This is a genomic window from uncultured Streptococcus sp. (genome assembly GCF_901875575.1).
Classification (GTDB): Bacteria; Bacillota; Bacilli; order Lactobacillales; family Streptococcaceae; genus Streptococcus.
In genome coordinates, this window is record NZ_CABFMF010000007.1 from 1 (window position 1) to 44,569 (window position 44,569).

General features: G+C 39.7%; 48 protein-coding genes and 3 riboswitches. Of the genes, 5 read left to right on the forward strand and 43 right to left on the reverse strand.

What is annotated here, in order from left to right; translation table 11 throughout:
- Positions 1–101: 101 nt before the first annotated feature.
- From QZ114_RS01530 to QZ114_RS01605, 16 genes are all read right to left on the reverse strand, one after another.
- Positions 102–917, reverse strand: coding sequence for an endonuclease/exonuclease/phosphatase family protein (locus QZ114_RS01530; protein WP_295498926.1), 816 nt, complete (start codon positions 915–917; stop codon positions 102–104).
- A 51-nt stretch (positions 918–968) separates the two neighbouring features.
- The gene (locus QZ114_RS01535) at positions 969–3,149 is read right to left on the reverse strand and encodes a PTS transporter subunit IIBC (protein WP_295498929.1); all 2,181 of its coding nucleotides are present in this window, start codon (positions 3,147–3,149) and stop codon (positions 969–971) included.
- A 187-nt stretch (positions 3,150–3,336) separates the two neighbouring features.
- A complete protein-coding gene (ftsX, locus tag QZ114_RS01540) occupies positions 3,337–4,263 on the reverse strand; it encodes a permease-like cell division protein FtsX (RefSeq protein ID WP_295498932.1) in 927 nt (308 codons plus the stop codon).
- A complete protein-coding gene (gene ftsE, locus QZ114_RS01545; protein ID WP_295498935.1) occupies positions 4,256–4,948 on the reverse strand; it encodes a cell division ATP-binding protein FtsE in 693 nt (230 codons plus the stop codon). Before ftsE ends, ftsX begins: the two co-directional genes overlap by 8 nt.
- Positions 4,949–4,965: 17 nt before the next feature.
- A protein-coding gene (gene prfB / locus QZ114_RS01550) for a peptide chain release factor 2 (protein WP_295498938.1) occupies positions 4,966–6,061 on the reverse strand; the annotation gives its coding sequence in 2 pieces (ribosomal slippage) (positions 4,966–5,988 and positions 5,990–6,061; 1,095 coding nt in all).
- Positions 6,062–6,167: 106 nt separating this feature from the next.
- Positions 6,168–6,824: a CBS domain-containing protein gene (locus QZ114_RS01555; protein WP_295498941.1), complete on the reverse strand. Its 657-nt coding sequence runs from the start codon at positions 6,822–6,824 to the stop codon at positions 6,168–6,170.
- A gap of 414 nt (positions 6,825–7,238) precedes the next feature.
- Positions 7,239–7,949: an ABC transporter ATP-binding protein gene (locus QZ114_RS01560; RefSeq protein ID WP_000062219.1), complete on the reverse strand. Its 711-nt coding sequence runs from the start codon at positions 7,947–7,949 to the stop codon at positions 7,239–7,241.
- Positions 7,949–8,713: an ABC transporter ATP-binding protein gene (locus QZ114_RS01565; protein ID WP_295498944.1), complete on the reverse strand. Its 765-nt coding sequence runs from the start codon at positions 8,711–8,713 to the stop codon at positions 7,949–7,951. The genes QZ114_RS01560 and QZ114_RS01565 overlap by 1 nt, the downstream gene beginning before the upstream one ends.
- Entirely contained in the window at positions 8,713–9,669 is a 957-nt protein-coding gene (locus QZ114_RS01570; RefSeq protein ID WP_295498947.1) for a branched-chain amino acid ABC transporter permease, read from the reverse strand. Before QZ114_RS01570 ends, QZ114_RS01565 begins: the two co-directional genes overlap by 1 nt.
- Before the next feature lie 3 nt (positions 9,670–9,672).
- Complete coding sequence (locus tag QZ114_RS01575) at positions 9,673–10,542, reverse strand: branched-chain amino acid ABC transporter permease (protein ID WP_042901218.1); 870 nt, start codon at positions 10,540–10,542, stop codon at positions 9,673–9,675.
- Positions 10,543–10,656: 114 nt separating this feature from the next.
- On the reverse strand, positions 10,657–11,817 hold the full coding sequence (locus QZ114_RS01580; protein WP_295498953.1) for an ABC transporter substrate-binding protein: 1,161 nt from the start codon (positions 11,815–11,817) through the stop codon (positions 10,657–10,659).
- A 66-nt stretch (positions 11,818–11,883) separates the two neighbouring features.
- Positions 11,884–12,171 carry a YlbG family protein gene (locus tag QZ114_RS01585; RefSeq protein ID WP_295498956.1) on the reverse strand — a complete coding sequence of 96 codons (288 nt, stop codon included), beginning with the start codon at positions 12,169–12,171 and terminating at the stop codon, positions 11,884–11,886.
- Between the two features lie 82 nt (positions 12,172–12,253).
- The gene (gene clpP / locus QZ114_RS01590) at positions 12,254–12,844 is read right to left on the reverse strand and encodes an ATP-dependent Clp protease proteolytic subunit ClpP (RefSeq protein WP_295498959.1); all 591 of its coding nucleotides are present in this window, start codon (positions 12,842–12,844) and stop codon (positions 12,254–12,256) included.
- Positions 12,845–13,011: 167 nt separating this feature from the next.
- On the reverse strand, positions 13,012–13,641 hold the full coding sequence (upp, locus tag QZ114_RS01595; protein ID WP_295498962.1) for a uracil phosphoribosyltransferase: 630 nt from the start codon (positions 13,639–13,641) through the stop codon (positions 13,012–13,014).
- A gap of 87 nt (positions 13,642–13,728) precedes the next feature.
- Positions 13,729–14,196, reverse strand: a complete 468-nt coding sequence (locus QZ114_RS01600) for a cytidine/deoxycytidylate deaminase family protein (RefSeq protein ID WP_295498965.1) — start codon at positions 14,194–14,196, stop codon at positions 13,729–13,731.
- A 15-nt stretch (positions 14,197–14,211) separates the two neighbouring features.
- Complete coding sequence (locus QZ114_RS01605) at positions 14,212–14,769, reverse strand: TetR/AcrR family transcriptional regulator (RefSeq protein WP_295498968.1); 558 nt, start codon at positions 14,767–14,769, stop codon at positions 14,212–14,214.
- Between the two features lie 124 nt (positions 14,770–14,893).
- Here QZ114_RS01605 and QZ114_RS01610 point away from each other — a divergent pair, with 124 nt between their 5' ends.
- The 3 genes from QZ114_RS01610 to QZ114_RS01620 are packed head-to-tail and all read left to right on the forward strand — an operon-like array spanning position 14,894 to position 17,537.
- Entirely contained in the window at positions 14,894–15,739 is an 846-nt protein-coding gene (locus QZ114_RS01610; protein WP_295498971.1) for a DegV family protein, read from the forward strand.
- 55 nt (positions 15,740–15,794) lie between these two features.
- The gene (locus QZ114_RS01615) at positions 15,795–16,967 is read left to right on the forward strand and encodes an NAD(P)/FAD-dependent oxidoreductase (RefSeq protein WP_295498974.1); all 1,173 of its coding nucleotides are present in this window, start codon (positions 15,795–15,797) and stop codon (positions 16,965–16,967) included.
- 48 nt (positions 16,968–17,015) lie between these two features.
- Positions 17,016–17,537: a DUF1697 domain-containing protein gene (locus QZ114_RS01620; protein WP_153209062.1), complete on the forward strand. Its 522-nt coding sequence runs from the start codon at positions 17,016–17,018 to the stop codon at positions 17,535–17,537.
- Between the two features lie 41 nt (positions 17,538–17,578).
- Here the strand turns inward: QZ114_RS01620 and QZ114_RS01625 are convergent, their stop codons facing one another.
- Positions 17,579–18,319: a MerR family transcriptional regulator gene (locus QZ114_RS01625; RefSeq protein ID WP_295498980.1), complete on the reverse strand. Its 741-nt coding sequence runs from the start codon at positions 18,317–18,319 to the stop codon at positions 17,579–17,581.
- A 234-nt stretch (positions 18,320–18,553) separates the two neighbouring features.
- Here QZ114_RS01625 and QZ114_RS01630 point away from each other — a divergent pair, with 234 nt between their 5' ends.
- Complete coding sequence (locus QZ114_RS01630; protein ID WP_295498983.1) at positions 18,554–19,894, forward strand: sodium-dependent transporter; 1,341 nt, start codon at positions 18,554–18,556, stop codon at positions 19,892–19,894.
- A 40-nt stretch (positions 19,895–19,934) separates the two neighbouring features.
- Here the strand turns inward: QZ114_RS01630 and manA are convergent, their stop codons facing one another.
- The 7 genes from manA to QZ114_RS01665 all read right to left on the reverse strand — a co-directional run bounded on the left by manA (position 19,935) and on the right by QZ114_RS01665 (position 26,809).
- Positions 19,935–20,879, reverse strand: a complete 945-nt coding sequence (manA, locus tag QZ114_RS01635) for a mannose-6-phosphate isomerase, class I (RefSeq protein ID WP_295498985.1) — start codon at positions 20,877–20,879, stop codon at positions 19,935–19,937.
- 162 nt (positions 20,880–21,041) lie between these two features.
- Positions 21,042–21,389 (reverse strand): glyoxalase/bleomycin resistance/extradiol dioxygenase family protein, encoded by a 348-nt coding sequence (locus tag QZ114_RS01640; RefSeq protein ID WP_295498988.1) that lies wholly within the window; start codon positions 21,387–21,389, stop codon positions 21,042–21,044.
- A 74-nt stretch (positions 21,390–21,463) separates the two neighbouring features.
- On the reverse strand, positions 21,464–21,619 hold the full coding sequence (locus QZ114_RS01645; protein WP_295498991.1) for a hypothetical protein: 156 nt from the start codon (positions 21,617–21,619) through the stop codon (positions 21,464–21,466).
- Positions 21,620–21,816: 197 nt separating this feature from the next.
- Positions 21,817–23,592 (reverse strand): pyruvate oxidase, encoded by a 1,776-nt coding sequence (gene spxB, locus QZ114_RS01650; protein ID WP_000191822.1) that lies wholly within the window; start codon positions 23,590–23,592, stop codon positions 21,817–21,819.
- A gap of 207 nt (positions 23,593–23,799) precedes the next feature.
- Positions 23,800–26,022 carry a heavy metal translocating P-type ATPase gene (locus QZ114_RS01655; RefSeq protein WP_295498994.1) on the reverse strand — a complete coding sequence of 741 codons (2,223 nt, stop codon included), beginning with the start codon at positions 26,020–26,022 and terminating at the stop codon, positions 23,800–23,802.
- A gap of 9 nt (positions 26,023–26,031) precedes the next feature.
- On the reverse strand, positions 26,032–26,403 hold the full coding sequence (locus QZ114_RS01660; RefSeq protein WP_295498997.1) for a cupredoxin domain-containing protein: 372 nt from the start codon (positions 26,401–26,403) through the stop codon (positions 26,032–26,034).
- A 10-nt stretch (positions 26,404–26,413) separates the two neighbouring features.
- Positions 26,414–26,809, reverse strand: a complete 396-nt coding sequence (locus QZ114_RS01665) for a CopY/TcrY family copper transport repressor (protein ID WP_295499000.1) — start codon at positions 26,807–26,809, stop codon at positions 26,414–26,416.
- A gap of 184 nt (positions 26,810–26,993) precedes the next feature.
- Positions 26,994–27,091, forward strand: a riboswitch (TPP riboswitch).
- Positions 27,092–27,174: 83 nt separating this feature from the next.
- Here QZ114_RS01665 and thiD point away from each other — a divergent pair.
- Entirely contained in the window at positions 27,175–27,966 is a 792-nt protein-coding gene (thiD, locus tag QZ114_RS01670; RefSeq protein ID WP_295499003.1) for a bifunctional hydroxymethylpyrimidine kinase/phosphomethylpyrimidine kinase, read from the forward strand.
- Positions 27,967–28,125: 159 nt separating this feature from the next.
- On the opposite strand, the gene thiE (QZ114_RS01675) is transcribed toward thiD, so the two are convergent.
- The 19 genes from thiE (QZ114_RS01675) to QZ114_RS01765 form a co-directional block, all read right to left on the reverse strand.
- On the reverse strand, positions 28,126–28,758 hold the full coding sequence (thiE, locus tag QZ114_RS01675) for a thiamine phosphate synthase (RefSeq protein WP_295499005.1): 633 nt from the start codon (positions 28,756–28,758) through the stop codon (positions 28,126–28,128).
- Positions 28,751–29,554 carry a hydroxyethylthiazole kinase gene (locus QZ114_RS01680; protein ID WP_295499008.1) on the reverse strand — a complete coding sequence of 268 codons (804 nt, stop codon included), beginning with the start codon at positions 29,552–29,554 and terminating at the stop codon, positions 28,751–28,753. The genes thiE (QZ114_RS01675) and QZ114_RS01680 overlap by 8 nt, the downstream gene beginning before the upstream one ends.
- The gene (gene thiW, locus QZ114_RS01685) at positions 29,554–30,078 is read right to left on the reverse strand and encodes an energy coupling factor transporter S component ThiW (protein WP_295499011.1); all 525 of its coding nucleotides are present in this window, start codon (positions 30,076–30,078) and stop codon (positions 29,554–29,556) included. The genes QZ114_RS01680 and thiW overlap by 1 nt, the downstream gene beginning before the upstream one ends.
- 6 nt (positions 30,079–30,084) lie before the next feature.
- The gene (gene tenA, locus QZ114_RS01690) at positions 30,085–30,774 is read right to left on the reverse strand and encodes a thiaminase II (protein ID WP_295499015.1); all 690 of its coding nucleotides are present in this window, start codon (positions 30,772–30,774) and stop codon (positions 30,085–30,087) included.
- 10 nt (positions 30,775–30,784) lie between these two features.
- Positions 30,785–31,435: an energy-coupling factor transporter transmembrane component T gene (locus tag QZ114_RS01695; RefSeq protein ID WP_295499018.1), complete on the reverse strand. Its 651-nt coding sequence runs from the start codon at positions 31,433–31,435 to the stop codon at positions 30,785–30,787.
- 1 nt (position 31,436) lies between these two features.
- Positions 31,437–32,822, reverse strand: a complete 1,386-nt coding sequence (locus QZ114_RS01700) for an ATP-binding cassette domain-containing protein (RefSeq protein WP_295499021.1) — start codon at positions 32,820–32,822, stop codon at positions 31,437–31,439.
- Complete coding sequence (locus QZ114_RS01705; RefSeq protein ID WP_295499024.1) at positions 32,823–33,383, reverse strand: ECF transporter S component; 561 nt, start codon at positions 33,381–33,383, stop codon at positions 32,823–32,825. It lies immediately after the preceding gene.
- A 144-nt stretch (positions 33,384–33,527) separates the two neighbouring features.
- Positions 33,528–33,616, reverse strand: a riboswitch (TPP riboswitch).
- Between the two features lie 195 nt (positions 33,617–33,811).
- Positions 33,812–34,444 carry a thiamine phosphate synthase gene (thiE, locus tag QZ114_RS01710; RefSeq protein ID WP_295499027.1) on the reverse strand — a complete coding sequence of 211 codons (633 nt, stop codon included), beginning with the start codon at positions 34,442–34,444 and terminating at the stop codon, positions 33,812–33,814.
- Position 34,445: 1 nt separating this feature from the next.
- Positions 34,446–35,228: a hydroxyethylthiazole kinase gene (gene thiM / locus QZ114_RS01715; RefSeq protein ID WP_295499030.1), complete on the reverse strand. Its 783-nt coding sequence runs from the start codon at positions 35,226–35,228 to the stop codon at positions 34,446–34,448.
- 117 nt (positions 35,229–35,345) lie between these two features.
- Positions 35,346–36,026: a TenA family protein gene (locus QZ114_RS01720; RefSeq protein ID WP_295499033.1), complete on the reverse strand. Its 681-nt coding sequence runs from the start codon at positions 36,024–36,026 to the stop codon at positions 35,346–35,348.
- A gap of 139 nt (positions 36,027–36,165) precedes the next feature.
- The gene (locus QZ114_RS01725; protein ID WP_295499036.1) at positions 36,166–36,876 is read right to left on the reverse strand and encodes a hypothetical protein; all 711 of its coding nucleotides are present in this window, start codon (positions 36,874–36,876) and stop codon (positions 36,166–36,168) included.
- A gap of 107 nt (positions 36,877–36,983) precedes the next feature.
- Positions 36,984–37,072: riboswitch (TPP riboswitch) on the reverse strand.
- A 147-nt stretch (positions 37,073–37,219) separates the two neighbouring features.
- Positions 37,220–38,356, reverse strand: a complete 1,137-nt coding sequence (lctO, locus tag QZ114_RS01730; RefSeq protein WP_261036939.1) for an L-lactate oxidase — start codon at positions 38,354–38,356, stop codon at positions 37,220–37,222.
- Positions 38,357–38,721: 365 nt separating this feature from the next.
- On the reverse strand, positions 38,722–39,354 hold the full coding sequence (pyrE, locus tag QZ114_RS01735) for an orotate phosphoribosyltransferase (protein WP_295499040.1): 633 nt from the start codon (positions 39,352–39,354) through the stop codon (positions 38,722–38,724).
- 21 nt (positions 39,355–39,375) lie between these two features.
- Positions 39,376–40,086, reverse strand: a complete 711-nt coding sequence (gene pyrF, locus QZ114_RS01740; RefSeq protein WP_295499042.1) for an orotidine-5'-phosphate decarboxylase — start codon at positions 40,084–40,086, stop codon at positions 39,376–39,378.
- 227 nt (positions 40,087–40,313) lie between these two features.
- The gene (locus QZ114_RS01745) at positions 40,314–41,621 is read right to left on the reverse strand and encodes a cell division protein FtsQ/DivIB (RefSeq protein ID WP_295499045.1); all 1,308 of its coding nucleotides are present in this window, start codon (positions 41,619–41,621) and stop codon (positions 40,314–40,316) included.
- A 9-nt stretch (positions 41,622–41,630) separates the two neighbouring features.
- Complete coding sequence (locus QZ114_RS01750) at positions 41,631–42,689, reverse strand: UDP-N-acetylglucosamine--N-acetylmuramyl-(pentapeptide) pyrophosphoryl-undecaprenol N-acetylglucosamine transferase (RefSeq protein WP_295499048.1); 1,059 nt, start codon at positions 42,687–42,689, stop codon at positions 41,631–41,633.
- A gap of 1 nt (position 42,690) precedes the next feature.
- Positions 42,691–44,043, reverse strand: coding sequence for a UDP-N-acetylmuramoyl-L-alanine--D-glutamate ligase (murD, locus tag QZ114_RS01755; RefSeq protein ID WP_295499051.1), 1,353 nt, complete (start codon positions 44,041–44,043; stop codon positions 42,691–42,693).
- A 110-nt stretch (positions 44,044–44,153) separates the two neighbouring features.
- On the reverse strand, positions 44,154–44,324 hold the full coding sequence (locus QZ114_RS01760; protein ID WP_295499054.1) for a hypothetical protein: 171 nt from the start codon (positions 44,322–44,324) through the stop codon (positions 44,154–44,156).
- Positions 44,325–44,344: 20 nt separating this feature from the next.
- Positions 44,345–44,569: AAA family ATPase (locus tag QZ114_RS01765; protein ID WP_259408499.1), on the reverse strand; the 225-nt coding region annotated here is incomplete at its 5' end.

A 44,569-nucleotide genomic window follows, 5' to 3' on the forward strand; every position in this document is an offset into this window, starting at 1 on the left:
ATCTTCATAAGTTAATTTCATAATAAAAACACCCCAAAAGTTAGATTTTTCTGTCTAACTTTTGGGGTGCAGTTCATACATCTCTTAACCTTTTTCTATTGTTATTTCCAACTTAACAGAGCATTCAAACCATAGTGGTCACTGACTTGAGGACTATTTTTGCCATCAAAAACCACATGCAAGCTTTCCACTTGTAGGTCTTTTGTTGTAAAGACATAATCAATGCGAAGAGGTTCTGTATTCCCCTTCCAACCATCAATTTCAGGTGGAACAGTGTAACTACCACTTTTCTCTTTAGCAAGCTCAAAAGCATCTTGTAATTCTAATGGACTAGCTAAAATAGCTTGGTAACCTTCCTGACCAGCTGGGTTGTTGAAATCTCCAGCCAGCAAAAGTGGCTTGTTCAATTCTTTCAAAACAGCCTCAAATCGTGCCCATTCTTCTTGGAAACCTTTATCCCACCAAGAAAGGTGAACACTGGCAACTGCAAGCTCCTTGCCATCGACTACAGTCTCAGCTAGGGCAACACGACGAGTATGATAGTCTGTTGGGTCATCCACATCTGAAACCAAAATTTCTCGTGCTTCAATAGGTGTTTTAGATAAAATAGCCACACCTTCATGATAGCGATCATAACCGATGTGGTTATAGGCCCAGGTCCAATAGTAATTTTTCCCTTGTTCAGATAATTTTTCAACTAAGAGTCTAACATAGTGGTCTTGGTGAATCGGCTCAGCTGCTGGCAAAGCTTGATAGAGATCAGTAACTTCTACCTCTGGCGAGGTAATCTCCTGATTGATTTCTTGGAAACAAATCAAATCATAGTCTTTATTAAGAATATCCTCAAGCAAGAGCTGGAATTTTTCCTCAGCTTCTTTTTCCATCCAGCTATGAGTATTGAGTGTTAAAAATTTCATGTTTTTCTCCTAAAACAAGAGGTTGGAAAACAGCTTCCAACCTCAAGTATATTACAATTCTACTTTAGCAACTGCTGTTTTAGCTGCAAGAGAACCTGTTTGTTCTAATTTAACTGATTTAATAGCTTCAGCATTTGTGAAGACAACCACTGTTGAAGTTTCACGACCTGCTGCACGGATAGCATCCAAGTCAGCTGTGACAAGAAGATCACCTGCTGCAACTTTTTGTCCTTCAGCAACATGAACTGTAAATGGTTTTCCTTCAAGACTTACTGTGTCCAAACCAATGTGAACAAGTACTTCAAGGCCTGCTTCAGTCACAAGACCAAGAGCATGTTTTGTAGGGAAGATGCTTGATACAGTACCTGAAACTGGAGATACAATGTTTCCATTTGCAGGTTCTACTGCAAATCCATCACCCATCATTTTTTGAGCAAATACTGGATCTTTCACTTGTTCTAAAGCAATAACTTGACCGTCTGCTACTGAGTAAACTTCCTCAGTAAGACCTTTGAATTGAACAGTATTTTGTTGCGCTTCAGTCATTTGACTTGGAAGAGTTTCAGGAATGATTTCTCCTGAATCAAGGATATCTTGGATATCAGATTTCAGTACGTCTGCTTTTGGACCGTAGATAGCTTGAACTCCTTGTCCTTTCATGACAAGACCCATAGCTCCTTCTGCTTTCCATTGTTCTGCATCACCGACTTTGTCAGCATCTTTAACAGTTACACGAAGACGAGTCATACATGCATCAACATCAACGATGTTTGCACGTCCACCAAGAAGGTTGATAATGTTTACAGCTTGAGAACCTGCTGCAACTTTTACTTCGCTGCTAGCTTCTTCTGAACCTTCAGCAGTTTCGTAGTTTCCGTTACGTCCTGGAGTTGCGTAGTTGAATTTTTGAATCATGAAGTTTGCAATAAAGTACATGATTACAGCAAAGAGAACAGTCACCCAAACGAAGTTAACGATATCCATACCGATACCAGCACTGATCGCAATAGGTGTACGAGTCAAGAACTCGATTGAACCGAATGAGTGCATACGGAGGTTTACGACGTCAGCCATAGCAAAGGCCGCACCTTGAACAAGTGAGTAAACAAGATACATAGGTGTTGCGATGAACATGAACATGTATTCGATTGGTTCAGTAACCCCTGTCAAGAATGTTGCAAGAGCTGTTGCAATCATCATACCTTTGTATTTGTGTTTCTTGTCAGCATCAACATTGCGGTAGATCGCAACAATCACACCCATCAAGATACCGAATGAACCAATCATTTGTCCAACTTTGAAACGAGCTGGGTGAACTGTATCTAACAAGTGTTGGTATTGAGTAGCATCAGTACCTTTAAGGTTAACAAGGTCTGTTACCCATGCAAGCCAAAGTGGATCTTGACCAAATACTTGGCTACCTTTTGCTGCACCAGTTAAGACTTCATAAGTACCACCAAGAGCTGTATAGTTCATTGGGATAGTCAACATGTGGTGAAGACCAAATGGCAAGAGCAAACGTTCCAATGTACCATACAAGAATGGTGCAAGGATTGGAGCAGTTTCTTGTGAGTTGGCAATCCAGATACCAAAACTATTGATACCAGTTTGCACAAGTGGCCAAAAAATTGAAAGAATGATTGCAGCAATTACTGAACGAAGAATAACTACAAACGGTACAAAACGCTTTCCGTTAAAGAATGAAAGTGCATCAGGAAGTTTACGGAAGTTATAGTATTTATTGTAAGCAGTTGCTCCAATAAAACCAGAAATAATCCCTACGAAGACACCCATGTTAAGTGCTGGGGCTTCCATAACACTGATAAAGTAATCAGAAACTTTGATTGACCCACCTAGTAGTGTTGAAACCATAGCATCTGGATTTTTCAACATATCACCTGATACACCAAAGATTGTACCAGTGATACGGTTGATTAGGATAAAGGCAAGACCTGCTGCAAACGCACCTCCTGCACGTTCCTTAGCCCAGCTTCCTCCAATAGCGAGGGCGAACAAAATATGAAGGTTAACGATAACCCCCCAACCAATTTGCTCAAGAATTCCACCTGTGATGACAAGTGGTGCAAAAGTTGGGTTAATCATCACTAGTGACTTACCGATTGAAATCATCAAACCAGCAGCCGGCATAACAGCGATAACCACCATCAAAGCCTTACCGAATTTTTGCCAAAACTCGAAAGACAAGACATTTTTGAATGTATCTTTCATCATTCAAATCTCCTTTAATTTTATTTAGGCAAACGTTTTACGAAAACGTTTGCACTTAACTATGTATTCATTATACCACTTTAATTTTTTTTGTAAAGGCTTTTATTAAAAAAATAGAGAAAAAGAGAAAGTTTTTATACTTCCTCTTTTATATTTACACTATTATTCTAGTATTTTAAGAAATGTAAGATTAAATCTTTAGGAAACGTCTCATTGATATACCTGATCCAATCGAACCAATAAAAATTCCAATAACGAATAAAAGAGCAATCATCAAAGGACTAAATATTTCTGGTGAAATCATAGATAGATTTTGTCCTACCAATGACTGGTTAACAGAATTATAAACCATTTGATAAATAACAAACACCAAAGCTGATGGGATTGTTGCTCCTAGTAAACCAATGAAGGCACCTTCAAGTAGGAATGGTCCTCGGATGTAACTATTCTTAGCACCAACCAGACGCATAATTTGAATTTCTCGACTGCGGGAAATGATTGTAATACGAATGGTATTTGAAATCAAGAATACTGCAATGAAAATCAACAATCCTGCAATAACCAATCCCCAGACACGGATGAACGAAGCCAACTGGAACAGACGTTCAGTATTGGCACCACCGTCTTGAACCTCAGAAACTCCATCAATCTTTTTAACTTCTGTTGCTACTTTCTTAACATCACTTGGTGAATTCGTATCAACAATATAGGCGTCATAAAGAGGATTTGCATCACCATCAAATATTTTCCAATTATCCCCCATTGTCTCTGTTAGTTTTTTATATTGTTCTTCTTTACTTGAAAAAGTCACAGTTTTTACAGTAGACATATTCTTCAAGGCATTGTACACCTGATGGTAGTTATTATTTGTAACTGTTTGACCTTCTTTTTCAATTGTTTCACTGTTATCTGCTACATCCTTACGAAGGTAGACAACAACACGAACATTGTTTTCAATATCAGTGGCAAGTTTTGCTGTGTTAAAAATGACAGATGCAAATAGAGCAACAAGTGTCAATGTAATCATAACTGAACTCACAGCTGCCACTGTCATCCAGCCATTCCTTTTCAAACTTTTTAGTGATTCAAATAAATGACGAAAAAATCTACTAATCATCGTATCCATACTCTCCTTTTGCTTCGTCACGGACAACACGACCATTTTCAATGGCAATGACACGGTGGCGCAAAGTATTTACAATCTGACTATTGTGAGTAGCCATCAATACAGTTGTACCTTGAAGATTAATACGTTCCAAGAGATTCATAATTTCCCATGAATTATCTGGATCCAAGTTTCCTGTTGGCTCATCAGCAATCAAAACTTTTGGATTGTTGACAATGGCACGGGCAATCGCTATCCGTTGTTGTTCACCACCTGAAAGCTCATTAGGGAAAGAACGCACCTTGTGTTTCAAGCCAACCAAGTCTAAAACTTCCATGACACGCTTTTTAATGTTGCGGCGACTCTCACCGATTACTTCCATAGCATAGGCAATGTTTTCATAGACAGTTTTCTTAGGTAAAAGTTTATAATCCTGAAATACCACCCCGACACTACGACGTAGCAATGGAACATCCTTTTTCTTAATTTTAACAAGATTAAAACCTGCAACTTTAAGGTCGCCTTTATCAATTTTTACTTCTCTATACAAAGAACGAATAAAGGTCGATTTACCAGCACCTGATGGACCTACTATATAGGCAAATTCACCTGGTTGAACTGTAACTGAAACACCACGCAAGGCAGTCGTTCCATTGTCGTATTTTTTGACAACATCTCTCATTTCAATAATTGACATGTGAGTTCCTTTCTATCTTAGCTAATTCTCCACTTGAGATAGGCATCAATAAAACCATCTAGATCTCCATCCATAACCTTATCTACCTGAGCAACTTCAAAGCTAGTTCGGTGATCTTTTACCATAGTATACGGTGTGAATACATAAGAACGGATTTGACTTCCCCATGTGATTTCTTTTTTCTCACCTTTTAGGGAATCTACTTCAGCAGCTTTCTTTTCTTGCTCCATTTGATAGAGCTTTGCCTGCAACATCTTCATGGCACGATCCTTATTTCCATACTGGGTACGATCTACTGTTGACTGAACGACAGTACCTGTTGGAATGTGGGTCAAACGGACACCTGTCGATACTTTATTGACGTTTTGCCCACCAGCTCCACCTGATCGGAAAGTGTCCATCTTAATATCATCTTCACGTATTTCTACTTCAATGGTATCATCCAACTCAGGCATGACTTCTACTGATGTAAATGATGTGTGGCGACGTTTAGCAGAATCAAATGGTGATATCCGAACTAAACGATGGACACCCATTTCCGACTTAAGAAGCCCATAAGCATTTGGCCCTTCAAAAGACAAGGTCACCGACTTAATTCCAGCTTCATCACCAGCTTGGTAATCCAAGACTTCAACTTTAAAACCTTTAGCATTCCCATAACGAGTGTACATTCGAAGTAACATATCACCCCAATCCTGTGCCTCTGTACCACCTGAACCTGGATGAATTTCCAGTATGGCATTATTGTGGTCGTAGGGTTCAGACAAAAGTAGAGTCATCTCATAGCTAGTCATCATCTTATCTAGCTCACTCAATTGTTCTACTAATTCTTCTTGCACAGAATCATCTTCTGCTAAAAAGTCTAATAAAATTTCAACTTCATCCTGCAATTCTTCCATTTTATGAAAGGTATTGTAAGTGTTTTTTAATTCATTTAATTCTTGCGACGTTTTTTGAGCCGCAATATTATCGTTCCAAAAATCAGGTTCTGTCATCTTGTTTTCTAAGATGGCAATCTCTTCCTCTAATCTTTCGAGGTCAAAGAGACCCCCTAAAAGAAGCTAATTTTTCACGATTTGCGTCAATTCTCTGACGAATTTCTGAAATGTCCATAGATACTCCTTTTTTATATCGTTTTATTATATCATATTCTTCCATTTCTTTCCATCTTTTGCTCTAACCCCCTTTTCATGAAAAAGAAGCCTTTCGGCTTCCCTTCTTATAAAACTTTCGCAGAGGTGCGAGTAATCTCCTCTACTTGAATTCCTTCTCCTTCAAATTTATCTTTTAGAGAAGACAAATCAAACATCCCATCAATCTGAACCTCAATGACTACTTTACCATCTTTACGCGGAATATTGACTGTATGCGAGATATTCAAATTTTCTTCAACGATTAGAGAAACAATTTTTCCAAGTACACCAACTTCATTTTCCGTAATAAAACGCACTCGAATTCCTTCTTCACCATAACCAGCAATTTCAAGAAATGCTTGGAAAACGTCACGATCAGTAATAACTCCATACACTTGATGGTTATCTACAACAGGAAGAATACCAATCTTGTTTTTCAGCATCAAATAAGTTGCATCTTCTAGACTAGCATAACCTGAAACAGTAACAACATCACGAATCATGACATCTTTTACTTTTGTCTTATTCAGAAGATAGTTCATCTCATAGATAGAAAGACTTGTTGCTTTAGATGGACTTGCTTGCGCAATGGTTCCCTCAGTCACCAAACCAACCAATTGATCATTTTCGATAACAGGCAAGCGGTGTAATCCTTGCTCTCTCATCAAGTCTGCTGCATGTGATACTGTCGTATCAGGACTAATATAAACGACCTTGCGGGTCATAAAATCTTTAACTGCCATGAGACTTCTCCTTTTCTATTCTTATCCCTATTATACAATCTTTTTGTAAATCTATCAAACGCTTACATTTCTTTTTCAAGATTCTGAAAAGTATGAATAAGCTAGCAAAAAGAGCTCCGATATTGAGCTCTATGAATGAAGGGTTTAGAATCTCCATTCCTATTTTTAATCATTAGCAAACAACATACTATTTTATTACTAATATGTCTACACTATTTTTGTATATCAGCTAAAAAGGTCCACCGGACTATTAATGAGGATTACTTCGTAATCTTCATTTGCAACCTCAACTAGTCTCCCAGACTATGCGAAGATTGCTTACGCAATCTCCATCTGCCGACTAAAACAATCCACTGGATAAGATAATTGCTTCGCAATCTTCATTTGCAACCTAAACTAGTCTCCCAGACTAGTTTAGCCACCCAGATATGCTTTTCTGACTTCTTCTGATGAGGCGAGTTCTTTTCCTGTTCCTGATAGGACGATTTTTCCTGTTTCCAGTACATAGCCTCGGTCAGAGATTGCGAGTGCTTTATTGGCGTTTTGTTCAATCAAGAGGACGGTCGTTCCTTGTTTCTGGATATCTTGAATGATATCAAAAATCTCTTGGATAAAGATTGGAGCAAGTCCCATTGATGGTTCATCTAAAAGAAGAAGTTTGGGTGTTGACATGAGGGCGCGTCCCATGGCAAGCATTTGTTGTTCCCCTCCTGAAAGGGTGGCTGCATCTTGGTTTTTCCGTTCTTCTAGACGCGGAAAGCGTGAGAAAACTTTCTTCAAGTTAGCTTGATTTTCTTCACGATTTTTCTTTAAGAAAGCTCCCATTTCTAGATTTTCCATAACAGTCAAGCCAGGGAAGACGTGGCGTCCTTCTGGTACTTGTGAAAGGCCACCTGCTACGATTTTCTGAGCTGGCATTTTTTGGATTTCTTGACCTAAAAATTCAATCTTTCCTGAACTCGGTCTAACTAAACCAGACAAGGTACGGAGAATGGTTGTCTTACCTGCACCATTGGCACCGATAAGGGAAACAACTTCTCCTTCATTCACTTCAAAGCTTACATCACGGACTGCTTGGATCATACCGTAATGCACTGAAAGATTTTCAACTTTTAACATAGACATTAGGCTTCACCTCCTAGATAAGCTTCGATAACACGTTTATTGGTCTTAATTTCGTCTGGAGTTCCTTGAGCAATTAAACGACCATATTCAAGTACGTAGATACGTTCTGTAACTTCCATGACCAGATTCATATCATGTTCAATCAGCATAATCGTAATCTTAAATTCATCTTTGATGCGACGAATTAACTCAGTCAATTCGGCTGTTTCCTGTGGGTTCATACCTGCAGCTGGTTCATCTAAAAAGAGAATTTTAGGTTCCGTAGCAAGAGCACGAACTATTTCCAAACGACGTTGTTGTCCGTAGGCAAGATTTTTAGCAAGAGTCTCTGCATCACCATCTAAATCAAATATTTTTAGCAATTCCAAAGCTTTAGCTTTTAATTCTTTTTCACTCTTATAAAAAACTGGTAAGCGTAAAAAACTAGCAAAAACATGTTGTTTGTGATGGTTGGCAAAAGCAATCAAAACATTGTCCAAAACGGTTAAATCTTTAAAGAGACGAATATTTTGGAAAGTACGTCCAAGCCCCAAAGAAGCAATCTTATATGGTGCCTTTCCATTCAAAAGGTGACCATCTAGGGTTACTGTTCCCTCGCTTGGTTCATAAACACCAGTTAAGAGGTTGAAAAGAGTCGTTTTACCTGCTCCATTTGGACCGATTAGTCCAACCAGTTCTCCTTCGTTCAATTCAAGAGTCACATCTCCAACAGCTGTTAGACCACCAAAATGTTTGGTTAACTGTTTTACTTCAAGTAATGCCATTAGTTTTGTTCCTCCTTCTTAGATTTTTTAAAGAAACGTGATAAGCTCAATTCCCATGTTCCAAGGAGTCCACCTGGTCTGAAAATCATGACCAATACCAAGGCCAAAGCGTAAATAATCATACGCACACTGGCAACATCTTGGAGAAGCATATTCAATATTCCAAGAACTATAGCTGAAACAATCGCACCTGTAATTGAACCAAGTCCACCAAATACAACAATGATCAAAACGTTGATTGAGTTGATGAAAGTGTAATCTTTCGGTACAACCGAACCGATAAATCCTGCCTGAAGTGACCCTGCAATACTTGCAGTAATAGCACCAAAGACAAAGGCGATGATTTTAATTTTAGTTGTATTAACCCCAACTGACTCAGCAGCGATTTCATCCTCACGAACTGAAAGAGTTGAACGCCCAATTGGACTACGCAAGAAGTTCAGGGTTGCAATGGTTGTAATCACGACAAAGAAATAAACCATTTGCCAAGTTGTAAAGTTAGGAATTCCCAAGATACCTGCCGCACCGTTTGTAAGGCTTCCACCATTGATGATAAAGATACGAATGATTTCAGAAACACCTAGTGTAGCAACAGCTAAGTAGTCCCCCTTCAAGCGCAAGGTTGGAATTCCGACAAGTAAGGCAACCGCTCCTGAAATCAAAGCACCTACAAGCATGGCTCCAAAGAAGGCAGCATAAGTTGGTGATTTAGAACCAATAATAGCTGCGGCATAGGCACCAATCGCCATGAAACCAGCATGCCCAAGTGAAAATTGTCCTGAAAAACCAACGATTAAGTTGAGACCAACAGCTAGAATAATATTAATTCCAATTTGTTGTAAAATCTGTACATAGAATAGATTGAGTACTCCGACTGAAACCAGAACGCTAATCAAACCATAAGTAGCTAACAAAAGGAGTAACCATAGAATATTAACTTTTAAATTTTCCTTCATCGTTTACACCTTCTCTTTCACATTCTTACCAAGGATACCAGCCGGACGGACAATCAAAATCAACAACAAGATTCCATAAACAATGGCATCACGGAAGTCTGACATTCCAAAGGCTGTCGCAAAGGTTTCCAATAGACCAATTACAAAGCCACCAAGGGCTGCACCCGGAATAATCCCGATACCACCAAGTACAGCGGCAACGAAAGATTTAAGCCCTGGAGTAACCCCCATCAAAGGCTCAAGAGAGTTATAATAAAGGGCAATCAGAACACCAGCCGCACCCGCAAGAGCAGAACCTAAAGCAAAGGTAAAGCTGATAGTACGGTTTACATTAATCCCCATCAATTGTGCTGCATCGCTATCCACTGATACTGCGCGCATAGCTTTCCCCATCTTGGTCTTTTGAACAATGACTTGTAATAAAATCATCAGAATCAAGGAAATGGCCAAAATCATTAACTGCACATTTGTTAAGCTAATTGGTCCCAAATCATAGCGAACTGTTTGAATCGCTTGAGGAAAGGCACGGGTATTAGCACCAACCAGATAGACCATTCCATACTCCAATAGGAAAGAAACCCCAATAGCTGTAATCAAAACAGCAATACGAGTAGAGTGACGCAAAGGTCGGTAAGCAAGGAACTCAATCACGACACCAAGAATGGCCGTCGCTAGCATCGCTACAATAAGCGCTATAAAGAAATTCATTTGGAAAGAATTAATCAAGAAATAACCGATAAAGGCTCCCATCATATAAATATCACCGTGGGCGAAGTTGATGAGCTTGATAATTCCGTAAACCATGGTATATCCTAGGGCTAACAGTGCGTAAACACTACCTAGAATCAAACCATTTACTAGTTGTTGGAGCATAAAATTCACTCTTTCTAATTCTAATTTTGAGGGTTCTCCCTCACTTTTGATAGGTTCTTAAACATCGAAACAGGGAGTGAGTCAGAGGCTCATTCCCTATTTCAACATTTTCTATTATGGTTTTACAACCTCTGCTGCTTCAACCTTACCATTGTTCATAGTCATCATGTAAGCAGTTTTGACTGTGTTGTGGTCTGCATCGAAACTTGTTTTACCAGTTACACCTTCAAAGTCTTTTGTTTTAGCAAGATTATCCTTGATTTCACCTGAATTTTTAGCACCTTTTGCTGCGTTTGCTACAAGGTGAACTGAGTCATAAGCCAAGGCTGCAAATGTTGAAGGCTCTTCATTGTACTTAGCACGGTATGCGTCAAGGAAAGCTTTTGCTTTAGCTGAAACTTCTACAGTAGTTGAGAAGCCTGAGATAAAGTAGATATTTGATGCTTTTTCAGCAGTTGCTTGTTGCACAAACTCTTCCCCGTTGAATCCATCACCACCAACGATTGGTTTGTCAATTCCCATACCACGCGCTTGGTTTACAATTTTACCAGCTTCAGTGTAGTAACCAGGGACGATGATAGCATCAAAGTCTTTTCCTTTCATTTTTGTAAGGGCTGCTTGGAAGTCTGTGTCACCTGCTACAAAAGTTTCATCTGCAACGATCTCGCCCTTGTATGATTCGCGGAAAGATTTAGCAATCCCTTTAGCATAGTCACTGGCATTGTCAGTGTAAAGAACAACTTTCTTAGCATTTAATTTTTCAGAAACATAGTTTGAGATAATTTTTCCTTGGAAGCTATCTTGGAAAGTTCCAATAAAGAGGTAATCTTGACCTTTAGTCAATCCATCTTGAGTCGCACTTGGTGAAATCAATGGAACACCTGCTTTTGTAGCGTTAGCTACCGCAGCTGCAGTTGCACCAGATGTCGCAGGTCCTACGATTGCTGATACCTTAGATTGGGTTACAAGGTTGGTTGTAACAGAAGCTGCCTCAGCTGTTTCAGACTTGTTATCTTTATCGACTACTTCGATTTGTTTTCCATCGATACCACCTGCTGCATTGATTTCATCAACGGCCAATTGGGCACCTTTTTGTTCAGATGTTCCGTAGGCAGCTACGGCACCAGTTTCTTCGAAGTTAAATCCAATTTTGATTGTCTTTTCCTCTACTGAGTTACCAGCAGCGTTTGACGCTCCAGACTTCACTTCTCCACAGGCTGCAAGAAGTGCTACACTTGCAAGCGCCACAAACGATAGGGCAAATTTTTTCTTCATTTTTTTCGTCTCCTTATTTCTTAAATAAATAGCTTGTTAAGAATATACCGAATTATCAGAAAATTGTCAACACTTTTCTTGAACTTTTTCAATGATAACGTTTTCCTCTCGATAAAGATTCCCAACAAAGGGTGTTTCCAGCTCTTGGATATGACAAACTCTGACTTTTTTTATAAACTTTTCCTTGCTCAAGCGCCCGACCAATTTCTCCACTTCTTGAGTTGGAACATAAAGCTGCAAGTAACGATGTTTTTTAGAATGGTAGCAAATATCACCATATTCCTGTAGTTTTTTTGCATCTCGATTGTAATAAAGATAGACAATTAATCCCGAGCGATCTGCTTTTTCAAACATAATAAATCCTCTTCCTAAGAAATCTTCTTTTATTATATCAAAAAAAGCAAACCCCGTCTATTGAGTTTGCTTTGCAGAATTCTTAATTTAAGGCATTGTTAGCCATAATTTCATCAATAAAACCATATTCAAGTGTTTCTTGGGCACTCATCCAATTATCACGTTCTGCATCTGTATGGACTTTTTCAACTGGCTGACCAGAGTTCTCAGCCAAGATTTTTTCTAAGTTGTTACGAGTCTTAAGTAAGTGCTCTGCAGCGATAGCCATATCTGTTTGTTGAGTACCACCACCTGTACCACCCATTGGTTGGTGGATCATGTATTCAGCATTTGGAAGCATGAAACGTTTGCCTTTTGCTCCACTTGATGCGATGACTGTACCCATAGATGCAGCCATTCCCATAACGATGGTTTGGACATCTGCCTTGATAAAGTTCATAGTATCAACGATTGCCAAACCAGCTGAAACGGAACCACCAGGTGTATTGACATAAAGGTAAATATCTTTTGTACTATCTTGGGCATCTAAGAAAAGTAATTGGGCAATAACCGAGTTAGCCATATTGTCTTCAACTGGACCTGTCAGCATAATAATGCGGTCTTTTAAAAGACGTGAATAAATATCATATGAGCGTTCTCCACGACTTGTTTGTTCAATAACTACAGGAATCATTTATTTCTCCTTTTGAGTGTTCATGTTATTCGTCAAATGACTGAAGAATAAGACTATTATAATACTTTAGTCAAAAAAGGTCAAATCTTTGCACTGTTCTTACTACAGAAACAAAAACTCAACCTCCTTTCACTACTTAAAATTTTTTTAAAGTTTACATTTAATTTTTACTTAGTACCAAATAAACGGTCTCCAGCATCTCCAAGTCCAGGTACAATGTAACCATGATCATTCAAATGATCATCCAAAGCTGCTGTGAAAATTTCAACATCTGGATGGGCTTCTTGAAGAGCTTTAACACCTTCTGGTGCAGACACAAGACAGACAAACTTGATATTTGAAGCACCACGTTTCTTAAGAGAATCAACAGCCAAGATTGCTGAACCACCTGTTGCCAACATTGGGTCCACTACAAAAATTTGACGTTGGTCAATATCTTCAGGCAACTTAACCAAGTATTCAACCGGTTGAAGTGTTTCTTCATCACGGTACATACCGATGTGTCCAACTTTAGCAGCCGGAACCAAGCTCAAAAGACCATCTACCATACCGATTCCTGCACGCAAGATTGGAACGATAGCTAATTTCTTACCTGCCAATTGTTTTTGAACCGTTTTTGTGATTGGTGTTTCAATTTCTACATCTTCAAGTGGAAGATCACGAAGCACTTCATATCCCATCAACATGGCAATCTCATCTACTAGTTCACGAAAAGCTTTTGTAGAAGTATCTGTACGACGTAAGATTGACAATTTGTGTTGAATCAGTGGATGATTAATGACTTCAAGTTTTCCCATTTTTTGAGTTCCTTCTTTCAATTTATTCTTCTTATTATACCAAAAAATGGGGTGAAAATCTTCCTGAACCATTTATTTTTAATAATTTTAAATTAAATTGGCTTCCTTGATAGCACTTTGTACTGTTTCAAGTGGTAAATGGGTCAACTCAGTTCCCTTTTCTTGATAAAGATATTGGGCATAGTCATCCATCCGATATTGATTGATATAAACCACTCGCTCACAACCCACTTGAAGAAGCTGTTTAGTGCAGTTTAAACAAGGAAAATGAGTTACATAGGCCGTAAAGCCTTTAGGGACACCACGTTCAGCCCCTTGCAAAATAGCATTGACTTCCGCATGAAGGGTCCTTACACAATGACCCTCAATGACGAGGCAGTCATGATCAATACAATGCTCGGTCCCTGAGACTGATCCATTATAACCAGTGGAGATTACCTTATTATCCTTTACAAGAATAGCACCTACTTTTGCACGTTTACAAGTGGAACGATTAGCGATTAATAGGGCTTGAGCTGCAAAGTATTCATCCCAGGCTAGTCTTTTTTCTGACATCATTTTCTCCTTTTATTACTTCTTAAAAAATGGTAATCGTAAATCTGCAATTTTTTCAGCAGGAATCTTCATGCCGTCCTTTATCCACTTAAGGAGGACAGATACGATGGCTGAACTCCAAAAAGAATGGAGATAGCTACTGACTCCTTTTGATTTTCCATGGTATTTTTCTAGAAATTCCTGCATGGCCTGTACAAAAATTTTTTCTAGATGATAATCCAAGGCCAGTTGGATAACTCTAGCCTCTTTTTTAGCTTCTCGAAAAAGGTGAACCCAAACAAGATATAAATCTGTCTTGACATCATAATGATGAAGTTGCTCCATAATATTATGAACACTACGTTTAAAAACACTTTCTAAAATAGCCTCTTTAGAGTCATAGTTTCTATAAAAAGCTGCACGCGAAACCCCAGCTCGCTTGACCAATTCAGAAATACTAATCTTAGTCAAGTCCTTTTTTTCCAAGAGTTGTAAAAGAGCTGTTTCAATCGCTTCTCTAGTTAAAAGATTGGATTCTTGGTTTGATTTTCTGAGATTTTCAAGAGATTTTTCAGATATTTTACGTTCAGACATAACATTTTCTTTCTACTTGTCACAACAGACGGATTAGGCTTTTGTTTCAAGGAATTTCATGATATAATTGTAAAAAAAGACAGAACCTTTGTCAATGTATAAGTGGCAAAGATGGAGAATTTCTATGACTTGGAAAATTGTTGCTGATTCTGGTTGTGATTACCGTCAACTGACAAAACCAGCTATTGACACAACATTCGTAAGTGTCCCTTTAACCATTCAAGTAGCTGATCAGATTTTTGTTGATGATGCCAATCTTGATATCGACCAAATGATGGAAACTATGTATGCAACTGCAGAAGCTTCAAAATCAGCTTGTCCAAGCCCAGATGATTATTTACGTGCTTTTGAAGGGGGAGAAAACATTATTGTGGTGACTATCACTGGAACATTATCAGGAAGCCACAATAGTGCGCAACTAGCAAAAAATATTTATTTAGAAGACCATCCTGAAACCAATATCCATGTTATTGATAGCTTATCAGCAGGTGGAGAAGTTGATTTGTTGGTCGATAAGTTAAATGAATTGATTGAACAAGGTCTCTCTTTTGATGAAGTGGTTCAAGCCATCACTACCTATCAAGAAAAAACTAAGTTACTGTTTGTTCTAGCTAAGGTAGACAATTTAGTAAAGAATGGTCGTTTGAGTAAGCTTATCGGAACTGTTGTTGGTCTCCTTAACATTCGCATGGTTGGTGAAGCAAGTGAAACTGGTACTCTAGAATTACTTCAAAAGGCTCGAGGTCCTAAGAAATCACTTCAGGCGGCCTATGAAGAACTAGTCAAAGCAGGCTATGCTGGTGGCCGTATTATCATGGCTCACCGTAGTAATGAAAAATTCTGTCAACAACTATCCGAACTTATTCTTGAAACCTTCCCTCAAGCAGACATCAAAATCTTAGGCACTTCTGGACTCTGTAGTTTTTATGCTGAAGATGGTGGTTTACTTATGGGTTATGAAATCAACTAATTATTTACATTCCAAGAGACGATCACCCGTCTCTTTTTTGTGGTACAATACTCTTATGAAACATTTTGATACTATTGTAATTGGCGGAGGCCCTGCTGGCATGATGGCTACGATTTCCAGTAGCTTTTATGGGCAAGCAACCCTTCTCATCGAAAAAAATCGGAAACTTGGAAAAAAATTAGCTGGGACTGGTGGGGGACGTTGCAATGTGACAAACAACGGTACTTTGGATGACCTATTGGCTGGTATTCCAGGTAATGGTCGCTTTCTTTACAGTGTCTTCTCCCAGTTTGATAACCATGATATCATTAACTTTTTTACAGAAAATGGGGTCAAACTAAAGGTAGAGGATCACGGACGTGTCTTTCCTGCTAGTGATAAGTCTCGAACCATTATCGAAGCTCTTGAAAAGAAAATAGTGGAGTTAGGTGGACAAGTTGCCACTCAAACAGAGATCGTTTCTGTAAAAAAGATAGACGGTCAGTTTGTCCTCAAGTCAGCGGATGAATCCTTTACTTGTGAGAAACTCATTGTTACAACTGGTGGAAAATCCTATCCTTCTACTGGATCTACTGGTTTTGGTCATGAGATTGCACGCCATTTCAAACATACTATTACAGACCTTGAGGCTGCTGAGAGTCCTTTATTAACAGATTTCCCTCACAAGGCCTTACAAGGGATTTCTCTAGACGATGTGACACTCAGTTATGGTAAACATGTGATCACGCATGACCTCCTCTTTACCCACTTTGGATTGTCTGGTCCTGCTGCTCTCCGTATGTCCAGCTTTGTCAAGGGTGGGGAGGTTCTCTCACTGGATGTCTTGCCTCAACTTTCTGAGAAGGACTTAGCTACATTTCTAGAAGAAAATCGGGAAAAATCTCTAAAAAATGCCTTAAGAACCTTGTTAGCAGAACGTTTGGCAGAATTTTTTGTGCAAGACTATCCTGAAAAAGTCAAACAGTTGACTGAAAAGGAACGTGAACAACTTCTCCAGTCTATCAAGGCTCTCAAAATTCCTATCACTGGTAAAATGTCCCTTGCCAAATCCTTTGTCACCAAAGGTGGTGTCAGTCTTAAGGAAATCAACCCTAAAACTCTGGAAAGCAAGCTAGTCCCTGGACTCCATTTCGCTGGCGAGGTACTGGATATCAATGCCCACACGGGAGGCTTTAACATTACTTCTGCCCTCTGTACTGGTTGGGTGGCGGGATCAAATCCAATCTAAATCTAAATTATTCAATGACTAAATCAGCCCCAAAAGAAAGGAACTACTTTGGAACATATTATCTTGTTAAGGGGAGTTACTCCTAATGGAAAAAATGCTATCCCTAAAATGTCTTATCTAGTAGATATCTTGACAGAAGCTGGTTTTCAACAAGTTCGAACCTATATTCAAAGTGGGAATATCATTCTTGAAAGTGACTTAGATTTAGAAACAATACGAGAACGTGTTCATACTCTAATAAATGAAAATATTGGTGCTGACTTAAAAATGGTAATCAAGAACAAAAGTGATTTTAAAAAAATTGTCCAAGAAAACCCGTTTGGAGAACACTATCTTTATGACCGTATACACGTGATTTTTTATCAAGAATCTATTAAAAGTCTCCCTTTAGAAAAATTGAAAATTGATTACGGTGAAGAAGAAATTTGTATAGGTAACCATTGTCTTTACCTCTATCTCCCTAGAACTGCAAAACAAAAGAAACTCCATACCAACTATCTTGAAAAGCTTTTCAATGTAGATTTGACCATGCGAAAACTAAATGTAGTAGAAAAATTATTAAGCAAGTAGTGTTTGAATTTAGCAAAAATCGGAAGAATACTCCTCCGATTTTATTTTGTCTGAGTTTGGACATAGTGGGCAATGACATTTGATGTGTACTGGGCTGTTCCAGGTCCAAATTTGTCAATGTTTTCCTTAAATTCTGGGTTGTAGACGTAGCCTTTACCGATATGACCGAATACTTCAATAGTACAATCAAATCCATAAGTACGTATGGCTCGCAAGAGTTTAGCTGCTTCTTCTTGATTTGCGTCTGCTGTTACAGGAAGTCCAGCTTGAAGATTTTGTGCCAAGGCTTGAAAAACTTGGTTGAAGGCAGTAGTAGCCTCGTCTTCGTGACCTTTCTGGCGCTCCAGCGCTTGGTCCATGACTTCCTGTCCATATTTCTCTACCGCCTCTTGGTGGTATTTTTGATGGTCTTGGTAGTTAAATCCAGTGAATTTTTCCTCAATGGTCATTTTTATTTCTCCTTTTTGTTCTTGAATGGTTTTTTGCAAGGTGGAAATCAAGCTATCCAGATGTTGCCTTTCTCGAGTCAAATAGTCCAACTGCCTGGTCAAGTGAGGCAATAAATCTGTCCTTTCTTCCTTTAATAGCTCTGCTATTTTTTCTAAAGAAAAACCTAGATATTTGTAGTAAAGAATGACCTGAAGGCGTTCCAAATCCTCCTGACTATAGGTTCGATAGCCGTTTTCCGACTTTAAAGGAACCAAAAGTCCTATCTTATCGTAGTGGTGCAAAGTCTTGACCGAGACACCTGAAAACTGGGCAGCTTCTTTTATATGGTACATGATTTCCTCCTTACAATGATAGTATAACCCCTCCCCTTAGGTCAGAGTCAAGCGTTTTTGCGAAATTTTTTACTTTATCATAACATGAAAATGGTTTTCTTGACAGACCTTAGAAAACATGATAGGATAGTCAAGTCTATCAATCAAAAGAAACGCTCATTTTGAGTACTGATGAGGCTATTTGCCAAGGGCAGTAGCTTTTTCTTTTGTAATACTAATTTTAGGAGTTTAACTATGTCTGAAAAATCGCAATGGGGTTCAAAACTAGGCTTTATCCTAGCATCTGCTGGTTCAGCCATTGGTCTTGGTGCTGTTTGGAAATTCCCTTACATGACAGCTGCCAATGGTGGTGGAGGATTTCTACTTGTCTTTCTTATCTCCACTATTTTAATTGGTTTTCCACTTCTACTTGCTGAATTTGCTTTAGGAAGAAGCGCAGGCGTCTCTGGTATTAAAACCTTTGGAAAGCTTGGCAACAATAACAAGTACAACTTTATCGGTTGGATTGGGGCCTTCGCCCTCTTTATCCTCTTATCTTTTTACAGTGTCATCGGTGGTTGGATCTTAGTTTATCTTGCCATTGAGTTTGGAAAATTATTCCAGTTAGGAGGAAATGGTGATTACGCTCAATTATTCACCTCTATCATTTCAAATCCTCTAATCGCACTAGGAGCCCAAGCAGCTTTCATCTTACTTAATATCTTTATTGTATCACGTGGAGTACAAAAAGGAATCGAAAGAGCCTCAAAGGTCATGATGCCTATGCTCTTTATTATCTTTGTCATTATCATCGGACGTTCTCTAAGCCTTCCAAATGCTATGGAAGGGGTTCTATACTTCCTCAAACCTGACTTTTCAAAATTGACTAGCGCTGGTCTCCTCTATGCTTTGGGCCAATCTTTCTTTGCCCTTTCTCTAGGAGTAACTGCCATGCTAACCTATGCTTCTTATCTCGATAAGAAAACCAATCTGGTCCAATCGGGTATTTCTATCGTAGCTATGAACATCTCGGTCTCTATTATGGCAGGTCTAGCCATTTTTCCAGCCATGTCAGCTTTTAATCTCCAGTCTGAAGGTGGCCCAAGTCTTCTCTTCATCGTTTTACCACAACTTTTTGATAAGATGCCATTTGGTGTTATCTTCTACATCCTCTTCCTCCTACTGTTCATCTTTGCAACGGTCACTTCTTCAGTTGTTATGTTGGAAATCAATGTGGGCAATATCACTAATCAGGATAACAGCAAACGTGCCAAATGGAGTGTAATTTTGGGAATCTTGACCTTTGTCTTTGGCATTCCTTCAGCCCTTTCTTACGGTGTTATGGCTGATGTTCACATTTTTGGGAAGACCTTCTTTGACGCTATGGACTTCTTGGTTTCTAATCTCCTCATGCCATTTGGAGCTCTCTGCCTTTCACTCTTTACAGGCTACATCTTCAAAAAAGCTCTTGCTATGGAGGAACTACACCTTGATGAAACAGCATGGAAACAGGGACTTTTCCAAGTCTGGCTCTTCCTTCTTCGTTTCGTCATTCCCATCATCATCATCGTGGTCTTTATCGCCCAATTTATGTAGTCAAAAAGGACTTGAGTAATGAACTCAGGCCCTTTCTTTTTTATGGATGGCTAACAATTAATTCCAAACCTTGCCCTTCCAAGGTCCAAGCTTCAACATCACTTGGTAGGATAAAATGGCTGCCTTTTTGAATCGGATAGTTTTTCCCGTCAACAGTCAGCTGACCTTGACCAGCTAAGACACTCAACAGGCTGTATTCAGCTGTCTTTTCGAAGTTAACTTTTCCTGTGATTTCCCACTTGTAAACTACAAAGAAATCATTGGATACAAGGAGAGTGGAACGCAAATCATCTGCTTTGACAGTCACAGGACGGCTATTGGCAGGCTCGCCAATGTTCAAGACATCAATGGACTTTTCAAGGTGAAGTTCACGCAAGTTGCCCTTGTCGTCCTTGCGGTCAAAGTCATAGACACGGTAAGTGGTATCGCTAGACTGCTGGGTTTCAAGAATCAAAATTCCTGATCCAATAGCATGCATGGTGCCACTTGGTACATAGAAGAAATCTCCAGCCTTAACAGGCACTTTTGTCAGCAAGGCATCCCAGTTTTTGTCCTCGATTTGCTGACGGAGTTCTTCTTTTGACTTGGCATTGTGACCGTAGATAATTTCTGAACCTTCGTCTGCTGCAATGATGTACCAGCATTCTGTCTTTCCAAGTTCGCCTTCGTTCTCTAGTCCATAAGCATCATCTGGGTGAACTTGAACGCTAAGCCAGTCATTGGCATCAAGAATTTTTGTCAAAAGTGGAAATACAGGCTCAGAACGGTTGCCGAACAATTCACGGTGCTCTGCATACAAAGTCGCAAGGTCTGTTCCCTCGTAGCGACCATTGGCAACTTTAGAGACACCATTTGGATGGGCTGAGATGGCCCAGTATTCCCCGATTTTTTCACTTGGAATGTCATAACCAAACTCATCACGTAGCTTGGTACCACCCCAGATTCTTTCTTGCATAACTGATTGTAAAAATAATGGTTCTGACATCTTGATCTCCTGTCTGATTTTTCTCCCCTCATTATAGCAAAAAAAGAGTTCGAATTGAACTCTTTTTAACATCTTATAAAGTAGGGAGAAAATTTTATAAAAATAGTGAATAAATCCCTTCTTATGCTATAAGTTTTATTGGCGATCAAACTCTACTATACCCTATTTCATACGATAAAAATCAAGCACTAGACCAGCAGGGCCTTTAACTAATAAGGACTCTGTTCCCCAATCCGTTTCACAAGAATCGTGTAAAATCTCGACACCAATCTCTTTTAAACGTTGGTAAGTCTGATTTAAATCCTCAACCTCGATATGAAGAATGATTCCTGACTGAAAATCTTCCAAAGGAATCAAATGATTTTGGGACAACATCAGACAGTGACTGCCAATCGTAAACTGAGCAAAACTGTCATCAACATAATCGGACTTTTTATCCAAAATACGCTCCAAGTCAGCACAGACTTGGGGAACATCTGAAACGATAATATCTAATTGATTTAAATTCATTTACTATCCTCCATAAAAAAACCGGATTGCTCCGATCTGTTTGATTCATAAAATGCAAAAATGAATAGCTTTTGTCAATTAATGGATTGATTAATCGTCAGTAAGCCGTGGTTAATTATTGCAGCAATATCTTCAAGACCATGCAAAATAAAAGTTCCTACAATCAAACCTATAATAATTGAACAGATAATCATTGTCACACAGATTAGATAAATATCCTTTTTTTGCATCTCTTTCCTCCTAATGAATTAAGAAAATCCACTTACTACAGCTATTTAAAAAATCTTTCTCCTTCCCATATCAGTTTTATTTTCTGCTGTTATGTTTTATTATAAGATTTTGAGAAAACGCTGTCAACTATTTATATGCAATTGCCTTATATCAAAAAGACCGGATTGCTCCGATCTTTTCAAGTTCCACGAAGGAATTATTTAATTGCGCGTGATTGCAATCCTTCTTCTTCCAAGAAGAGACGGAATGGTACGAGTTCTTCTGCTTCGTATTTTTCCTTGAAGGCTTTGATTGCTTCTTCTGAGTGAAGTTTTGGATCCAATTCAAGTACTTCTACTGGAAGTGGACGGTGTGGAGTGATGCGAGCATCGATAACAACAGTTTTACCTTCTTTGTTCAATTTAACAGCTTCTGCAACGACTGCGTCGATATCTTCGATACGGTTTACTGTAAATCCAACAGCTCCTTGAGCTTCAGCAATTTTAGCGTAGTCAGCGTTTGTGAAGTCACAACCAAACAAGTGTTTGTTTGTGTCTTCGTATTTGTCCTTGATGAAGGCATATTTATCATTTGAGAAGACAACGTTGATAACTGGAAGGTCGTATTGAACGTTTGTGATAACGTCTGGGTAGCACATGTTAAATGCTCCATCACCCATGATGTTCCATATTTGGCGATCTGGATTGTCTTTCTTAGCAGCGATACCACCAGGAAGGGCAATACCCATTGTCGCAAAGAGTGGAGATGTACGCCACATGTTCTTAGGTGTCATGTGAAGGTGACGAGTAGATGTTTGAGTAGTGTCACCTACGTCGATTGAGTAGATAGCGTCTTGATCAGCATGTTTGTTGATTGCATTGTAAACTTGGTACAATTGCAATTCACCCTCAGTTTTACCTTCGAGTTTGTTCATGTAATCACGCCAGTTTTGGTTGTTCTTAACGTTTGCACGCCACCATGGAGTTGATTCAACTGGGTTTACTTTGTCAAGGATAGCTTTAGCTGCTTGACCTGCGTCACCAAGGATTGAAGCGTCAAGGGCATGACGTTTACCAAGTTTGTAAGGATCGATATCCACTTGGATGAATTTTTCAGTGTTCTTGAATGCTTCGTAAACTTCAGCAAATGGGAAGTTTGAACCAAGGAAAAGAACTGTGTCTGCTTCAAAGACCACTTCGTTGGCTGGTTTCCAACCAACACGGTAAGCAGAACCTGTCAAACCTTCATAGTTCCATTCAAAGGCTTCAAAGTTTTTACCAGTTGTGATGATTGGTGCTTTGATTTTACGTGACAATTCAGTAATCACTTCACCAGCTTTAACACCACCGTAACCAGCGTAAATAACTGGACGTTCAGCATTGTTCAAGATTTCAACAGCTTTGTTGATTTCAACTTCGTTCAAAGCAGGAGCGATGAATGAACGTTCGTATGAACCTGAACCGTAGTATGAGTTTTCGTCGATTTCTTGGAAACCGAAGTTTACTGGGATTTCAACAACAGCTGGACCTTTTTTAGAAACTGCAGCACGGCAAGCTTCGTCGATTACTTTTGGCAATTGCTCAGCGTAAGCTACACGTTTGTTGTATACAGCGATACCGTTGTACATTGGGTTTTGGTTCAATTCTTGGAAAGCATCCATGTTCAATTCGTTAACTGGACGTGATCCAAGGATCGCTAGGAATGGAGTGTTATCCATAGCTGCATCGTAGACACCGTTAATCAAGTGAGTCGCACCTGGACCACCTGAACCAACTGCAACCCCAATTGAGCCACCAAATTTAGCTTGCATAACCGCTGCAAGAGCACCAGTTTCTTCGTGGCGAACTTGCAAGAAGCGGATGTCTTTGTCTTCAGCTAAAGCATCCATCAATGAGCTGAGTGTTCCTGATGGGATACCGTAGATTGTGTCTACGCCCCATGTTTTCAATACATTAAGCATTGCTGCAGATGCAGTAATTTTCCCTTGAGTCATTATAACTCTCCTTCAAATATTTTTAAATTTACTAAGAAGCATTCAGATAATGAAAACGCTTTTAGTAAATTTATTACAACTCTAATTTACCACATTTAATTTTAGTTTACTAAGAATCTGCTCAGAAGTTTTTATTCTCTATTACAGTACAGTCTGAAATCGTTTTACGAAACTGTCTTATAATAAATCAAATTTTAGAAGCACTTTTTACTCTATTTTACTAAAGTTTAGCAGAAGGGAACTGGTCAGAACGGAGACAGAACTAAAGGCCATAGCTAGACCTGCCAGTTCTGGATTGAGGGCCAGTCCAACACCTGAAAAAACTCCTGCTGCTATCGGAATTCCAACAACATTGTAAATAAAGGCCCAGAAAAGATTGAGCAGAATACGATTAAAGGTTTTCTTACTCATGTCAAAGGCTCGCACCACTCCTAGGAGGTTATTAGTTGTCAACACCAAATCTGCTGACTCGATGGCGATATCTGTTCCAGCTCCCATAGCAATTCCCACATCTGCTACACTGAGGGCAGGAGCATCATTGATACCGTCCCCAACAAAGGCTACTTTGCCAGCCGCTTGTAGTTTATGGATTTCATGGGCTTTTTCTTCTGGCAAGACACCTGAAATGACCTCTTCGATTCCGATTTGATCTGCAATAGCACGCGCCACACCAGCATTGTCTCCTGTCAGCATGACTGTTTTAAGACCTCGTTTTTTCAACTGACTGATGGCAAGCTTAGCATTTTCCTTAGGAATATCTTGCAGAGCAAGCAATCCTTTGATTTCATTGTCCACAGCCAAGAACACAACTGTCTTGGCTTCTTTTTCCAGTTGTTCTAGTTTTTCCTGATAAGTGCTAGAAATGTTCATACCATCCAGCATTTTAGCATTTCCAAGCAAAACTTGTTTTCCATTGATTTGCCCTGAGACACCTTTTCCGTGCAAGGCTTGGAAATTTTCAACAGGGTGAAACTCAAGTCCAGCTTCACTCGCTCGTTTCACAACGGCTTCAGCCAGTGGGTGTTGAGAAGCTTCTTCCAAGGAAGCTGCCAATCCAAGCACTTCTACTTCGTCGCCGATGATATCTGTGACCACAGGTTTCCCTTCCGTCAAAGTCCCGGTCTTATCAAAAACAATAGTTTGGACTTTCTGGATTTCCTGTAGAACCGTTCCATTTTTGAGGAGAACTCCCATCTTGGCACTGCGACCTGTCCCCACCATAAGGGCTGTTGGTGTTGCAAGTCCCAATGCACAAGGACAGGCAATAATCAAAACCGCCACTCCGTAGAGAAGAGAGGACACAAAGCTCGCTCCAAGCACGACAAACCAAATCCAAAAAGTTAAAATCGCTAAAATGACAACTGCTGGGACAAAAATTCCTGAAATCTTATCCGTCAAGTCCTGAATTGGTGCTCGGCTGGTCTGGGCTTTCTTCACAAAGTCCACAATCTGAGCCAAAACAGTCTCTGAACCAACTTTTTCTGCTCTAAAAACAAGTGTTCCACTATTATTGATGGTTGAACCAATGACGGTATCTCCAACTGTCTTGTCCACAGGCAGACTCTCACCTGTCACCATAGACTCATCAATACTAGAGATACCTTCTACTACGATACCATCAACCGCAATCTTTTCACCGGGACGCACTCGAATCAGGTCACCTACCTTGACTTGCTCCAAAGGGACTTGAACATAGTTATCCTCACGTAAGACTTCTGCAGTTTTAGCCTGCAAATCCAGTAATTTCTCCACAGCTTGGGAAGTATTTTTCCGCATTTTCTCCTCAAAAACGGCTCCCATAAGAACGAAGAAGAAGATAAAGGCAGCACTTTCAAAGTAAACGGGGAGGCCAGCGAAGAGGGCAACTAAGCTATAGAAATAGGCCACTAGGGTTCCCAGAGCAACCAAGGTATCCATGTTGGCATTGTGCTTTTTAAAACTAGCCCAAGCACTTTGGATATAAGGACCACCTGCTACTAGCATAATCGGTGTTGTGGCTAAAAAGGTGCCCCAACGCATGACTTGGTGACTAATTCCTCCTGTCGACATCCCAATCATGAGGATCACAAGAGGCACAGTAAAGATACTAGTAATCCAAAAACGCTGTAAAAGTGATAGAGATTTTCGAGTCTTCTCAACAACTGTATAACTTCCCTTTTGCATCTTCATACCACAAGAAAATTCATGTTGACCTAATTCTTGAGGTGTAAAACGAATGACTTTCTCCTCATCTACGCCGATTGGTTCCAAGATGCCTTCTTCTTCAAACAGAATTTCCTTGTAACAGTTTGAAGGAGTTGCTCGATGAAAGGTAATCTCAGCTGGAATCCCTTTTTGAAGCTGTATATGAGCTGGATGGTAGCCTTTGTCTGCCGTGATACGGATTTTTTGAACACCATTTTCAAGACTTGCTTTTACAATTTCAGTCATATCATTCTCCTATTCTACAATCATCTTGCCGTGCATCATATTCATGCCACAAGAGAAACCATACTCTCCAGCCTGCTCAGGCGTGATTTCCACTACATACTCTTCCCCCATAGGCAGGTCCGCATGTACACCAAAATCTGGAAAAACAATTTGGTCCAGACAGGGTGAAGGGTCCTTACGGTCAAAGACAATGCGGGCTGGCACTGATTTCTTGAGGATAATCAACTCAGGCGTATAGCCCCCCATGACATCCACTCGAATCTCTTGGTAGCCGTTTTTTTGCTGGGCCCTTTGTCCAGATTTTTCAGGCTTTTTGAAAAACCAAAACAAGATAAACGCGATAAGGGCAATACAAATAATAGTTACAATGCTATTTAACATGACGTCTCCTTTACATACAATTACATTTTACTTCTGTTACAACGCTTGATTTCTTCTCAGAAATCACAGCTTCCAAGTCTTCCAAGTCAGCCTGAGTAAAATCACATTCAGCAATCAAATCAGCCAACAAGTTCTTAATCCTACGAGAACAAACCTTGTCCTTGATATCTTGGACAAGTAAATCCCGACTTTGGTCCAAAGTTAAAAGGGCTGAATAAACAAAAGACTTGCCTTCTTTTTTCCGAGTCAAACACTCTTTCTCAACCAAACGAGCCAAAAGAGTTTGAATGGTCGACTTGGACCAGTCGAACCGCTCCGCCAGAACCCTGATCAAATCCGTACTGGTCTGTTCGCCCTGCATCCAAATAATCTTCATGACCTGCCATTCTGCATCTGAAATCTGCATAATCACACCTCCAAAATCTACATTTGTCGATTACAGTTATTAGTATACTCCTATAATCTACATTTGTCAATTATGAAAATTAATCTTTTCTTTGAAAAATTGAATTTTAACCATATAATACAGGATTTTCAGTCAAATCTTACTATATAAACTATAAAAATATGCTATACTAAAGAAAAAAGAAAACAACCACTAGGGGTGCGTAAAGCTGAGATTAACAACTGTTAGACCCTTTGACTCAATCTAGGTAATGCTAGCTGATGGAAGTGGAAATGATAATGTGGACTAGCAGTCTTCTATTACCTTTCTAAAACAGACCAGCTTGTTCTTAAGAATACAAACTTCAGTTGGTTGGGAGGTTTTAGATGACTTATTTACCCGTTGCTTTGACCATTGCAGGGACTGACCCTAGTGGTGGTGCTGGCATTATGGCTGATTTAAAGTCATTCCAAGCTAGAGATGTCTATGGAATGGCAGTTGTGACCAGTCTTGTCGCTCAAAATACCCGAGGCGTTCAATTGATCGAGCACGTTTCTCCTCAAATGTTGAAAGCCCAATTGGACAGTGTCTTTTCGGATATCAAGCCTCAGGCTGTAAAAACTGGGATGTTGGCAACTACCGAAATTATGGAAATCATCCAGCCCTATCTTAAAAACCTGGATTGTCCCTATGTCCTTGACCCTGTTATGGTCGCTACGAGTGGTGACACCCTGATTGATACCATTGCCAGAACCTACCTAAAAACAAACCTGCTTCCCCTTGCAACCATTATCACACCCAACCTTCCTGAGGCAGAAGAGATTGTTGGTTTTTCAATCCATGATTCCGAAGACATGCAACGTGCCGGTCGCCTGATTTTAAAAGAATTTGGTCCTCAGTCTGTTGTCATCAAAGGTGGTCATCTCGAAGGCGGTGCCAAAGACTTCCTCTTTACCAAGGATGAGGAATTTGTCTGGGAAAGCCCAAGAATTCAAACCTGTCACACCCATGGTACTGGATGTACCTTTGCTGCAGTGATTACGGCTGAACTAGCCAAGGGCAGAAGTCTTTACCAGGCAGTCGATAAGGCCAAGGCCTTTATTACAAAAGCCATCCAAGACGCCCCTCAACTCGGTCATGGTTCTGGTCCAGTCAACCATACAAGCTTTAAAGATTAAAAAAACTCTCTAGTTCCCACTTTAAGGGAATTAGAGAGTTTTTATACTTTTTAAAAATCTCTTCAAACTAGGTCAGCTTTATCTGCAACCTCAAAGCTGTACTTTGAGCAAGCTGCGACTAGCTTCCTAGTTTGCTCTTTGATTTTCATTGAGTATTAATTAGGAAATAATGTCATCTAGCTTTGTTAAAAAGGCTTGCGTTTTTTCCTCTATATCTTCTGCTTGCATCAGATCGCGTACGACTGCTACTCCAGCTATTCCAGTGCCGATAAGTTGGTCAATATTCTCTGATGTCAATCCTCCAATAGCAACTACTGGAATGGCTACCCTTTGGCAAATTGTCTTCAAGGTTGAAATCAGGGTGATAGGCGCATTTTCCTTGGTGGTTGTTGGGAAAATAGCTCCTGTCCCCAAGTAATCTGCACCCCCTTCTTCTGCCTCGAGGGCTCTTTTTACCGTTTTAGCTGTGACACCAAGTATTTTTTCAGGGCCCAAGACTTGTCGGGCAACCGAAACTGGTAGTTCATCATCTCCTATATGCAGACCAGTAGCATCAACCGCAAGACAGACATCCAAACGATCGTCGATAATCAAGGGTACCTGATAGGCATCTGTTATTTCCTTGACTTGTTTTGCCAGTTGATAATATTGATTGGTTGTGAGATTTTTTTCTCGCAATTGGACTATGGTGACACCTGAACGGCAGGCCGTCTCAACCTTTTTAAGAAAACTTTCCAAAGAATCTTGGTAGCGATTGGTTACCAGATATAGTCTAAGCGCCTCTCTATCCATAAACCTCTCCTTTGATAGCGTCTAGCCAGTTTTCATCTCTTTTGAGGAGTGAAAGCTGATTGAGTACTTGGTAACGAAATTCTTCCAATCCCATCCCTTGAACAACTATTTTCTCAGCAGCGATATTGAGATAAGAGACTGCAAGACAAGATGCTTCAAACCCAGTCTTTCCTTGACTGAGAAAAACGGCTGTTAAAGCTCCGACCAAATCTCCTGTCCCTGTTATCCAGTCTAATTCTGCACAGCCATTCTCCAATACAGCAACCTGATTCTTCGAAACGATGAGATCCTTGGGGCCAGTAACTAAGAATGACATACCAGGATAGGTTTGACACCAGTCTTTCAAGACTTGAAGCACATCCTCAGTTTCTTGATCTTTAGCACTCGCATCGACCCCAACGCCATGGTGCTTTAAGCCAACAAGACTTCTAATTTCTGACATGTTTCCTTTAAGGACCGTAGGGCTATAGTCTAAAAGGTCTCTGACTAAGCTCTTACGAATGGATGAAGCTGTTACGCCAACCGCATCTACTACCATTGGAAGACAAACTTTATCTGCATAAGAAACTGCCATACGGATTGCTTTTTCCTTCTCAGCTGATAAATGCCCTAAATTGATGAAGAGGGCCTGGCTTTGCTTAGTAAAATCAAGAACCTCACGAGGGTCATCTGCCATGACAGGTTTACATCCCAGAGCCAAAATCCCATTTGCCAGCATCTCACAAGAAATTTCATTGGTAATACAGTGAATGAGGGAAGTCGTTTCCAGAGGAAAAGGATTTGTCAATTCCTGCATCAGTCTATCCTTTCACCAAAGAAATATTCCTGCACTTTTTTAAAGAATTCCTGCTTGATTAAAAATCGAAAGGCAATAAAGGAAATTGCTGTACCGATTAAGGTTGCTCCGAAAAATCGAGGTGTGTAGATAAACCAGCTCAGTTTTGCAGCTGATCCTGTGAACAATACCATAACTGGATAAGAGACGATTGATCCGATGATACCTGTACCGATGATTTCCCCTAAAGCAGAATAGTGAAATTTTCGACCGTACTTATAAAAGAGGCCTGCAAGTAGCGCTCCAAAGGTTGCTCCTGTAAGGGCCAAAGGAGGAATTCCTTGAGTCGTCATACGGATAAAGGCTGTCACTGTAGCCATAGCCAAAGCATAAACAGGTCCCATCATGATTCCTGCTAAAATATTGACTACACTAGACATTGGCGCCATACCTTCGATTCGGAAGATAGGTGTCAAGACCACATCAAGGGCAATCATCATTGATAAAATGGTTAATTTATGAATTTGTAATTGGTTGGTTCTCATTTTCTGTTATTCTCCTTTTTCTAAAGACTGTAAGTCGCTTTTCCATGTTTGATGCTGGTAGGCCATTTCCCAAAACTGTGCTTCCATATGAACACTGATGTGGAAGGCTTCGAGCATTTTTTTCTTGTCTAACTCATCACTTTCTCTATAAAGTTGATTGACTAGCTCAGACTCTTCTTTTATTTGCTGTTCGAGTTCATCCGTAATATAGGTTTCAATCCATTTCTGATAAAGCGGATCTGGTGATGGATTAAGATTGAGTTCCTTGCCTATATCATGGTACAACCATGGGCACGGAAGTAAGCTCGCAAAAGCAATGGCTAGATTTGCTTCTTCAAATTGCCGATAAATATGCGAAACATAATGATAACAGGTTGGAGCAATTGGTTGCCGCTCCATTTCCTCATCATTAATTTTCAATTCCTTGAAAAACTGTTGGCGGATAAATAATTCCCCTTCTACTAAACTCTGAGCATTTTGTTTCAAAAGTCTCTTCATCTCTGAGTTTGAAGTTTTTTCAGCCAAGATATCATAGGCTTTTGAAAAAGCATTTAAGTAGTAGGCATCCTGTATCAAGTAGTAACGGAAAATAGACGGGTCTAAATTTCCCTTTTGTAACTGCAAAACAAAGGGGTGCCTAAAGGAAGCCTGCCAGGACTCCCTCGATATTTCCATCGCAATATCTGTAAATTCCATAATAACTCCTTTATAAAAATAAACTGGTTTGAAGAATTAAAAATATAAGTAGGTAGATTAATTTTGTTTTTTTAGCAATATAAAAAGTCCTATAGCTATTCTTCAACTGTGCATATTCGTCATATCCATGCGCCGACAGAGCTCTCAGATAAAGATGACGCCACCTAAAGACTGTCATCAGAACCTTACTGTAAATCAAGGGAGACCAAAAATGCAGTTCTTGACCACGTAACAAACAGGCCTCCTTTAAAGATTTAATTTCCTTCTGAATCAGAGGAAAAGCATTGAAAACCACTAGCAAGGCATAGGCCCAAGAACGTGACAATCCCTTTTGGGATAAATACAATAGTAACTCTTTTAGTGAGATGCTTGAGATAAATACAATTCCTATACAAACTGTCACAAAAGCTCTGGTACCAAGTATAACTGCTTGGGAAACATCACCATGCAAATGAACTGCCCAGTAGTTGGCAAAGGCTGGTAGAATAGCTAATAAAAGCATCCAAACCATCATACGAAACCTACGGTAAAAACTCATATAGACCATGCAAAAGAAGACGACCGATAAATTGAGAGTAACCGATGGAACAAAGGAGGTTTCCAAGGATAAAATCAGCAAGAAGAGACTGATAATCGGTGTCTGGGTTGCTACTTTGACCATACTATCTCACCTCCCCTTGAGTATTGCTACTCTGAGATGTGAGCGGTTTGGTGATAGTCACTTCTTTCACATGACTGAGACCCTGACTAGTCATCTCAATCCAATAATCAACCACAGAGATCAAAGGATCTAAACGATGTGTAATCATCAGAAAACTTCTTCCTTGACTTCTCTCCTCCAGTATCCACTGACAAAAATAGTTGCAAGCTCTATCATCCAAACCTGCAAAAGGTTCATCCAGCAAGATCACAGAAGCCTTGCTGGTCAAGATGGTCAAGAGCTGGAGAATCTTTTGCTGGCCACCACTTAATTGATAGGGACTCTTATCAAGTTCCTTCTCCAGATCAAAATATCGTAAGGCTTGAAGAATACGCTGATTTCTTTCAGAATCAGGTCCGTCTAATTGAAGTTCCTCTCGCAGACTAACTCGGATAAACTGTTTCTCAGCCTCCTGAACAACACCCGTCAGGTCACGGTACAAACTCTTTTTCTTTTTCAGGACTGTCCCCCTCCACGTAATGCGCCCTTTATACTTCTGAAACTGTAGAATGGAGCGAAAAAGGGTTGATTTCCCAACACCATTATCACCTAAGATACAGGAAATCCCTTGGTAGAACGTGAAATCTGCAGTTGAAAAGAGGGGGCGATTATCCAGCTCACAAGTTGTTCTATCCATGTGGAATAGTTCTGGGCTAGAAGCAACTTCCTTTGAAGCAACCTGTGTCGTCTCAGAGGTAGGAATTTGAAACACTTCCCTTAGTTGTCCGTCTCTTAGCTCCACCATATGGTCGATATAGGCTTCATAATCAGATAAATCATGGTCGCACAAAATAACTGTCTTCCCATCAGAGACCAATTCTTTTAAAATCTCCAAGATCTCTATCCTGCTCTTACGGTCAATGGAAGCGAAGGGCTCATCCAAGAGATAGACCCTAGGATTCATAGCAAAGAGAACTGCCAAAGCAGCCTTTTGCTTTTCCCCTCCTGATAAGTGATGGATAGGACGGTGCAAGATTTCCTTGCAACGACATTGCTGGACCACCTCTGCTATTTTAGAATCAATTTCCTGAACGGGATGCCCAATATTTTCCAAGGTAAAAATCAGCTCCTCAAACAAGCTCTCCATGGTAAATTGATGATTGGGGTTTTGAAAGAGAATCCCAACTGTCTGAACCCTTTCCGTAATTGAAAGTTTACTCAGCTCAATCCCATCTATAAGAACCTGACCACTATAGGGTAAGGCACTGAGTTGAGCAATGATTTGAAAAAGAGTTGATTTACCCGAACCACTTTTTCCAACCAATAAAGTAAAGGCTTGGGACTGAAATGTAAAATCAAACGGCTTTGTGAAAGAGGGATAGACAATCCCCTTCAGTTCCACCCCCATCTATGCCTTGCCCCCAGCTGCAAACTGATGATAGAGTTTGACAATGGCACGAACCAAGATGGTACAGAAGAAAAAGACGGAAATAAAACGTACCACAAGCAAGGAAAGGACAAAAGGAAGGGAGAAGGCGTAGTAACCTAACTTAATGTATTCATAGACAAAGCTAACAAGCGTAATCCCAATACTATTAGCAGTTAGAGAGAGCCAACTTTCATAGCGATTTTTGGTTACGATAAAACCAAGTTCACTTCCCAAACCTTGAACCAAGCCAGACAAAAGGGCACCTAGACCGAATTGGCTACCATAAAGGACTTCAGCAAGAGCAGCTAGCACTTCTCCAATCGTTGCACTTCCAACCCTTGGAACAAAGATAGCAGCGATGGGCGCAGCCATACACCAAAGGCCAAACAATATTTCATTGGCAAAAGCTTGTAAACCTAATGGTGTCAATAAAAGAGTCAAAATATTAAATAAATATCCTGAACCCACAAAAACGCCACCAAAAAAGATAGACAAGAAAGCAAGTAAGATAACATCTTTTAAACGCCACTTTTCAAACATAAAAACTCCTTTTAGACAATTGGGCATTTAAGAGAGACTACCATCATACTCTGCATCTAGTCTATCTAGTAAAAATAAAAACTCTAATTACACACAAGAATTAGAGTTTCGCTTACAAAATTAGATGGTTTTTTCTTTCTCAAGAAAAAACTATTCACATTTCCCTTCGACAGTACTAACTGTAGCAGGTTCAATGGGTATCATCTCAGCCTAAAGCACCCCAAATGTCTTTATTATTTAATTATATAATTATTTTAACAGACGATTTATTATAGTTCAAGGAATTGAACTGAAAATAAGCTAGCCCGTTCTATTGTAGTAAAATCGCTAAGTCAACCATACAAAATGACCTATGCACATTTGAAGGATAAAAACTCAGCTTAGCGAGTAAGAGAATCCTATTGACTTAGAATGCAAGGATACAAAAATTAAAATTGATCACTCATTTCTCGAACAGTTTTCTCTACATTTTTAGAGTAGGAAATCGCTGAAATGATTGAAACACCGTCAACATTGGTCTTCATAATGTCTTTAATATGTTGCGTCTGTATCCCACCAATTGCAACTAAGGGCATTTGTGGTAATAGCTTTCTCATGACTTCAAGTCCTTCATAGCCTATAGCGCCACCAGCATCATCTTTTGACTGGGTATCAAATACAGGACCAACACCAACATAATCTACATATTCGACTTTTGATTGTTGAAATTCTGCCTCGTTTTTTATAGAAAGACCAATTATTTTATCTGGCATCAATTTTCTAATTTCATCAACACCAAGATCATCCTGTCCTACATGTACTCCGTCAGCATCTATCTCTAATGCTAACTCAATATCATCATTAACAATAAATGGAACATTGTATTTTCTACAAAGATCCTGTAGTTTAATTGCTAATTCGACTTTTTCTTTACCTTCTAAGGCTACCTTACCTTTTTCACGAAATTGAAATAAGGTTATACCACCTTTTAAGGCTTCCTCGACGACTGTATATAAATCTTTTCCTTGGCAAGTAGTCGTTCCACAAATAAAATATAGTTTTAGTAATTCTTTATGAAACATCTTACTTCACTCTTTTGAATTCATTTACATCTTCATCTGTAATCTCGTATAAGGCATTTATAAATTCCACTTTAAAGGTACCTGGAAGATGTCCATTTGGACGTTTTTCTGCCATTTCTCCAGCGATATTGTAAACCAACATAGCAGTTTCTAAAGATTTCAATTCTTGACCTTTTTCTAGTCCGATAAAGCTTGCTACTACAGCACCTAATAAACATCCTGTCCCAATGACTTTTGGCATCATAGCACTACCATTATGAATCGTTACCACTTCTCCATTTACCGCAATGGCATCCACTTCACCTGTTACTACAATTGGAATATGAAACTTAGCGTTGGCCGCTAGAGCAATTTCGTCAATATTATCCACACCAGCACTATCTACTCCTTTAGATGCCACATTTATTCCCACTAAAGAAGCAATCTCGCCAGCATTTCCTCTAATCGCTGCGAGTTTGTAATTATTTATTAAATCTTCGGATACTTTTTTTCTATAAGATCCTGCTCCACAAGCTACTGGATCTAATACTGCAGGGACATTATATTTTTCAGCAATTTTTAGTGCCTCTTGGTACAGCTTCCAATTATCATCCGTTAAAGTCCCAATGTTAATCAATAATCCTCCAGCATACTTTAATAGATCTTCTAAGTCTGCTGGAAACTCACTCATGGCTGGTGAGGCACCCAGTGCTACTAATCCATTTGCTGTAAAGTTTTTTACAACATCATTGGTGATACAGATTACTAATGGTGCTTTTTCTTTTAATAATTTTAAACTTGTCATGTCATTTATTTCCTTTCTTACTTTATCTTTTGACAGATTTGTCTTCGTTTCCTCTGTACTAACTTACAATAACTAAGCTAGTTCTTTTTTATTTGTTTTTAAACAGTTATCTTGTCTTTATTTATTTCCCTTCAAATCATAGCCAATATCAAAAAAAGATAATTCTAAAGCAACTGCTTGATTCCATCGTTTCTGAAGTTCTGTCAAATCTTCTCGACCTTTCCCGACACGATTGAGTTCGTCAACCAGAAATTGAACCCACTCTGCAAAGAAAGAACCTCTGTGAAGATTAATCCATTCTTGATGAAGATAACTTTCAGGTAGAGGCAAATCTTTAGAACCCCAGTCTAAATAGAGACCTTCTGCAATCACCAACATGACTAAAAGTTGAGCGTAGTCTGATGAAGCCACAGCAGAATACATAAGCTCCTGAAAGGCTTTTGTTACAGGATGCAAGGTCACCTCTAGATAGTCTTTTTCTGACACTTTTAATTCCCTAAAAGCCTTTTGGAAATAACCGTCTTCATCTGCTTCAAGAAAGCCTAGTTGCTTGGCAAAACGGAGCTTGGATTCTAGTTTATCAGCATGAGCTACACAGGCACCAAGCATGGATAGAAAGGCATCAAAGAAATGATAATCTTGGATCAGGTATTCTTTTAAAACCTCATTCTCAATTGTCCCCTCAAAAAGTTCCTTGACAAAACGATGATTGACGGCAGCCTGCCAATCATCTTGACTCCTTTTTAACAATCTTCCAACCGTCAATCCTGGTTGAAATGCATAGTCTTGTGTTTCCATATTTACTTCTCCTCTCTTTACTTGTTAGTAATTAATAAAACACCAAGAGATACCAAGCAAAATCGTAATTCCACTTGATCCTTTTAAAGAACATAGAGGGCATTTGCAGAGAGCTACCTAATACTCTTCGAAAATCTCTTCAAACCACGTCAGCTTCGCCTTGCCGTAGATATATGTTACTGACTTCGTCAGTTCTATCCATAACCTCAAAACAGTGTTTTGAGCTGACTCCGTCAGTTCTATCCACAACCTCAAAACAGTGTTTTGAGCTGACTCCGTCAGTTCTATCCACAACCTCAAAATAGTATTTTGAGCTGACTCCGTCAGTCTTATCTACAACCTCAAAGCAGTGCTTTGAGCTGACTCCGTCAGTTCTATCTGCAACCTCAAAATAGTATTTTGAGCTGACTTCGTCAGTTCTATCCACAACCTCAAAACAGTGTTTTGAGCTGACTTCGTCAGTTCTATCCATAACCTCAAAACAGTGTTTTGAGCTGACTCCGTCAGTTCTATCCACAACCTCAAAACAGTGTTTTGAGCTGACTCCGTCAGTTCTATCCACAACCTCAAAATAGTATTTTGAGCTGACTCCGTCAGTCTTATCTACAACCTCAAAGCAGTGCTTTGAGCTGACTCCGTCAGTTCTATCTGCAACCTCAAAATAGTATTTTGAGCTGACTTCGTCAGTTCTATCCACAACCTCAAAACAGTGTTTTGAGCTGACTTCGTCAGTTCTATCCATAACCTCAAAACAGTGTTTTGAGCTGACTCCGTCAGTCTTATCTACAACCTCAAAGCAGTGCTTTGAGCAACCTGCGGCTAGCTTCCTAGTTTGCTCTTTGATTTTCATTGAGTATAAACAAGTCTATCCAGTTTTATATAAACAAAAAAACTCCAATTACAAACGAAAATTAGAGTTTAGGTTACAAGATTAGACGGTTCATTTCTGTATTTGAAAAAAACCATTTCACATTTCCCTTCGCCAGTCTTAACTGTATCAGGTTCAATGGGTATCATCTCAGCCTAAAGCACCCCAAATGTCTTTATTATTTAATTACTGCACCAGTATAGCAAAAAATGAAAGCCCTAGCAAGATATTTAACCGAAAAATATATTTATATAGATTTTCTAGCGATTTATTTTTCCTATACACAAAGAAAAACCTCCACACTTAGTGGAGGCAATCTGTTTTATCAATACAATTTTAAGTCACGAGAATCAACTGGGAAACTTGGGTTATATGGATTGTGACGTAGTTTAAAGTGTTTAACATCTTCAATGGTCTGAGTTCCAGACAATTGCATGACTGTCTTCAATTCCGCATTCAAGTGTTCAAAGACTTGACGTACACCAACACTACCACCAAGAGCTAGACCATAAATAACTGGGCGTCCAATGGCTACTAAGTCTGCTCCAGAAGCCAGGGCTTTAAAAACATGTTGTCCACGACGAATACCAGAGTCAAAGACGATTGGAACACGTTTATCAACTGCTTCAGCGACTTCTTGAAGCGAGTCAAAAGCAGCTGGTCCACCATCGATTTGACGACCACCGTGGTTGGTTACCCAGATACCAGAAGCTCCCGCAGCAAGCGAACGTTCAACATCCTCACGGCATTGTGGTCCCTTGACATAAACAGGCAGTCCTGAGTACTCAGCGATAAATTCTACGTCGCGTGGAGACAAGCGTTGTTTAGCTGATTTGTAAACAAAATCCATTGATTTACCAGCACCTTCTGGCAGGTATTCTTCAACAATCGGCATGCCAACTGGGAAGACAAAACCATTACGCTTATCTACTTCACGATTGCCCCCTACAGTAGCATCTGCCGTCAAGACAATCGCTTTATACCCTTCAGCCTTCACACGGTCCATGATGTGGCGGTTGATACCGTCATCCTTACTAAAGTAAAATTGGAACCAATGAGGTGTCCCTTGAAGGGCTTCTGTAATTTCTGGAAGATCGACAGTAGAGTAAGAACTGGTTGTATAGAGGGAACCAAACTCGTGAACACCACGCGCAGTCGCCACTTCACCCTGTTCATTTGCTAATTTATGAGCCGCAACAGGTGCCATAATGATTGGTGAAGACAATTTTTCACCTGCAAATTCAATCTCTGTACTTGGATTTTCAACATCGCAGAGCGTATGAGGAACGATGAGTTTGTGGTTAAAGGCACGGATATTCTCCCGTAAAGTGAAAGTATCCTCCGCCCCACTAGCGATATAGCCAAAGGCTGCTTTAGGAATAACTTGTTGCGCCATGGGCTCCAAATCATAGGTATTAATAAAATCTACATGACCTTCTGCATTGCTTGTTTTGTATGACATAAAATGCCCTCCCTAATAAGTAAGCGTTTTCTTTGTATGTTACAAAAATATCTTAACTCTTTTTTCAAAACTTTTCAAATATTTTGTTTGGAAATTTCAGAAAGATTCGAACTATGATAAACAATCCTTATAAGGGCAATAAAAAATAGATATTATCCAAGGTAGCATTTAAATGCTACAATAACTATATTATTTCTAGATAGGAGGTTCTATTTTTGGATTGGTCCATTGTTGAACAATATCTACCACTTTATCAAAAGGCATTTCTTCTGACCTGGTTGTTGAAGGTGGAAAAATTAACTAACTTCCAATAACATTACAAAAAGAAATCAGGTAATCCTAGTGACTACCTGATTTTCTATGTTTTAGGCATTTTGCCAATTTTCTTGGTCTTCTTTAAAGCGTTTTAGGAGATCCAATCCTTCTGGGGTGATATAACCTTCTTCTTGGGCTAAGTGAATGAGCTCACTGTAGTTCGAAAGGGTCACCAGCTTAACACCTGCATCTGAGAAGTTCTTATCTGCTTTTGGTAATTGGTAACTGAAAATCGCTACAACACCAAGCACATCTGCACCTTCACGTTTGGCAGCAGCTACCGCTTCGAGAACAGAACCACCAGTTGAAATCAAATCTTCCACAACAACCATCTTTTGTCCTTGAGCTACACGACCTTCGATTTGGTTTCCAGCACCGTGGTCTTTGGGTTTACTACGGATATAGGCAAATGGTAGGTTCATTTTATCAGCAATAATAGCTCCATGTGGAATCCCTGCTGTCGCAGTTCCTGCAATCATTTCTACCTCAGGAAAGGCTTCTTTGATAGCTTCCACAAAGCCATTTTCAATTAGGGTACGAGTTTCAGGATAGGCTAGTGTCACACGGTTATCCGTATAAATTGGTGATTTAATACCAGATGCCCAAGTGAACGGCTCTTCTGGTTTGAGGTAAACGGCTTGGATTTTCAAGAGGTGGCTAGCGATGTCTTTAGCAAGTGTCATGGTATTCTCCTTTTTTACAATTTAATTATTTGGGTTCCAGTTTCGTGTCCATTCATCCTTGATAGAATGGTAGGCTGCCACTGGATCTGTTGCCTGTGTAATTGGTCGTCCAACTACGATATAGTCACTCCCAATTTGATAGGCATCTGCTGGTGTCATAACTCGTTTTTGATCACCAACAGCAGCTCCCTGTGGACGAATTCCTGGCGTTAAACAGATAAAATCTGAATGGGTTGCCTGCTTGATAAGTTGTACTTCCTGAGCTGAACATACAACCCCATCTAAACCAGCTTCAGCCGTTTTCTTTGCGTAGTGAATGACAGATTCTTGAAGGCTAGTCTGGATATTTTGGAAATCCTGCATCTGAGATTCAGACGTTGAAGTTAGCTGAGTCACGGCAATTAATTTCGCTTGATGCCCAAGTCCCTCGCGCGCCGCCTTCATCATCTCGACTCCACCAGCCGCATGTACATTGGTCATATCAACACCAAGTTTAGATAAGACCTTCATTGCCGACTGAACTGTATTTGGAATGTCATGAAGTTTGAGATCAAGAAAGACGCTATGTCCCAAGTTTTTTAAGTAGGAAACAATCTCAGGACCTGTAGAATAGTATAGCTCCATTCCAACTTTCAAATAAAGGCTCTCTTTTTCTGGGAAAAGAGCCAAAAATTCCTTAACATCTTTAAAACTTGGAAAATCAAGGGCAATGACTGGACGCTGTTCTCGCATACTTTTTCTCCTTTTACCTTTGTAAGCAAGAGAGCATGAAAAAAGGAACCTGCCAACAGCAAGGTTCCACGAAAAATGGGTAGTCTCAACCCTTTCACCGTCTAACCTTAGCTGCCTCTCTGGACTGCTTTAAAGGTTTTTTACTATTCTATTATTTATACAGAAACTTGTCAAGCAAAAACTAGGAATGATCCTTTAAAAAACAAGAGTCAAAAGAAAAGTTATACCTAACGACGCTGTGAACGTTGGGGCGTTTGATTTTGATTGATCTTTTCTTCCAGCTTTTTCTTCTCATCTTCCAATTTATTCTTCTGTTCTTCCAGATTTTTTTTCTCTTCCTCTTTTTGTCTGATTTCAGCTTCAACAGCCTCTTTTTTAACTTTTTCCTCAGCCTCTATGATTAGTTTATCCGCTACGCTATAGCTATAAACTCCAGCTTCCATATCAACTACAGTTGGTTCTTTTATTTTTTTCTTAATCTTACTATAATAAGGCAGCTTCTTGCCTATTTCAGATAAAGGAACCAAGATTTCATCTGAATCCGTCGTTGTCAATCTCACTAAGTCGGAAGTAGTCTTACTTGATACTAATTCTACCTTTTGTATAGCTGACTTTATTTCAGAGCTAATAGTAGAAAGTTCTGAGATAAAAGTATGGATTTTATCACTATCATTAAACATGACAGACATGTAACTTTCAGGCAAAGTGACTAAACTTACCGCAGTACTATCAAGCTTTCCATTAGAAAGGATAGGATAGTGGCTTTCACCAGAAACATAATAGGCCACGATATCAAATTCTTTAACTTTTATTGTAAATTTTGTTGGAAATTGATAAACCATTTGAGCAGACTCAACCCAATCATTCGACTTGATTCGTTCTTCATATTTTGCTTTTTCAAAAATGAGACTCAACATGTATTCCGAATCCTGAATAGCTGCAGCCTGTCTAATATCTTCAGCAGTTGTTTGAACAGTTCCCTCAACATGAATATCCTTTATTGTCGCATAAGGACTAAGCAAGTATACAGAAAGCAAGAGGATAAAGAAACTTGGAACTAAGATAGTTAGAGCTCTCCAAATATGAACTCCTGGTATTTTAGGTTTATTTGGCTTGTCCTTAGAAGGTTTTTTCTCACCCTTTTTCTTTTTTTCTTTCTTTTTATCTAATGGTTTCTCTTCTTTGCTTTCCTTCTCTTCTTTTATATCTTCAGAAACTTCTACATTTTCTTCAGAGTTTTCTTTAACTGATTCTGATTTGTTTATATCTGAGTTTGACTCAGTTATATCTGATTCTGACTCGTTTGGAGTGGATTCATCCTCATGATCCACATTTCCCTCATCCTTATCAGATTCTTCAGGTTTTTCAGGCTTTTTCCCCATGCGAGCTTCTTTTTCTTTTTCCTTCTCTTCAGCTAAGGCAGCCTCTTCTTCAGCCTTCTTTTTTAGATATTCTTGATTTCGCTTCTGCCATTCTGATAATTCTTTAGGCTCTTGAGGAATTTCTTTAACCTTCTTTTTCCTTTTTTTTGACATTTATTTTCCTTATGATACATCTTTTTTCAACAATTGATAAAAATCTGCTAGAGATTTCAATTCCTTTGAAGTTTTCATCTTAGATTGATAGTCTTCTTTGTGGCTTAGTAAGTGAGACAGCTTCTCTTCCAAACTGTCCAAGGTCAAATCGCTTTCTTGAAGCTCTTCTGCATAGCCTTTTTTTACAAAATAAGCTGCATTCTCAATCTGATCCCCACGACTAGCCTCACGACCAAGTGGTACAATAACATGCAATTTTGCCATAGCCAAGAGCTCAAAAATTGTATTGGCACCACCACGTGTTACAACCACATCTGCCATCCCCATCAAAGGTTGGTAAAGATCCGTTACATAATCTACACGAAAGAGGTGTTTACTTAGCTCATTTAGACTAGAATCCCCTGTGAGGTTGATAATATTATAGCGCTCTATTAGTTCCTTTTTATGCTTTGTCACCAACTGGTTAAAGACCCGAGCTCCTGCTGAACCTCCAACAAAAAGTACCGTTGGTAACTTTGGATTAAAGTAGGTTTGGATATCTACCAATTCATCAGGTTCTGCAATTTCTTGACTAGTAACCTTGGTTACTGCTCCTACATGCTCTACCTTAGCAAGACTAGCAGCTTGCTCAAAAGTTGAGTACATTTTTGTCGCAAATTTATAGGCGATTTTATTGGCCAAGCCCATAGATAGATCAGACTCATGAATAAAGACAGGTACTCCTGATACACGCGCAGCGATAACAGGCGGCACAGAGACAAAACCTCCCTTTGAAAAAAGGGCCTGTGGACGAAGTCGCAACATGATAAAGAGCGATTGGACAATTCCCCAAGCCACTTTAAAGACATCTAGCATATTTTGCCAAGAGAAATAGCGACGCAATTTCCCAGTCGCAATGGAATGGAAGGTGATATCTAGATCCGACTTGAGGATTTCTTGGTGTTCGATACCACGCTTGTCCCCGATATAGTGGACTTCCCAACCATCTTCGATAAACTTGGGTATCAATAAAAGATTGAGGGTAACATGTCCAACCGTCCCCCCACCTGTAAAGACAATTTTTTTCATATTATTCCTTTAACTCCAGAACTGTATCAATGAAGAGGTCGCCACGTACTTCAAAGTTAGCATACATATCCCAGCTAGCATTGGCAGGACTGAGGAGCACCACATCACCTTCAGTAGCTAGCTCATAAGCCTTTCGAGTTGCATCTGCAATATCTGAAGCGTCCACATAGCTAACACCTGCCTTGTCTGCTGCCCGTTTGACACGTTCTGCGGACTGACCGAGGATGACCATCTTCTTGAGTCCAGTAATATCTGGAATCAATTCGTCAAACTCATTGCCACGGTCTAAACCACCTGCAATCAAGATAACCTTACTGTTGTCAAAACCTGACAAGGCTTTTTGAGTGGCCAAGATGTTGGTCGACTTGCTATCATTATAGAATTTCACACCCTTGATTTCATCCACAAATTGGAGACGGTGTTTGACACCACCAAAGGATGACAGAGTTTCTTTAATGGTTTGGTTGTCTACACCACGAAGCTTGGCCACAGCAATAGTCGCAAGGGCATTTTCCACATTGTGACTACCTGGAACACCGATTTCATTCGCTGCCATGACTAGTTCCCCACGGAAGTAAAGTTGACCGTCTTCCAGATAGGCTCCATCAACCTTTTCCTGTGTTGAGAATGGTACAACGGTAGCTTGTGTTTTGCTAGCCAATTCTTTTGCCAAGTCTTGGTTAAAGTTCAAGACAAGGAAATCAGCCGCTGTCATCTTGTTCTGGATATTCCACTTGGCTGCTACATATTCCTCAAAAGAACCGTGGTAGTCGATATGAGTTGGCATGAGGTTGGTAATAACCGCAATCTCAGGATGGAATTCTTGAACACCCATGAGTTGGAAAGAAGAAAGTTCCATGACAAGCGTGTCCTCATCTGTCGCAGTTTGGGCCACTTGACTAGCTGGATAGCCGATATTCCCTGATAAGAGACCATGTTGACCAGCAGCAGTCAAAACTTCCCCAATCATGGTCGTTGTAGTTGTTTTACCGTTCGAACCAGTAATACCAACAATCGGTGCTTCAGAAATCAAATAAGCCAATTCCACCTCAGTCAAGACTGGAATTCCCTTAGCCAAAGCCTTTTCAATCATGGGATTGCTGTAGGGAATGCCTGGATTTTTTACCATGAGGGCGAACTCTTCATCCAAGAGTTCCAAAGGATGGCCACCTGTAATGACCTTGATCCCTTCTTCCAGCAAACTTTGGGCAGCTGGATTGTCCTCAAAAGGTTTCCCATCATTTACTGTTACAATTGCACCTAGCTTGTCCAACAAACGTGCCGCAGATTCACCAGACTTGGCCAAACCTAAAACAAGGACTTTCTTATTTTTAAATTGATCTATTACTTTCATGTCTCGAACTCCATTTCTACTCTTACTATTTTACCATTTTTATGGAAATAAAAAAGCCACAAAGTGTGTTTGTGACTCTTTCTTCTAACTGATACTCTTCGAAAATCTCTTCAAACCACGTCAGCTTCGCCTTGCCGTATATATATGTAACTGACTTCGTCAGTTCTATCCACAACCTCAAAACAGTGTTTTGAGCTGACTTCGTCAGTTTCATCTACAACCTCAAAGCAGTGCTTTGAGCAGCCTGCGGCTAGCTTCCTAGTTTGCTTTTTGATTTTCATTGAGTATGAATCTTGCCATATCATCTATGTGATAAATCGGTAACTCGAATAACTTGGTCCACTTGCTCCCAAATCAGAGGATTATGGGTCGCAATAATAATGGTCCGATTCGGATTTTTTAAAGATTCTAGGATAGAAAGTAATTCCTCAGAGTTTTTAGGGTCTAGTGAAGCGGTTGGTTCATCTGCGAGAATCAAAGGAGGATCCTTTAAAATTATCTTCGCTAGTGCAACACGTTGTGCTTC

Excerpts from the sequence above, each read along its gene's own strand:
- QZ114_RS01530 (WP_295498926.1), bottom strand. The coding sequence starts at position 917 with ATGAAATTTTTAACACTCAATACTCATAGCTGGATGGAAAAAGAAGCT.
- QZ114_RS01535 (WP_295498929.1), bottom strand. The coding sequence starts at position 3,149 with ATGATGAAAGATACATTCAAAAATGTCTTGTCTTTCGAGTTTTGGCAA.
- ftsX (WP_295498932.1), bottom strand. The coding sequence starts at position 4,263 with ATGATTAGTAGATTTTTTCGTCATTTATTTGAATCACTAAAAAGTTTG.
- ftsE (WP_295498935.1), bottom strand. The coding sequence starts at position 4,948 with ATGTCAATTATTGAAATGAGAGATGTTGTCAAAAAATACGACAATGGA.
- QZ114_RS01555 (WP_295498941.1), bottom strand. The coding sequence starts at position 6,824 with ATGGCAGTTAAAGATTTTATGACCCGCAAGGTCGTTTATATTAGTCCT.
- QZ114_RS01560 (WP_000062219.1), bottom strand. The coding sequence starts at position 7,949 with ATGTCTATGTTAAAAGTTGAAAATCTTTCAGTGCATTACGGTATGATC.
- QZ114_RS01565 (WP_295498944.1), bottom strand. The coding sequence starts at position 8,713 with ATGGCATTACTTGAAGTAAAACAGTTAACCAAACATTTTGGTGGTCTA.
- QZ114_RS01570 (WP_295498947.1), bottom strand. The coding sequence starts at position 9,669 with ATGAAGGAAAATTTAAAAGTTAATATTCTATGGTTACTCCTTTTGTTA.
- QZ114_RS01575 (WP_042901218.1), bottom strand. The coding sequence starts at position 10,542 with ATGCTCCAACAACTAGTAAATGGTTTGATTCTAGGTAGTGTTTACGCA.
- QZ114_RS01580 (WP_295498953.1), bottom strand. The coding sequence starts at position 11,817 with ATGAAGAAAAAATTTGCCCTATCGTTTGTGGCGCTTGCAAGTGTAGCA.
- QZ114_RS01585 (WP_295498956.1), bottom strand. The coding sequence starts at position 12,171 with ATGTTTGAAAAAGCAGATCGCTCGGGATTAATTGTCTATCTTTATTAC.
- clpP (WP_295498959.1), bottom strand. The coding sequence starts at position 12,844 with ATGATTCCTGTAGTTATTGAACAAACAAGTCGTGGAGAACGCTCATAT.
- upp (WP_295498962.1), bottom strand. The coding sequence starts at position 13,641 with ATGGGAAAACTTGAAGTCATTAATCATCCACTGATTCAACACAAATTG.
- QZ114_RS01600 (WP_295498965.1), bottom strand. The coding sequence starts at position 14,196 with ATGTCAGAAAAAAGACTAGCCTGGGATGAATACTTTGCAGCTCAAGCC.
- QZ114_RS01605 (WP_295498968.1), bottom strand. The coding sequence starts at position 14,769 with ATGTCTGAACGTAAAATATCTGAAAAATCTCTTGAAAATCTCAGAAAA.
- QZ114_RS01610 (WP_295498971.1), top strand. The coding sequence starts at position 14,894 with ATGACTTGGAAAATTGTTGCTGATTCTGGTTGTGATTACCGTCAACTG.
- QZ114_RS01615 (WP_295498974.1), top strand. The coding sequence starts at position 15,795 with ATGAAACATTTTGATACTATTGTAATTGGCGGAGGCCCTGCTGGCATG.
- QZ114_RS01625 (WP_295498980.1), bottom strand. The coding sequence starts at position 18,319 with ATGTACCATATAAAAGAAGCTGCCCAGTTTTCAGGTGTCTCGGTCAAG.
- QZ114_RS01630 (WP_295498983.1), top strand. The coding sequence starts at position 18,554 with ATGTCTGAAAAATCGCAATGGGGTTCAAAACTAGGCTTTATCCTAGCA.
- manA (WP_295498985.1), bottom strand. The coding sequence starts at position 20,879 with ATGTCAGAACCATTATTTTTACAATCAGTTATGCAAGAAAGAATCTGG.
- QZ114_RS01640 (WP_295498988.1), bottom strand. The coding sequence starts at position 21,389 with ATGAATTTAAATCAATTAGATATTATCGTTTCAGATGTTCCCCAAGTC.
- QZ114_RS01645 (WP_295498991.1), bottom strand. The coding sequence starts at position 21,619 with ATGCAAAAAAAGGATATTTATCTAATCTGTGTGACAATGATTATCTGT.
- spxB (WP_000191822.1), bottom strand. The coding sequence starts at position 23,592 with ATGACTCAAGGGAAAATTACTGCATCTGCAGCAATGCTTAATGTATTG.
- QZ114_RS01655 (WP_295498994.1), bottom strand. The coding sequence starts at position 26,022 with ATGACTGAAATTGTAAAAGCAAGTCTTGAAAATGGTGTTCAAAAAATC.
- QZ114_RS01660 (WP_295498997.1), bottom strand. The coding sequence starts at position 26,403 with ATGTTAAATAGCATTGTAACTATTATTTGTATTGCCCTTATCGCGTTT.
- QZ114_RS01665 (WP_295499000.1), bottom strand. The coding sequence starts at position 26,809 with ATGCAGATTTCAGATGCAGAATGGCAGGTCATGAAGATTATTTGGATG.
- thiD (WP_295499003.1), top strand. The coding sequence starts at position 27,175 with ATGACTTATTTACCCGTTGCTTTGACCATTGCAGGGACTGACCCTAGT.
- thiE (WP_295499005.1), bottom strand. The coding sequence starts at position 28,758 with ATGGATAGAGAGGCGCTTAGACTATATCTGGTAACCAATCGCTACCAA.
- QZ114_RS01680 (WP_295499008.1), bottom strand. The coding sequence starts at position 29,554 with ATGCAGGAATTGACAAATCCTTTTCCTCTGGAAACGACTTCCCTCATT.
- thiW (WP_295499011.1), bottom strand. The coding sequence starts at position 30,078 with ATGAGAACCAACCAATTACAAATTCATAAATTAACCATTTTATCAATG.
- tenA (WP_295499015.1), bottom strand. The coding sequence starts at position 30,774 with ATGGAATTTACAGATATTGCGATGGAAATATCGAGGGAGTCCTGGCAG.
- QZ114_RS01695 (WP_295499018.1), bottom strand. The coding sequence starts at position 31,435 with ATGGTCAAAGTAGCAACCCAGACACCGATTATCAGTCTCTTCTTGCTG.
- QZ114_RS01700 (WP_295499021.1), bottom strand. The coding sequence starts at position 32,822 with ATGGGGGTGGAACTGAAGGGGATTGTCTATCCCTCTTTCACAAAGCCG.
- QZ114_RS01705 (WP_295499024.1), bottom strand. The coding sequence starts at position 33,383 with ATGTTTGAAAAGTGGCGTTTAAAAGATGTTATCTTACTTGCTTTCTTG.
- thiE (WP_295499027.1), bottom strand. The coding sequence starts at position 34,444 with ATGTTTCATAAAGAATTACTAAAACTATATTTTATTTGTGGAACGACT.
- thiM (WP_295499030.1), bottom strand. The coding sequence starts at position 35,228 with ATGACAAGTTTAAAATTATTAAAAGAAAAAGCACCATTAGTAATCTGT.
- QZ114_RS01720 (WP_295499033.1), bottom strand. The coding sequence starts at position 36,026 with ATGGAAACACAAGACTATGCATTTCAACCAGGATTGACGGTTGGAAGA.
- QZ114_RS01725 (WP_295499036.1), bottom strand. The coding sequence starts at position 36,876 with ATGAAAATCAAAGAGCAAACTAGGAAGCTAGCCGCAGGTTGCTCAAAG.
- lctO (WP_261036939.1), bottom strand. The coding sequence starts at position 38,356 with ATGTCATACAAAACAAGCAATGCAGAAGGTCATGTAGATTTTATTAAT.
- pyrE (WP_295499040.1), bottom strand. The coding sequence starts at position 39,354 with ATGACACTTGCTAAAGACATCGCTAGCCACCTCTTGAAAATCCAAGCC.
- pyrF (WP_295499042.1), bottom strand. The coding sequence starts at position 40,086 with ATGCGAGAACAGCGTCCAGTCATTGCCCTTGATTTTCCAAGTTTTAAA.
- QZ114_RS01745 (WP_295499045.1), bottom strand. The coding sequence starts at position 41,621 with ATGTCAAAAAAAAGGAAAAAGAAGGTTAAAGAAATTCCTCAAGAGCCT.
- QZ114_RS01750 (WP_295499048.1), bottom strand. The coding sequence starts at position 42,689 with ATGAAAAAAATTGTCTTTACAGGTGGGGGGACGGTTGGACATGTTACC.
- murD (WP_295499051.1), bottom strand. The coding sequence starts at position 44,043 with ATGAAAGTAATAGATCAATTTAAAAATAAGAAAGTCCTTGTTTTAGGT.
- QZ114_RS01760 (WP_295499054.1), bottom strand. The coding sequence starts at position 44,324 with ATGAAAATCAAAAAGCAAACTAGGAAGCTAGCCGCAGGCTGCTCAAAG.